The sequence below is a fragment of the Ructibacterium gallinarum genome, assembly GCF_014982785.1.
In the GTDB taxonomy this organism is placed as follows: domain Bacteria; phylum Bacillota; class Clostridia; order Monoglobales; family Monoglobaceae; genus Ructibacterium; species Ructibacterium gallinarum.
On the sequence record NZ_JADCKB010000023.1, the window covers coordinates 1 to 44,341 of the forward strand.

A 44,341-nucleotide genomic window follows, 5' to 3' on the forward strand; every position below is an offset into this window, starting at 1 on the left:
ATTGGAGTAGTTGAAATTTTAAACTTCTCGGAAGCTTGTCGATAGGAATGTCCGGATAAAACATATTGTACTGCTTCTAGTTTTATTTCTTTACAATATAATTCTTTGCCCATAATATACACCTCCAAAATCTCAACTATGTATGTCCAACTTTTGGGGTGCATATCACTATCAGCCCTTGATATCCCCGCTTCGCCACCTCTGCATATTCGGCCTCAAGATAGCCAAGTCTTACCGCCTTATGTATCGCATATGTAAACAAGGCACTGCACGAAGCCTCTGTCCAATTGCCCAACGTCCCCGGGCGGTCAACGACCTGATACCAAAGACCGCTGTTCTTATCCTGATAATTGCAGATTGCTTTCAGCAAAGACGCAAGGTTATCGACAAAATCCTGCCGTTTCGGATATTGTGCCGGGATATCGTCAAGCATATCGACAATTTCCAAAGCCACCCATCCCATTGCTCTGCCCCAAAATATAGAAGATCGTCCAGTTGTAGGATCTGACCAGTCCATATTCTTTGAAAAATCACAGGCATGATATAACAGCCCGGTCTTTTCATCTCTGAGGTATTGAAACATAATTGTCATTTGCCTGTGCATCAGATCAAACAAATCCTCCCGGCCAAAGGCTGCGGCATACGGGACCAGAACGCTGCCCGCCATGTATAAACCATCCAGCCACATCTGATGTGGCTTGTCATACATATGCCAGAAACCGCCCTGCTCTGTAACCGGCCAGTTTGTTATGTATTGAACCGCCCTGTCCAAAACCATCTTATACTGTTTTTTTCCTGTTGTTTTATACAGATTGAACAGCAATCTTGAGGCTTGCCAGTCGTCCAATTCGGTACGGTTCTGAAATTTTACCTCACCATCTGGCAAAATACAAAAATCCGCCCACTCTTTAATATAGTTATAATACTTTTCTTCACCTGTTGCAAGATAAATTTTCTCCATTCCCGACAAAAATACACCCTGATGATAGTGAAATCTGCGTAAAGGACGCAAATTGGCCGGTTTAAAATCGGCCATTATGGTGTCACATGCCAGTTTTCCATAGTCAATTGCATTCATTGACAGTTAATCTCCTTTTTATAATATTTGCAGATGTATACATGGCAGACCGCCATGTATACATCTGTATCATCCTGAAATTATTATGACTATACGCTTCCGTTCGCCTCATATACTGCGCTAAGTGGTTTCATGCCGGGAATTGAATCCCAAACCATTACCTGAACACTGGTATTTTCTGAATCATTGACAGTTACCGAATAAGAATCGGCATCCAAGCTGCCAAGTTCAATTGTTTCAATACTCTCAAGGCTCCGACTGCCCGACATCGAAGTATCATACACAGCAATAATCATAACGCCCTCGCTTGTATAGGGTGTCACCGTGATCTCTCCCGAGGTATACGTGCCGCCGTTTTCAATGATACTGCCATCTTGTGTCAGGATAAACGCCTCAGACGGCACAACCGTGTAGTACTTATATGTTTGATATTTCTTTCCATCCAACGTATTCTCTGCTGTAAACATAAGGACATCTCCGTATTCCACAGCGCTGTCATTTGTCTTGGCCAAGGTAAAGGTATGGTCAGAATACACACCAAAATTTCCACCGTAGTTAAGCTGTGTCAGCAAATCACTGATTTTGTATGGATCTGTGACAAACCAGTATGGAACCTTAATTGTATTGCTGACGACCTCCAATTCCGCACCGGAAGCAGCCGAAACACTCTGCGGATATGCCTCTTCTATGCTATACCCCGTATAAACGAAAATATCGTCAATATATACTGGATTTTTCTGATACGTCGTTTCAAAGCGAAGCACTGCCAACCTCTGGGCAACATTGACATCTATCCCCTCTTCTGCTGCAATCTGTGTACCATTGATACGAATATCCATCTTGTTCTCTCCCGGATAGAAGGTATAGGAAACTCTGTTCCATTCACCTGGAATGTAGTCACAGTATTCCTCTCCAATCCCGCCACTGCTTTTTACATCTTTATAGACCTTTCCGTTTGCAAATCCGAACTTACTCTGCAACGACTCTGCGGACTCTTCAGCTGAGCCCTGCCATGCTGATATACGAAAATATTTATTTTCTTCTATCTCTGGCATATAAACATTGGCAGAAACCGTGACAGGCTTGTAGGAATGAATATTTTTCAGGCTGCCGGCGGATCTGTTTTGCAGTGGATAATCAATATACCCCTCACCGGTGTTTCCTTCCGCTTCTACATTCAACAGAGAAAGCGAAATGTCATCCTGGGGCTTGCCTCCCTTTTGGCTTGCTGTTTTGTTTTCAGCATCCAACCTGTTCCAACTCGTCCAGTTGCCGGCATCGTTGCAAATGTCACTGAGTTCCACGTTATTCTGTGCGTCAAGGCAAATGTATCCTATAACCGCACCTTCTCTCCTCAGTTCGCCATATGCCTTTCCGTCAACTATAGCGCTTTCGTCCAAAAGATCGCCGTTCGCATTACGATAGGTCGCTGTGACATTCTCAAGCAGTATCGGCTTGACGGTTTCCAGCGTGCTGCCGTGCTTTACATAATACGTATTGCCCGCAATCCACTTATCCATCATCCAGTCACCGCTCTCTAATGTATATATAGCCGAATCCATGACCGGCTTATGTCCAAAATATGTCGTCAGTTTTACATCGTCAAAGTATATCCCACCGGGTGCATCACGATATATCTGGCCATTGACGTCCGTCTGCGCTGAACTGTTCCAGGAATAGTTCAGCCAAAATGATGAAAATCCTCTGAATCTACTCATGCTTGTATAGGTAGCCGGATTGTTAGAAAGTCTTATAAATGTATCATTGGCGAATATCTTTTCCGAACAGATTTCCTTACCATTGAGATATGCACTGTAGGTGGCGGCCGCACCACTTTCTGCGTTTGTATTTATCACCAGCGTAATGTTGTGCCATAACTCCGGCATCAAAGCAGTATCCATAGGATAGTTCTCCCCGAACAGACGCACATTTGTGGGTGTGATTTCAACAACATTAAGTCCATTAAAGGTCAACTTAGCCTTTTTGATTGTGCCATCATCCGCCAGATAATGCGCGTATCCGTTTAGCTTTACTGTACGCATGGTGGAATCAAATGCAAAATTCACACTCAGGGACTGGCTGTCACCGGCATCATGGAAACGTGCATTGGTGTTTGTCTCAAAATTGATATAGGAATCCTCTCCGGCCTCAGCCACGGTATTATTGATATAGACCGCCTTGTTATCCTGGTCCTTACCGAATTTGCCGGCCACTTCTGTCAACCGAGAAGCATCTGAATTCATATTTGCAGGAGAAACCTTCGTCTTTGTCGGGTCCGAGAGCAAATTGTTGAATTCATAGTCGATCGCCGTCGTCTCGGCCATACTCCAGACGTCCACAACGCCGGAATATACCCTGATATCATCCAATCGGATGGAGAACCCACCCTGTGTATCTACCGATGTACATAATCCGATGGGTGTTGTGTCACCGTTTCTCGGAAACACAGGCTTTTCCGCCGCATTCATGCCGTCAATGTATATTGTACTTGAATTAGGAGCAGATGCATCATATACCCAGACAACGTCATGCCAGACACTGTGCGCAAAGTCTCCAACTTTTACTGCCTTATTGGAGGTGCTGGCTTCGCTTTGCAGACTCCACGCTCCATCACCTGTGCTGGTTTTCGAATTATAAAAACTGGTGAAATAGCCTCGAGCCGCATCATCACCCAAGGCAACTCGAAACGAGCTTCCCGTCCCTATGGAATTGTCGTGGTCAAAGCTTATACGATACATGAGGGTAAAACTCTGCCCCGAAGCAATCGGCCGACCATCGCCAACAAATTTGTATTTTAATAAAGCATTGCCCGCATCAGGCAGAGAGGCGATTTTGATATAGTGATTCTCATCTTCTGTTTCAATAGAAGCGGTGCCTCCGGAAGTCTCCCAGTTTGTATCCTTCAGTAGATTTTCAATTGTTTCCACCGACTCAAAGTCTATGATGCTTTTCAGCTGTACTTCTGCAGCCGGGGGCGTATTACCGTCCGTCCCATCTGCAAAAACACATAGACAGGTAAATGACATCAGAAATAATGCAAGCATCATTGAAATCAGTCTTTTTAATGTTTTCTTTTTCATTGCAGACTCTCCTTTATTACATTTTGGCATATTTTTATTACATACTTTTGCATTACTTGACATACTGCCGCGTTTCTAAGATTGCTCCATCCGCAAAGTCCTTCCAGATATTAACTTCCAGACTTTGTGAGGACAACAGCTGCTCCACCTCAAAGATATCGTCCGTCTGCGCATTTTCTTCAATGCTCAACTTTTTAAAAACCGTCTTTATCAGCCGATTATCTTCCCATATTGTTGCGACCAGCATAACCGAATCGGGCAAATCCGTTCCATTTTCAATAGAGGTGTGGATCTGTACCCCCTGCCCCGCATTGACAAAATCCATTGCCACGACCCGGATATCCCCGACGCCGCTTGTCGTAAAGCTTCCGTATATTGGACTGCCAAGCGGCTGCCCGACTAGCATTTGCAGGCTTTCATCCAGTCGGACGGTATATGCTGCGCCGCTGGCAAATGGCGTGGCGGGATAGATCCACACCGTATTATCCGAACTATCAAATCCTGCTTTTTCCAATGCGACCTCATTGCCGGACATATAAAGTTGAACCTTATCCGCAGAAAAATCATAAAGCGTACTACTTAAATGCAATTTTACAAACGTTGCATCTGCAGGAATTGATTCAGAGAGTACACCGCTGTCCTCTGCACTGAAACCAAGCACACTAGGCGATTCTGCAACTTTTCGAATAATAAGATTATCAAGCAGCATATAATACTTTACTTCGTCAATACCCGGACCATATATCCTTACCGTATTAGCAAGATTAAATCTATCGTTCAACGTTCCACTTGCAGAGGATGCGGCGCCGCTGGCATCCGTAATTGTAATTGTATAAGTTTTGCCTTGGATATCAATATCCGCATTCAGGTTATACCACTGACCTGCCTCATACTCTATTGCCTGTCCGCCAACCGTAATTTCACTGCCCCACTGCGCCAGATATGTACCAAGAGAGGAGGCGCCGCCGGAGGCATTTTGGAATATTTCCAGTTTTGTTTTTGATTGCGTGGTATCAGACGGCTTTTCACTGAAATAAAAATCGAAGTTTACATTAAACATTGCATCACAGGAGGACGGAGCAGTAAAATATGGATATTCACTGATACCGTAAGCCTCATTCGGCGTATCTATCCCAATCCGCATTGAGGAACCGTGCACTTCGTCCCATGTATAACTGTCAATATATCCCCTTCTAGGATAGGCAGTGATGCCGGAACTAAACTGCAAATTGGTGCCTGAAATCGAATAGGTAAACTCCGAATCTGTCAAAACGGTGTTATATGCCTGCACATATATATTTACCGTAAACGTTTTTTCGCTTTGTTTTCCATAGATGTCATATGCCCTTACCGTAACCTCTATCGTCCCAAGGCCCAGATTGCTTAAGTCTGCGGTTCCAGCCGCCGAGGGTATTACGTCAAAGATTTCGCCGCCGCTGAGCAGTTCTATCCTGTCTATACCGTCACTGTCCACAGCTGAAACCAGTACACTTTTTGCCTCTTCGGTTGTTATTTTCAGACTGTCGGCAACTTCTATCACCGGTGCGTCGTTGGCAGCGGCCTCAACACGCAACATATCAGATTTTGCCGAAGCCATAAGGGTATCATAGACAACCGCATAAATTTCATATATTCCCTGCTCCTTTTCAAATTCAAACAGAGCCTGCGGTCCGTATGCAGTATAAGCTTCGATGTTATTTACATAAAACACTGTCTTTTTAAAGAGATCAGTTGTGGCGGATGCAGTGAGAATAAGCTTCTGTCCCTCTTTGATCACTGCCGTTCCATTGGGAGAGAGCACAATTTGAGGTTCTGTATAATTTTCAGGATATACACTGAATCGATACTCACTTTTGGCGGTATTTCCCAAAACATCCCGCACATTGCTGACCATTAAGGTATAGGTACCGATCGTCAAGCCATCTACCGGTTCGATTGTGACATTTCCGCCATCTATGTAAATCAAACATTCGATCTCCGCATTATCACGATATAGTACAAAGCTGTCTTCTTGCAGTGCCCCGTCCAGTTCGCCAGTGTACGAGAGTTCAATTGTCTCGATACCTCCGACAGGAAGCTGAGCATTATCCTCAAAATTGCTTTCACATTGAAGCGGAATACCCGTTGTCATCGAAACACGGTCAATCCGCCACTCGCCTGTTGTATTTTGTGCTGCGCTGATCATGGAATTTCTGATTTTCAGGGAGAGTGCCGAATTGTTAAGTCCCCATGCGCCAAGATCTGCTGAATAAATGTTACTGTTGTCAAGATAGGCCGCCGCCTTTACGGTATCGCCGTGAAGATCAATATAAAATGTCCAGTCCCTTATAACATTTTCTTGTATCGTAAGTTCTGCGTTCACAGCCGTGCCGAAAATATATACGGTATCATTTTCCATCGACAGGATATCCAAATTGCCCAGTTCAGAATCAGAAAGCGCAAGCGTTCTTTTGGCGTTATTCAAAGGACTTTCAAAACTTTCCTGCATCGAAATTTTTATCATTTCGTCCTCAAAACTCATATACGGCGAGGCGATTTCCGCCCGTCCCACTCTCTGCGTATTTTCTGTGTCATAGGAAAGTATCAGATTTCCGTCCTCTACCAACACTTCCCCTTTAGCAACGCTTTGTGACCAATCAACGGGCAGAATGTCAAATGTTTCTTCAAAGCCAAAAGAATTTTTTGCCAGTGCGGGGATAGATGGAATCCCCGCACCCATGGCAAAAAGTAACACGATCGCAAGAGCTCTTATTATTTTCCTCACTTCTTCCCCTCCTAATCTTTGAATTTCAGCAGCAACAATTCGGTAAGATTGCTGAACTCATTATTTGGCGAAATTTCTGCTGTATTGCCCTTGTTGACAAATTTGATATAGCGCGCATTGTAAGCTTTGTCCAATCGATAAATTTCATAGTTATCTGATGTGCCGCTGCTGACAAATGTACCCGTATCAATCGGGGTATAGGAAACACCATCTTCAGAGGTATAGAGTTCAAAAGTATACTCTCTTTCATTTCCCTTCCAAAAGCCTGCCGCAAATGCGTCAAAGGTTACCACATTCCCAAAGTCCAGGATGCCTTCTGCATTCGGCTCTTTTGCACACCAACGCGAAATAATATCTCCGTCTATCGCATTTACGCCAGGGTTTTCCGCCTCCGGTTCATCCGTCACCGTTATGGACTTGGCCGCAAACTGTTCATAATAATCAAGCAAAGCATCGGACGTCGCACTGTACAAAATCCTACTGGGCATTATTTTACTTCTGTCAGCATTATAAACAACAACTTCTACTTTTTCCCCGACCGTCTTGGGGTCATGTATGACCTCAACGATCTTGGTCGGATCATTGGGTATAATCTCCCATGAGGGAATTGCATTTTCGTCCAGAACGGCTATGACAGAGGCATTACTCATCTCTCTGCCGTCTACCATCAGCTTATAGCTGAAATCCTCTTTATCCTGCAAAGCGCCTTGCGGCACCGTCCATTCAGCAATCGGCGTCACATGCAGCGACTCTACCATATACGGAGACATCCGTACGGTCAGGTTGATTTTTCCGTTACCGTTCAGTCTGATCGCAACCTTGCTGTAACCGACGTTGGGGTTTTGGTTTCCGCCCTGCGGCGACGAAGGCAGCGGCTCTGCCGCCATCTGACTGAGTTCAAACTCCGCCGCATCAGTCTCCATCTGCAGCATAATGCTCTTGCCGTTTTGTGACAACAATGCTGTGGTCTCATCAATGATATCTATATCTGCTTTGGTATGCATGAACCAGTATACTTCACTGTCTGCTTTAAGATCTATTTCATCTTGTACGGTCACAGCAGTAAAGCTATCATCAATATAAAATCCGCGGATTACACTATTGGCCTGCGATGCATAATAGCTCGTCATATCCATAACTGCATATCCGCCAACCTCGGATGATTCTGCTTTAATAAGCGGCGCAAACGCATTTACATCCTGTCCGTATGCTTCACCGTTGTTAATCGTAAGAGTATTATGCCCTTCGGTACGCTTACGATAAATCGCACTGTTGGTAAGTCCCACATTATAATTCTCTTTACCGAGATCGGTTGCCCAGCGTTCGCCGAGCATATCAAATCCAAAAGCACCGCCATCGTTGTGTGAGTGGTAATAATACGACAGTCCTGCATATGCGGTAAAGAACAGCGCATCTGGATCGCTGTAATCCTCATGAAAAGAAACAGATTCCAATCCGTTGAAATAGGACATTATCGGGAAAAGCTCTGTATCAGAGGTCTGAATATCCGGATCATAATATAGCAGGTCAAACAAACCAATGGCTGCACCTGATATCTTTTTAAATGCACCGAGTATGTGCAACTTCCGCAGTGCGCCGATATCCTTTTGACCGTATCTTTTTGCAAAATACGCATATACAGTATTCGTGATATTGCTGGAATCTCCAGTTTCATCATTATATGCTATCAGTCCGTTTGGTGACGCCATACTTGCATAAAAATAGCAGGTATCTTCAAAGCCCTGATATTCGCCAAACCCAAAATCTCTGCCATAAATACTTTCCAGTGAAGCAATAATTTTTGTCATTGCGGTAACCGTCACGGTCCAGTATGAATTACTTTCCGCCCATGTGCCTGACGGGAGAAAGCCGTACATGGTATATTCAACACTTCTCATCGCCCTGTTTAATGTACCAAAGCAGAGTGTAGGATCCACTTCGGCAAAGGCCAGAGCAGCATTTATGATCCCGACATTAACATGCGTATTATAATTACTCGTCCACTCCGTAAAATAATTGGTGACCTGCGTGGAGGTCTGCGCAGTAGATGCCGAGGCCGAGGACGGAAGTCCCCTGTAAAACGCTCTGTCCAAAACCTTCAGTCCTTTTTCCATGACAGCATCTTCAATACAGCTTCGCTGTTCTTCAGATAACGCATCATAGCACCAATCATATCCAAAGGCAAGACCTCCGACATAAAGTGCTGCATCTATTACATGGCATTCGTTAAAATCCGGAAAACTGCATATGGACTGCATTTCCTCCCATGCTCTGTCAGAATATTTTTTATTTCCTGTCAGCAAATACGCAAGTCCCAATATCTGCATACGGCCGTTGAACCCGTTTGCCGTATTATATGTCCTATAATTATCATCAAATTTGTACGTATATAAATCCCGTGTGAGGTGATTGTCGGCAGACGAAATGATCATATCAACCATCTGCTGCATATAAGTATCATTTTTCGCGATTTCAATAATATTATCAAAATCTGCTCTTGTGCCAAACAGTCTGGGATGCGCCTGTTCTCTTTCTGCCATCACCGCTTCGAATTCCTGCTTCAGTTCTTCCGGCTCCGGCCTTTCAAATATCAGAAAGGCATTGATCTCCTGCAGTGGTGTCAGTGTTGTTATATCACCGTCATTCCACGGTTGTTGATAGATTGGCACTTCATCCTCCGGCTTCCAGTACATTTTTTCATTGGAAACAATCACCATACCGTAATTGTCATCGGTAACAAACCTGCCCAGCTTTTCAACCAATTCTTTCATCGGCACATATGTGATATTGTTTCTTTGCCGCACCGAGGACGTTAATGCGACATCCTCGTCACCGCTACGAATTGTATTGCCGTCAGCCGAATACGCTGTACCGAAAATATGATTAAACTCCTCCAAAGATATATAAAATTCTCCATCTTCGTAAATGGACCCATCTGCAAGCGCTGTGCGCTGCCCCTCCTTGTAATAGATGCCCCCATAATGATGAAAAGCGACTTTTCCGCTTAAATACCGCTCGATCTCTCTATCATCGGAAAACACATAGGTATGCTCGATATCAAGGTTCTCAGGTTCTTTCATCAAACCGGTGACTTCTACATTTCTGACCTTTACCGTTCCATAAGCAGAATTTCTCTCAATGGTAAAACGCACCGCATTAAGCTGCTTCAGATTTTCATTTAGCTTGACATTTTCTGCCTTCAACTCATCATTAATATATATTTTGGCAGTATGTGTGTTAAGGTTGACCAGCGCCTTGTAATTTACCCAGGTTTTGGGCATCACTACATTTTTGATTATCTGTCCATCACACAGTACAATATCCGAGCCGTTGTATGTTCCCAAAACCGAATCAGCATTTGATGTGCCGCTTTTGTTGTCGCGCAGAAGGAACATCTGTCCTATCATATTACTGTTCTCACACCATAGATCTGTTTCAAGATAGAAATACGGATAAGTAATTCCATCATTATAAATTTTAATTTTATTTATATAGGTCTCAAAATAAGAATCATCACCCGATTGCTTTGTAATAATAATGCAATCGCCTTTATCCGGGTTTTTATAATCTGCCATTTCTCTTACGATAGTGCCGGTTTTGGCATTTTCATTATAATTAAAGTATCCCTGCGTGCCAGCCCCTCCCGTCGTGATCGAATCAGAACGGAAATATGTATAATCTCCCAAGTTTTCATTTAAATAGAGATCTTCCTCTATTTCACTATTGTAATTTTCTTCCGGTTTACAGAGCTCTCCCAGTCCGTTTTGCAGAACAATATTGTCAATATGGCACTCTCCGGCAGTAGCTTTTTTTATAAAGAAACCATCGGGACTTGACGGCCATGTGGTCAGCTTCCAATCGCAGACATAAGCCTTACCGTTTATCACCACATCCACTCTCTTCGCTTTTGCTCTGAATTTCAAAACAATCTCATTATAACGGCCAGGCATAAGCCCACTAATTTTTTTGTTATCAGGCAGCGTGATCCCGCTATTTTGTATTGTAATCAACCGATATGCGGTAGATCCGGATTTGATACCGGCCTCCATGTTAAAGCCCTGATTATTAACTAAGTCCAGTTCAAACGCCAGCATAAAGTTATTTTCCGGCTTCTCAGAAACGGTTTTGTCAAGACTGACCGCTGTACCCTCAGGCAAAAGCAGTGCTTTGTCCTGAGCCAAACGCTGCGTCACTTTTACTTCATTTCCGCTGATATCCAGACTACTTACTTCATGGCTGTTTGTAATATATTCGCCAAAGCCTTCGCCAAATATCAAGGCATTCTCTGCCGCAAAACTATACATTCCCTGAGAGGATATCAACAATATGAGAAGAAACGCTATAATTTGATACTTTATTTTCATAATTCCCCTCCTTGCTCATATACAAAAACGGAATTTCCTTTAAACCGATTTTGTCTCAGCACAACAAAATGATTATCTTCTCCATAATTGACGTAACTTCGTATTTCCTCTGCTGCAATTGGATGCAGTGTCTTAGTAACCAGATCAAACTTAATAAGGTTTGTTCCCGTGTTGCAGTTATACAAATGACTAAAGCTGTAATCATATTCGCCGAATATATCCTGGGTAGCAGAAATATAGGCGTAGCTGTCACCCCAGAAATATACTTTTCCAAGATAATAAGTTGCCGCAACGTTTTGACCGTAAAAGTTCCCCTGTGACAGCCCATTGGCTATTGGCGTACCGAGGGAAGCATCCACATCTACAGATATTGCAATAATCTCATTTCTATTATTGATAACCGCTCGGAAAATATCTCCGGGAACGAGCCCGCTTCCGGACTCCTTGGCGATAGCAATCGTCTCCGGCAGATAAAAACTATAATACAATCCATCAGCCCAGCACTCTACACTTGCCATCTGCACACCGTCCTGGTTGATGGTTTGCACGATTTCTTCCACAATATAGCTTTTGTCTGCGGAGCCGTATTCCTGCACCACCGGATCGTACCGAACAATCATAATACCCGCTCCACCCGTCTGATCCAGATCATAGATCTGTAAATCCGCGGCAGAATATCGCTTGTCATTGACACATAAGGAATAGTTTCCCACAATATAGTCTTCTTCAGATGTTATATCGTTTGGTATCTTCATCACAATAGCGTCCGAAATATGGAAATACGGCACAAAAGATTTTGCCTCTGACCGGTAAAGCAGTGTTTCAGCAGCAAATTCATATTGGGTCAGGCTATTATCCGGATCCTTTTCTTCCTCAAAAACATTTTCTGTATTCCTATCTGCAAAATCAATCCCGCTGATGAGGTTTTCGCTCGTAACCCTATATTTTATAAGCTGAGGATTGTCCTTGAGTATATCATAAACAGAAAGTGGATCTCCTCCCGCCTCCCCATCAATATTAACCTTGTCACTGAGCGACATAACCTCTATGTTACCAGAGAGCGTATACAGCTTCAGCTGTACCATATCATCGAAGCCGCCACTTTTGGCAGCATCTATGGCATAGGCATATACATAACGATCTGCGGAGCCCATCAGTGTTACAATTTTTCCATCCGGGCCAATTGTAAAATAGCCGCTTGTACCGGGAACCAGTTTGGTCATATCATGCTCTACACAATAGTCCGACAATTCATATTCCATTCCGTTTATCCTTACAGTTTTATCCTGAGCGTTTACCACCTCAAGCGTTCCCGAAACGCCATTTTCCTCACATACGATCAGTTTAATCAACGTTTTATCCAGGGATTCATATACCGCCAGCAAATCACCGGCGGATAGATCGTAAAAATCAAGCTCCGTTCCATCGGCATCTTGCAGTATCACCGTACAGTCATCATCGCCTTCTGTCAAGATCAGGCTGTCCTCCATTTGGTTGCTGTCGCCAATACTCTTGTCGACGGGATTAACGTTATCTGCAATCATATAGCGAAAGCTCTCAATGATCGCAAGATCATACACGCTTGTGCTGTCATAAGAGACTGCCAGAAGTCTTCCGCAGTCAAAAAGGTGTGCAACGGCTTCTATATTTGCCACACTCTTTCCATTAAAAATTACATTCTTGAACGAAGCGCTTCTTTTTTGCGTATCCACATAATACGTAATGGTATTCCCATCAACTTCAATAATGTCGTCAAGCTCAATCATCCGTTCTACCGGACGTTCAGGCACAACCAGAACAGCCTCTGTAACTCCTGAAGTCTCGGTGTAAAATATTGCTGCCTTTTGGCCTATCAAGTTCTCACTGTCGCCTTCATATAAATACGTGATGCCATCAACCTCTATATGATTTTCGTCCACACTCTCCACATTGGGATAAATAGAGGTAAATTCTGTGGCCGTAATCATTCCCTCTGTTTCCCGCAAGTTGTGTAGAGTATATAAATTGGTCTGAGAAGTCAACATATAGGTCACTTCATCATTCGACACATAACTGACAACTTCATCAAGACACATCAGCCGGTATAGCATCAAAGCCGTTTCTGCCTCAGTAAGCGTATTTCCAGTATCTTTTTGCATAAACTGAGTAATTCCCAATCTCTGCGCCGTTTCTATATATCCATACGGAAACCCGCCCCGGTCGGCTGCTTCAAATTCGTAATTTGCCGCACAAACTAAAATTTTTATTGCTTCATCAAATCGTATGGGATTGTCTGGATAAAATTTTTCGTTTGCCGTAATCCATCCCTGTTGCAGTGCGTGATATATCTCATTAAATGCCGCATCATCTTCACTGACATCGGTATATACACCTGTTTCCTGCGTATCAAAATCCAGCTTATACAAATCGGCTACATATTTTACAAAGTCTTCCCGGGTAACAACGGTATCATAGCCATCCTCTGCCGTTGGAAACCCTGGCACAAGATGCTGCATAAGTGCTATGGCTTTTTCTGCTTCGAAATTATAACTTACTGTCTCTGATTCTGTCGTATATACTGTCATAGATGCTAGAATAACAAGTAGTGTCAAAGTCAAAAAAATAAAATATCTTGTAAGCGTCTTCAAGCAAATTCCACCTTTCTACTTAACCTGTTCCAAAACTCTGAGGCAAATAACTGCCGCTTCAGCCCTTGTGATCGAATTTTTGGGAAAGAACCTTCCGTCGCTGCCCAGTAGAATGCCGGCTTTAGAGAGAACCAATACCGCATCCTGCGCATATGCACTCACCTCATCAAAATCTGCAAAATCACTTTCACTACCGCTCTCTCCGACAAACGCATACTCTGCGCACATCATGCGATAGATAACGGTAACCGCATCCTCACGGCTAATCTGATTTTCCGGCATGAACAGGCTATCTGAAACCCCGGTTATCCACTTCTTTTCCAGTGCGCCGCCGATATAATCCGCGTACCAGGCAGAGGAGGCAACATCAGTAAAATAGCCTGTATATGTTGCTTTCTCCCCGAACATTTCTACGATGATTTTTACAAATTCAGCTCTGCTTACACTATTATCTGGTTGAAAACTTCCATCACTGTATCCGTTTAAATATCCTGCAGCAGTCATTTCTTCAATTTCCTCTTCGGCCCAGTGTCCGCCAATATCGCTAAAAATACTTTCTGCTGTCTCTTGCATGGATGTACTAGGCGTCTGGCCGATTACTGCCACATTTCCACCGCCCACGCTGCCGCTAAAACCGCCGCCAAAACTGCCGCCTGAACCACCGTCTGAAACCGAGGGGGTTCCACTGGGCAACCGACTGCTCAAATTTTCTGCCGCTGTCTTCAATGCCTGCTGTATGTTTTCTGCCGTCAAAAAGTTGCCCTTTAAACTAAAAATATTATAAAAGGCTTGTGCCTTTTGATAGTCGCTTTCTAAGGCATTATACTGCGGTATCACTATGTCGTTTTTAGTAAAATAATCTAAGGTCAGTTCCATCAGTTGTGTACTGTTTGTAGCATGGATACACTGCGCCACATAAAGTGCCTCTTCATATAATTTATCAAAAGCCTCCGCTTTCAGATCATATGTTGAAAGCACGCTTTCCACCGACTTTTTAACCGCAGTGCTTTGCATATTATATGCTGTTTCGAAAGGGATATCTGTATATCCGCTGTATTCGGAAAGAAAATCAGCAAACGAAATATCGCTGCTGCGCCACTTAAAAATCCCTTCATACAAAATATAATTGGTCATAAATTTCTCTGCCGTATATCCGCCCGCTGGCATGCGAGAATATAACACCTCTGCAAACGCATCACCGTAAGTGGATATCGCTGTATTATCCATTGGCATATTTGCTTTCATATAGTCCGCCCATTCATCTTGCGGCTGAATATTCAAAGCCGATATAAACACATCCATCTTAGCTTTTTCAGCAGGAAACACAATACATTTTTTCTCCGTCTCACCGCTTACGGCAAATATATAATATCTTGCCATGGGCAGCCTATCTGAAAATTGTATACTGTGTTCAAATGTGCCGTCGCTTCCTGCTTCCTGTGAAAAAATATAGATATTTTCCTCAGCTTCTGTGAGCTGAGACGGGTTCATTCCGTCTGGAAGGATAAACATTTTGATTCTTTCGCCGACATCAAACTTACCCTCATACGTTATCCCTTCTGTTTCTATATCATACCTTGCCGAAAAATCAGCCGCACAAACAGCATGACTACAAAATAATATCCCCGTAAACAGAAGAAAAAGCAATACTTTTTTCATAATCAAATCTCCTTCACTCTCACGATTGTCGCATATCTCATCCCTTTACTGAACCAATCAAAACCCCTTTGGTAAAATATTTTTGTACAAAGGGATACACACACAGTATGGGAACGGTCGCTATTACAATGATCGCATATTTGATGGTCACACTTATAAAGCCAAGTTCGGCCGAAGCCACACCCTCTGACACATTGCTCATATCATTCTGTATTAAAATTTCTCTTAAAATTAACTGCAGGGGATAGGATTCCCTCTCCTCCAAAAACAGCATGGCTCCGAACCACGCATTCCAGCGTGCAACAGCATAATAAAGCGCAATAACTGCCAAAACGCTTTTGGAGACCGGCAGGATGATCCGAAGTAAAATTGTGAAATGGCCGGCTCCATCGATGTTGGCTGATTCTTCAAGGCTGGAAGGTACCGCCATAAATGCAGTTTTCATAATAATTAAATTAAACGTGTTAATCGCACTTGGAAATATCAGCGCCCATAAAGAACCGTCCAATCCCAAATCTCTGACCGCAAAATAAAATGGGATCATTCCGCCACTGAAGAACATGGTGATCGTCACCATAATCATTGCGGGCTTTACGAGACGTGCATTGTTTCTTGAAAGCACGTACGCCCCCAGAATGGTAAAGATCATACTTACCATCGTTCCTACTACCACTACAAAAATCGTATTCGCATAGCTTCTCAAAAGCATAGGATTTTTAAATGCCTGCTCATATGCGAGAAGTGTTGGCGCAAGCGGTCGAAACAAAATACCCTTGAACGACACCAGTTTTTCGGCATTTGATATGGATGCAATAATCACATAATATACCGGGTAAATCATAATAAAAGCAATTGCAAGCATGATCAATGTATTAATCAAATTAAAACACCGGTCTGAAAAAGTTTTTTTAATTTTATTGTTCATAATGATGCCTCCTACCACAAACCCATTCCGGCATATTTATTGCTTATTCTGTTAGTCATAAGCAGCAACACAAGATTGATAACCGAATTAAACAATCCAACTGCTGAACTGTATCCCCAGTTTTGCGTCTCAAATCCCATGCGATAAGTATACGATGAAATCACATCGCTCACGTTATAGATCGTCGGATTGTACAGCAATATAATTTTTTCATAGCCTACATTCATGATTTTCCCGACAGCCAATATAAAAAGGATGATGATAGTGTTGCTAATGGACGGCAGTGTTATGGAAAACATTTTTCGGAATCTTCCTGCACCGTCTATCTCGGCAGCCTCATATTGTTCAACATCAACACCGCTCAGAGCTGCCAGATATATGATCGAATCCCAGCCTATCGTCTGCCAGATACCGGATATAATGTATATGGGAAGAAATTTATCCTCCTGCTGCAAAAGGCTTCCGCTTGTCCCTCCCAACTGATTGACAAAGTATCCGACAAATCCGTCGCTTGCAACAAACGTCTTGATCATGCCACAAATAACAACCAGCGATATAAAGTGAGGCAAATACGATGCTGTCTGCACAAATTTTTTAAATCGCTTATTACGAATTTCATTGATCAGTAACGCCAGTATTATTGGCAGCGGAAATGAAAACAGAAGAGAAGCACAGCTAATTTTTATGGTATTGAAAAAAACCCTGATAAAATCCGGAGAATCAAAAAACATTCTAAAATTTTCAAATCCCGCCCATGGACTGCCCATAAAACCCAGTTTCGGCGTATAATTTTTAAATGCAATAAGTGCCCCATACATCGGCTTATAACAAAATAATATGTAAAATAAAAGTACAGGCAAAAACATTAAATAAAGGCTCCAGTTACGCTTAAAATCTTTGCGCCACTCCAATAAGCCTTTGCTTTCTTTCGTCATTTTAGTCTTTACTAACATGTTGTCTTTCCTTTCATAAAAAGATATCCGTATCCCCGATATCAGCATGTAATCCAACCCGAAAAACGCAGGCTGGATTACATCTGATACAATATCCTACTTATTTAAATATCTTTCATACGCAGCCTGTTTCATCTCAAGAATCCTACCCAACCCTCGATTATTTAACTCTTCAACAATACTGTCATAATTTTCTAACGGTTCAATGCCCATAATCAGCTTTGTCGTCATCTCGTTGGCATAGGTTTCGACCGAATTAGATAAATTCGCCAGCTCGTTTACTTCGTCATCCTTAACATACAAATACGGCAGCAAGTGATTGGCCATATTGGAAGTAGACCATGTTGCCCAAGCTTCTTTCTGCTCCGGAAGGGAGGCATATTGCTCCATATAGCGCTTATCCTGGATCGTAGGACCGGCATCATATGCATATGTATACATTGAAAGTGCAGAAGACATCGAAAGGCCTTCCGGATTGTTCGTGATTAAATCCGTGTAGGTGGGATAGCCATCTATCATTTCGTAGCTTTCACCCTCAATCCCAAAGTTATAGAGCATCTGTCCTTCTTGACTGTATCCGAAATCCAGAAATTGTGCCGCAAGCTGCTGGTTTTTGGAATCCGCACTAATAGCGGCAAACGCATTATTCATCAGCGGAATAATGGTGTTCATAGCTCCAAACTCACACACCTCGCCTTTGTTGCGCACTGGATAAGGGGCTCCAGCCAGCTGATATGTATCGTCCGGTGCGGCATTCATATATCTTCCGATTCCGTTACCGATACTTCCCTGCACAACACCGGCATTGCCATTTAGTATATTTGCATCCATAGTCGTCGAGTCAAGAGTTGAAAAGTCCTGATCTAACAAACCTTCATCGTACCATTTGTTGAGAAGTGTCAAGAAATCCTTATATCCATCCTCTGCCATTCCATACTTAACTTGACCGTTATCCAGATAATACCCTATTCCAACACCGTAAGCACCGGCAAAGGCGTGCACCTGTCCAAAATGTCCTATATTCATGCTGAGAGGGGCTTTACAATTTTTCTTGTCACGAAAAGCCGTAAGAACCGTTTCCCACTCTTCAATCGTCTCTGGCATTGCCAGACCCAGTTCATCAAGCCAATCCTGCCTGATAATTAAGCCGGACGAATACAGTAGCGATTCATCCCCCCTAATAAATGGAAAGGAAAATAAGGCACCGGAGTCGGTGAGCGAAAGCTTTCGCACCTCGTCATGTTTTTCCAGATAGCTAAAGAAATTGGGTGCATCCTCTTTTAAGGTGTTCAGATCAACAATAATTTTTTCATTGATGGCTTTTTGGGGACCGCCGGGATAAGAAGTCCATCGATATTGAATGATGTCAGGATATTCGCCCGAAGCGATAAGAATATTAAACTTTTCATTTACCTGTCCCTGCGGCGGATGTATAAATTCAACATCAATTCCCGTCATTTCCTGCGCTTTCTGCATCATTGGAGTATCTCCAAGATTCGTCACAAGACTGGATGCTGTCGATGTAAGACTCGTCCAATAGGTCAGTTTTCTTTCTCCATCCGTATTTGCCGCTTCATCTGCAGTATCGCAACCGGTAAGACCGAATGCGGCAATCAAAACGGTCAAAGCAAATAACGTCATGATTTTCTTGTTTTTTAGTTTCACTTTTATTCCTCCCATAATCATATTTTTATAATAAAATATTAAATAAAATTTTTTTACAAAGCATTTATTTTCTCTCCAACAGCTCTTGTAGTGCCTTATAGACACCTGCGCTCCAGCCCATCATTTGTGGCATTTTATATTCGTTATTGACATTGATGTTACCTTCAACAACATTATACTTTTCCCACAAGTTTCCTGTTTCCTCAAACACTTTATCAACAAGCATGATAAACTTTTTTGCAATTCTTTTTGCCTCGGCTGTGTATCCGTAATTCAACAAGCCGATAACCACTATATAATGCAAACAAGCCCATCCATTTGGATATCCCCATTGATATTTTTCTCTTATTGCTTCATTCTTTTCACAAGCCACAATGCCGTATTCTGTCTCAAGCCGGAAAAGATTTTCCATCAACTTTTCTGCTCTTTGTTCACTAATCAATGCCGCAAACATAGGATAAAATGACGCCGCGGAAAAAATCTCACTGTGTTTATTTTTAGCAAAATTATAATCAAGCAATATTCCGTTGCCATCATCTAAATATTTATACATAAGTTTTGCTCTCTGGTCTGCAAGCTTTCTCCAATACTCGCATTGCCCATTTTCTAATACCTTTGAGAAAAACTGCATATTTTTTTCAAACATATACAGCAAAGAATTTAGATCAACCTGTACATAGTTAAATCCCTCTAATCCCCATCTGGGGTTTGTATCCCATCCGCTTTCACAGGTCACATGAAAATGATGGCCGATATCGTTTAAATCACCGACAGGCATAACGCCTCCCATACGTTTTTTATATCCCATAGCCCAGCCAGTCCAATCTTTGTTTGGTTCATTGCCATTATATTGGTTCAATCCTATGGGTAACATCCTATTTTTCATCCAGAAATCGTACTCTTTCCGCAACATTTCATATGCGCCTATGAGCCAGGGTCTATCCTTATAGTGTTCGTAAACGTCTCTCACCATAATACTGAGAAACGGCGGCTGCGATTGCTTGATAAGATTGGTCTGATTACCGTTCGGCATAAAACCAAATTTATCAACCAAATACAGCATATCGTCTGTATTATTTTTACTTTGGTCATATCTTTCGGAACATTCCAGACCTTTATTCGTAAAATAGGTATCCCAATAATACATACAATCAAAATGTCCTACAGCCGGAACTGTATATGGATACGGCAGGCCGATCAGCTTATCCACATCATTCATATTTTCCTTTATACATTCATTCCAGTGACTGTCAATATAAGCATCAACCGAACTTTGCAATCTGTGACTCCCCCCGTTCTTGTAAAGTAATAACTAAATTTTAACACCCTATCTATGCGTGTGTAAACAGACATTTTTTCAAGAAATAGGTTATTTTTTCAATGAATAGCTTATTTTTCAAAAAAATTAACTTTTTTGCCAATATACCTTGGGGCACGCCGCACCAATGCCGATATCAGTTTACCCTTAAGCGCATTTCCTCCCCATCCGTGAAGAATAGGATCCCTGGACCAGCCAAGTTACTTTATAAAACCGTAAGGCTATCAGGTTTCACATCCCACATTATCTCAATGACACTATCTGCCTGAACATTTTCCATCAGACCGCAACATATATCGTATAGGGTGCTATTTTGGATCAACGCTAAAAAAGTAGACACAAAAAAGAGAGAAATCATGGGTACAAACAAAGATACAAAATATGACAAAGATTTTAAAAAATTAATCTTCTCACTCCATAGAACTTATATAGCTTCATAGCGTACCTCAAAATGTGTTTTGCAATTATTATAAGAATTTGGTTTGTCCAGTTAGATATGCTTGCATGTGATACTCCATATTTAACTGCAAGACTTTTGAGAGATCGTCACTCTTCAAGATGAAGGCAAACCATTTTCTTCTTAAATTCAGTTTCATAGTGTTTCATTGGTAACATCCTCTTTTCCTTCTAAGATGATATCTTTTTAGGTAGTGGTGTTACAACGATAATATATCATACAGGATTGCTATAAAAAAACGGTTCCAAAGCAGATTTTCTCTGCTGGAACCATTTTTTTACAAATTATCTTTTATTTTGCAGGAGCGCTGTTGATAGGATTCAGATAAAAATGCGTCTGATTTTTCCCATCTTCCGTAAATGGAACAGCAGTGAGGTCTTGTATTTCTACTGCAGATGCATCTATCTGATCTGTCCAGATAGTGGGCTTTTTATTTTCTTCCGTAGTATTGGTCAAAATTGCTTCATTCGACCGCAGCCGCGGCTCTGTTGTCACATCTCGTCCTTTCGATACCTCGATACCGCCAAATGAGTTATCAGAAACATCTATCGTTCCCTCGAAAGTGACATCGGCGCCATTGATCAAGATTCCAGCGTTTCCATTGTTTGCACTGACATTCTCAAGCACTGTATTTTGCGCCGTATACACCTGAATTGCATAAGCGCTTCTCCAATCAGAAGGTGCGCTTTCTGTAAACACGGTTTTTAAGTTTCTTATTCTGCACCGGCTGACGGGTGTTCCGACAGAAGACTGCACAAGCAAAAGATTTTTTGATGTCAACGGTCCTTTCAGGGTATGCGTCAAGCCATCCAGGGTTACATTTCTGCTGATAATCACTGGACTTTGCACCTCTATATCAGCAGTCATAAACACGTTTTTCGCACTTTCATTCTGCAACGCCGCCCGTAATTCTCCTTCTGTACCCGCTTCAGCAGAGGCAAAATCCGGATTGAGATAAAAATGATTTTGGTTTTTCTTAGCATTTTCCACTGCTGTCATTCCTGTAATTTCTACACTTTCCGCTGGAACATCGGCGCCATCGGTCCAAATAGTTGGCTTACGCTCTGCTTCGCTTGTATTGATAATAGAAGAAACCGCACCGGTCAGTTTGGGAACGCTTTCTACACCTACACCCTTTCCAAGCTCAATACCGCCAAAGCTATTATCCGATACATCAAGCGTTCCTTCCACAGCAACCTCTGCGCCGTTAATGAGCAAGCCAGCATTTCCATTTGACGCTTTGATATTGCGAAGAACCACATTTGATACATTGTACACCTGAATTCCATACATACTCTGCCAATCCGCCGGGGCTTCACCTTCAAATGCAATATTCAAGTCGCTGATCTCAATTTTTCCTTCTGCACGCTGCCCCGTATTCATTACGGTCACAACCTTTTTAGCAGAAGCCGGAGCCGTAATGGTATGCCCCTGGCCATGAATCGCGATGTCTCGTGTGATCATTACAGGAGTTGTTGTCGAAATATCTTCGGTTAATCGGATAAATTCCACTTCACCATTTTCTACAGCTTCCTGAAGTTCGCCGCTATCTGCAACCTCCTGCACAGTTTCATCCTGTGGCAGATTTTCTTCCAAAAGGTAAAAATGCTTCTGTACCTTATCGTTTTTCACAATTTCCTTGGCAAACATACCGGAAATATTAACTTGCGCATTGAGTTTATCTGACGCATCAACCCAAATCGTCGGTAACCCTTCTGCTTCTGTTGTATTTTCAATGGCACCTTCCTCCGCGCTGAGCGTCGGATCCTTTTCCGCTTCACTGCCTCTTGCCAGCTCGATTCCTCCAAATTCATTGCCGCTGACGTTTAACTTACCTTTCACTTGTGCAGAAGCACCGTTAAGCAAAACTCCTGCATCCGCACCTGAAACTGTTACTGTATCCAGAGTAATTTGTGACCGATAAGCCTGAATACCATAGGAGTCATGCCAGCCATTTTCCGCTTCTTCCATAATTACAGACATATCTTTAATCAAAATTCCGCTGACATCCACCGCCTGAATACCATCTTTTTTAGTATCTGCTGACTTGGTCAGCCGCAGGGTATGTCCCGCTCCATCTATAGTAATGTCAGAAACAATGATTTCAAGTGTGTTATCTTCTGTTAAATCACCTGTTAAGGTAATGACAGCAGGCTTACCTAAAGTATTGACCTGAATCAATGCTTCCCTCAGATTGCCAAATGCATTTTTCCCATACGTGTATTTTTTATTATTATACTGAATGGTTCCTTCTTTGCCGGCATAATCACTGTTTACAATGATAGCAGTATCCGATGCCTCTGGCACAGTAACCGTTCCACCTCCAGAACCACCCGAAGACCCGCCAGAGCCGCCGGTTGATCCGCCAGAACCGCCGACATTACTGGAACCGGCCGTTACTATGGAACCGGCTAAAATCACCTTGGTTCCTGAAATTTTACTGTTTCCTTGCAGAAGGATTTTATTATCTCCTACACCCGGCGCCAATACAATATCAGATATCTGCATATTTTTAAAGATGACACCCGGTGAGTTAACTAACACAATTCCTTCCACCTGATCTGTATAAGTTCCGGGTTTTTGATACAGTCCGCCGATCGTGTTATTTAAAAGTGCAATCGTATAAGACCGAGTCATTGTTTCCTGCGGAGCAAAAGTTCCGTCTGCAAATCCGCGTATATATTTTTTCTCGGCCATCGCCGTAAGATAACCAGTCGCCCAGTCTGATACCTCATCCCGGTCTGAAAAAGGCAATTCCCCTGTTTTGGGTTCAATATGAAGCGCTCTCGCCAGCATAACTGCCGCCTCTTCCCGAGTGATGGTATCATTAGGCCTTGCCATACCATCATAACCAAACAGTACCTCATTTTCCGCCGCCTTTAAAACCGCTTCCTTGTACCAATCCTCTGTCAAATCAGAAAAGGGATTTTCCGTAGCCGCCGGATAGATCATTAACCGATCGATAATGACAGCCATTTCAGCCCGCGTAATTGCATCATCGGGTTTAAAATTGCCTTCAAATCCTTCTATGATTCCATATTCAGACCATTTTTCTATGGCCTCTTGCGCCCAGTGTCCAGTTGTATCCGAAAACGGAGCCGCAAAGCCGGAATAGGATAGTCCCGTTGCCGCTATAGAAAAGCTGACTGCAGAACTAATGATTATTTTCTTTGTTTTTTTCATAGCTTCCTCCATTTTTTGGTATTTTATTTTTTATTATTCCTGTTATTAATGTTTGCAGCTTCAAACTTTTCATAAGCAAAAATTTTTAGTAAATTAAGAAAAAAATGATATAAAAAAGCTTTCGGCAAAATTACCGAAAGCTTCAGACTGTCGAAAAAGTCGTTATACCGCAAGCGTAATGAAAAATAATATACCCTTCTTTTTCATCAAAACTTATACTTTGACAAAAAAATGACGCCTGATTCATCGAGAAACCGGCGTCATTACTTGCTTTTTCCGCAATCGCTCTCTGCCGTACCTTTGTACGCCGACGAAAGCGATTACGAAAAATATAACTTCCTTTTTCAACATCTGTCAGCGTGTCGATACTTTATCGACACGCTGAAGCTTTCGGCAAAATTACCGAAAGCTTTTTACTTTATACATCTTTTTCTGAAAAACGGCGTTTTATCAAAATTTTTCGTAACAAATCCACTGGAATAATAGTAAGTGCCAAGGCGATTACTAAAATCCATTCCGTAATCGTAAGCCCAGCTGTACGCAATATGGCGCCGCCATAATAAGTCATAAAAATCTGGGTCAAACCAATGCCGCCCATAACAGTGATAAACTGCTTGTTTAGTGACAGCTTTTCCATCAGGTCAATGCTTTCCGTCCGCGCATTAAACGCATTAAAAATACAAATAAATATGAAAAAAGTAAAATATCCGGTGTAAAAATAAATATCATTTGGGGCCGGACGGAAAAAGCCATGAATCCAAGGTGAAATAAAAATAACCAGGCTCAATGCACAAATATACAAACCATTCCATATAACACTGCTCCACATTTCCCGGTCCAAAATATCCTCATCGCGCCGCTTCGGCTTTTCCAACAAATAAGAACGAAGCGCAGGCTCTCCCCCAAACGCAATGGCTGCCAGGCTGTCAATCATCAGATTGGTCCATATCATCTGGGATATATCCAACGGCTTTTCCACCCCCACAATAGGGCCGAGAATCGAAATGGTCACTGCAGCAACATTGATGGTAAGCTGAAACTGAATGAATTTTTTTATACTTTTGTAAATGGTTCTTCCATACAGCACTGCATTTCGGATGGAAAAAAAATTGTTATCAAGAATCACAATATCGCCCGCTTCTTTTGCCACATCAGAGCCGCTTCCCATTGCAAAACCAACATCTGCACGCTTTAGGGCTGGCGCATCATTGACGCCATCCCCAGTCATTCCGGCTACCATACCCATTTCTTGGGCAATGCGCACCAGCCGGCTTTTATCAGTAGGCAGCGCTCTGGCAATGACACGAATATTTGGCAATATCTTTTTTATTTCCTCGTCCGTTAATTCATTTAATTCCTGGGAAGTCAAAATGATAGCCCCTTCATCTTCAAGCAATCCTGCATCTTTGGCAATCGCCGCCGCTGTTTCTTTCCGGTCACCAGTAATCATAACCGTTTGTATTCCTGCACGTCCTACCTCTTCAATTGCCCGTCGTGCCTCCGGGCGGATCTCATCCCGGATAGCGGCAACGCCAATCAAAATCAACTCTTCCGGAAGCGCATCTCCTTGCAGAGGACTTTCACTGACCGCAATTGCCAAAAGCCGAACCGCGCCGGCAGCCAAAGCATCCATTTCCCTTTCCAGTCTATAAGCAGAAGAAAATGAAACTTGATTGCCTGCACCATCAAAACATTTTTTACATCGAGGCAAAATTTTTTCCGGCGCTCCCTTTACCAGCACCGGATAATCCCATCCGCTGATCTGGGCGGCTGAAAATTTATTCACCGAACTAAACGGAATATCCATCATGACATCAATTCCGTCCATATGTACTGCCCGGGGGCCTATAAAAGCCAACAAAGCTTTTTCTGTGCCATTGCCACCAATAATATTGTTTCCAGAAAAACGTGCAGCAGAATTTGCAAGAACGGAAACTCCCAGCATCTGTTTTAATACTGCAGGTACGGCGGAAAATTTTTCATATGTATTTCCGGCTCCGTCTAAAAACCGAATGGTTTCCAGCTCTCCTCGCGTGATTGTTCCGGTCTTATCCGAAAATAGAATATTAATACTCCCCGCAGTCTCAATTCCAATTAACTTGCGGACCAATACCTTGGATAAAAGCATTTTTTTCATATTCAAAGAGCATACGATTGCAATCATCAGTGGAAGCCCCTCCGGCACTGCTACTACAATGACAATGATTCCCATAATCAAAGAACTGATTAAATCAGAGGCCACCTGCCCGGTATCTGCAAAATATGCCAAAATATTTTGCATCTGAAACCCCTGATCCAAAACCGCGTTCTGGAAAAAACTAATCAGCATTAAAAAGATGGCGCTGATATATCCAAACCTGCTAATGCTTTTAGCAAGCCGCCCAAGCTTGATTGCCAGTGGGCTTTCTCTTGTTTCCTCCTGCGCTTCATGTGTCAATCTTCCATATACTGTAGCATCTCCCACCGCGTCCGTTTCCATAACACATTCTCCAGAACATACCACACTGCCCCTATATACGCTGTAGGAATTCCAAAAATCTACCAATTTAGATTTTTCCGGTTTCCGGCCTTCCGGGGCTATTTTAGCAATTTCCTTACTTTCTCCGTTCAGCGGCGACTGATCTGCCATAATATGCCCGCTGATCACACGTCCATCTGCTGGTATCATATCGCCGGTCTGCAAAAGTACCATATCACCGGTTACAATTTCCGAAATAGGAATTTCTTGCAGTCTACCGTCACGGTATACCTTGCATAAAATCCGCGCCGCTTCCTCCTGCAGCTTCTGAAAAGTATTTTCATTACTGAATTCAGAAAGCGAGCTGACAAAAGTGGCAATTAAAACGGATAAAAAAATCCCAGCACATTCATGCCAGTCCACACGTCCAAAAAAAGTAAAAATAATATTAATTCCCAACGCAACCAGCAAAATCAGAATAATAGGATCATCAAACTTACTCCAATAGGTTTGCCAAAAGGTTTTTCGTTTTTTTGCTGTCAAATCATTTTTTCCATACCGGCGTGCAGAATCCTCTGCTTCCTGCCGTGTCAGTCCCTGAAAATCTTTCATAGCTATACCTCCGCTTTCGTTTCTCTTCTTAAACTTATGCGGACAAGATCCGTTTTATTCCGCACCGTAACCGATCTATATCATAAAATATAAAAGAAGGCTTCTGCCTGTAAAACAAGGAGGTGAAACAGCAATATGCTGTCATTGCTGCTAATTGCGCTATCCCTTTGTCTGGACGCGCTGGGAGTTGGATTTGCATATGGCCTGCGCGCCATCCATATTCCTCTTCCTTCTAAAATTTTAATGAGTATTTTATCCGCTTTTTTTGCCCTTATAGCCGCCAGTCTTGGAAAATTTCTTTATGCCGTGCTCCCGCCTGTAGCCGGAAGCATGATCGGCATTATCCTTTTGGCCGGTCTTGGATTGTATACTATCTTAACCTCTATCCATGAACTTTATCATCCGACACCGGCAAAAAAAGTAGAAAAAAAGCAAAGCCAATATCGGTTTGTAATCGATTTTCTGGGGCTTACAGTTACCATTGTCCGACATCCGTCAACAGGTGATCTGGATCATTCTAAAACCATTGACTTAAAAGAGTCCTTCTGCATCGCACTTGCTCTTTCCCTGGATTCTCTGGGTGCCGGAATTGGCTATGGTATGGCAGATGGTTCCATCCTGCTTTTTCCGCTTTTTATTTGCATTTTCCAATTTTTTCTAATTACAATTGGTACTTTTTGCGGGCGGTATTTGAACCAACGAATCAAGTTTCGCGAAACCATTTTGGCATTTATTCCCGGAATTGTAATGATAGGGCTTGCAATTATGCGGCTATATAGTATATAATATTTATGGCAAACCTGTATTACCGCAGAAAAACGGTATTTGACTTCGGACGGGAGTGATTACATATGGAATTTGCGGAATTTAAAAAAACTTACGGTTATGATAATGACATACGCTATCTTCGTCTTTTGCGCCACCGATATCCCAATATCAACAGCGCTTCAGAAGAAATTATCAATCTTCAGGCACAGCTGAATCTTCCCAAAGGAACAGAGCATTTTTTAAGCGATATTCACGGAGAATACGAGTCTTTTACTCATATCCTCAAAAATGCGTCTGGCGTAATCAAAAGTAAAATTGATAATGTTTTTTCCAATACGCTGACAGAAGCAGAGCGAAAAACGCTGGCCACGCTGATCTATTATCCTGAGGAAAAGCTGGCTCTGGTCAAAGAGACTACCTCAAATATGAACGAATGGTATCATTTGACCCTATATCATCTCATTGAGGTATGCAAGGTCAGTGCGTCCAAATACACCCGGGAAGCAGTACGCCAATCACTGCCCAAGGGCTTTGGATATATTATTGATGAACTTCTTCACGCACAGGATGATGCCCGCAGCAAGGACCGCTATTACCGGGAAATCATTCATACCATTATTCGGATTGGGCAGGCAGACGCATTTATTACCGCCATGTCCCACTTAATTCAACGGCTATCGATTGCAAGGCTTCATATCATTGGGGATATCTACGATCGGGGTCCAGGTGCGGCAATTATTATGGATACCCTTATGCAATACCATTCCATTGATATCCAATGGGGTAATCATGATATTGTATGGATGGGTGCCGCCCGGGGAAACACCTGCTGCATTGCCAACGTCATCCGGAACAGCGCCCGATATGATAATATGGATACCATCGAAGAAGCATATGGCATTAATCTTCGTCCTCTAGCAGTATTTGCTATGCAGGCTTATGGCAACGATCCATGTTCCGTTTTTATTCCCAAGCACATTGATATGACCAAATACAGTAAAAGAGATGAAAAACTGATTGCAAAGATACATAAAGCCATTACTGTAATTCAATTTAAACTGGAAGGCCAAATGATCCTGCGGCATCCTGAATACAAAATGCAAAACCGTCTTTTGTTAGACAAAATTGACCCCAAAAGCGGCACGGTCAATATCGAAGGGAAAAACTACCCTTTGACGGATACAACCTTTCCTACGATAGATTTTACAGCGCCTTACAGTCTTTCGGCCGAAGAAGCAGAAGTAGTAGAGCGGCTGAAAACTGCTTTTATGCACAGCCAGCGGCTGAAACAACATGTTCAATTTTTGCACGACAAAGGTTCCATTTACAACAGATATAACTCTAACCTAATGTTTCACGGCTGTATTCCTATGACAAGAAATGGAAACTTTGCCACAGTCATACTGGAAAACACGCATCTAAAAGGCAAACGGTATTTGGATGCAGCAGAACGTCTGGTACGGCAAGGATTTTCCGCAGACACACCCCAGCAACAAACCGGGATTGACTTTATGTGGTACCTGTGGTGCGGTCCTCAATCGCCGTTATTTGGAAAAAACAAAGCCGCAACGTTTGAACAGTATTTTGTAGCAAATAAAGACGTTCAGACAGAAACTAAAAACGCATATTACGCCTGCATTGAAAAAAAAGAAACTTGTATAAAAATTCTTCAAGAATTTCATCTGGATCCAGAAACCTCTCATATTATCAACGGGCACGTACCAGTAGAAATAAAAAAAGGGCAAAGCCCTATCAAAGCCGAAGGAAAACTTTTGGTAATTGACGGAGGATTGTCTAAGGGCTATCAGCCGCGAACTGGGATTGCCGGCTATACCTTGCTATATAATTCACACGGATTGATTCTAGCCTCTCACGAGCCCTTTGAATCCCGCCAGAAAGCAATTATAGAAGAAATCGATATTCATTCCAATATCACTGTTTTAGAGACTACAGGAGAGAGGATTTTAATTGGTGACACGGATGCCGGCATGGAGTTAAAAGAACAAATTCATGATTTAGAACTTTTGCTGGCAGCCTATCGAGAAGGGATCTTAAGCCAGCGGCTTTAATTCAATTTATGTTTGGATCAAAAAACACCGCATAGCTGTGAATGCTATACGGTGTTTTTGTTTATCGCAATTTTTTAACCAATGCCATAATGGAAAAAAGAATAAAAACACCAATATTGACCGTAACAATACTTGCGCCAGTAGGTGTGGAATAAACAAAAGAAAGGGCAATTCCCATCAGTACACAAAAAACAGAAATTACAGCAGAACATATGGTCACGCTTCGAAAGCTCTTGCACAGCCGCATAGAAGTCAGTGCCGGAAAAATGATCAGGCTGGAAATCAGAAGCGCCCCCATCATACGCATTCCAAGAACTATGGTCACCGCCGTCAGCAAAGCCAGAAGCATATTATAAATTTCCGCCTTGGTTCCTGTTGCCTTAGCAAAACTTTCATCAAAGGTAACAGCAAAAATTTTATTATAAAATAATACAAATAAAATCAACACTGCGGCAGAAAGCACCAAACTTAATAGAACATCACTTCTGCTCATGGCTAAAATGCTTCCGAAAAGGTAATTATAAATATCCGTATTCATACCAGTAGACTTGGAAGCAATCATAATCCCCAACGCCAGAGATCCCGTTGCAATCATTGCAATGGCAGAATCTCCTTTGATTTTGCTATTGTCACTCAAGCGCAGAAGCAAAAAGGCCGCAGCTACCACCACCGGTATGGTTACCTCAAGCGGCGCCCAATTCATGGCAGTAGCAACTGCCAATGCCCCAAAGCCAACATGAGATAGGCCGTCACCAATCATAGCATAACGCTTCAGTACCAGACTGACACCCAGAAGGGAAGCGCACAAGGCCACCAGTCCGCCAACTACAACAGCCCGCAAAATAAAGGTATAGGAAAACATTTGCAAAATTGTATTAATCATGGCGGTGCCCTCCTATGTATTTTTTACCTAATTCACTGTCTATATATTCCTCTGTGGTGCCGAAAAAAGCATCATTTTCTAAGAGATGAAGAATATGCTTAGAATATTTCACTGCACAGTGAGTATCATGTGTCACCATAATTACTGCAATTCCCTGCTCCGCATTCATTTGGCGTATAAAAGAGAAGAACTCTGTTGTCATTTGCGGATCCAAGCCGGTGGTAGGCTCGTCCAGGACCAGCAACCGTTCTGCTGCGCAAAGCGCTCTCGCCAACAATACCCGCTGCTGCTGACCGCCAGAAAGTTCTTTATAACATTTTCCCTTTAATCGGCTAATCGAAAGGGTTTCCATTGCTGCTTCCACCCTTTTTTTATCAGCCGCCGAATAAAACGGGCGCAGCCCGCGCTTATTCATGCATCCAGAAAGAATAACCTCCCGCACAGAGGCTGGAAATTCCTTTTGTACCTCTGTCTGCTGGGCTAAATAACCAATTTGATTTCTCCTTAAACCATCCCCCAGCACAATGCTGCCGGAGGAAACACGCTTTAATCCAAGCAAAGCCTTAAGAAGTGTACTTTTTCCGGTACCGTTATCCCCAATAATGCAGAAATAATCCTGTTCTTCCACCGAAAAATTCAGGTCGGAAACGGCCACCAAACCATCATACCCTAAAGTAACGTTTTTACATTCTATGATCGCCATTCTAGTTCAGCGCCTCCTTCAAATTTGCTGCATTTTTCTGCATTAAATCCAAGTATGTTAATCCTTGCTCCATTTCATCTTTGGAAAGATTATGACAGGAATGAAACAGCAACGGAACCGCGCCGGTTTCCTCCTGGATAGCCCGAGCAATTTTTTGATTACTAAACTCAACATAAAATATATTCGGCGCATTTTCCTCACGCACTTTGTCAATCAAATATGCCACTGTTTTGGCTCCCGGCTCCGATTCCGCACTGCATCCGGGAAATGCCGCACGGTAGTCCAAATCATATGCCTCTGCAAAATAACGAAATGGAAAACGATCACCAAACAATAAAATCCGGCGTTTCGCATTTTGCGTAATCTCTCTAAAAAGTGCATCCAGGTTTTGGAGTTTGCTTACATAGGTTTTCATATTTTCTTCATACAGGCTGCGATTTTCAGGATCTAGTCGCATCATCTGTTCTGCAATCACCTGCGTAATTTTCACCGCATTTTCCGGTGCTGTCCAAACGTGCTCATCATATTCCGCCGTTTCACCTTCGTGATCCTGTTCCTCATCGCCCTCATGATCATGCGTGCCTTGCATTCCCTCTACTGTCTGTTCTTCCAAAGTCTCCACGCAATCCATCATTTTTATCACAGTGAAACCAGAAGTGTCTAAAGTACCAAGCAAGTCATCAATCCAGGTATCTGACTCGCCACCGTTATAAATAAACAAATCACAAGATTCAATGGAGATAATATCTGCCGGCGAAGGCTCATAGGAATGGCTTTCCATTCCTGGTTTAAGCAGCATGGAAACCTGCGCTGCACCTCCGCTGATTTGCCTCGCAAAATCATAAGGCGGAAAAATTGTCGTCACTACTGTAAGAGGCTTGTCCGGCGTTTGGACCGCATCAGAAACATCGTTTTGTACACAACCGGAAAAGAGCAAAGAAAATCCCAACAGAACAAACAAACAGATAAACCTCACGTTTCTTTGTATCATAACAGCCTCCTTTTTCTTCATCATAAAAAGCTGCCGCAGTCCCCGCAGCGCGGAACAGCGGCAGCTTTTTATCAGCCGGCATTCTTTTCCGGCACCATTTCAGTTGTATCGGATTGCTTTGTCCCGCGGTACACAATATGCGGCCTAGTACGCTTGGTAACACAGCCTTCGGTGATAACCACCTTTTCAATAGTAGGATCTGATGGAATCTCATACATGATATCCAGCATAATGTCTTCTACAATCGTACGAAGGCCTCTTGCGCCGGTTTCCCGTTCTACAGCAAGTTTCGCAATGGCGGAAACCGCCGGATCCTCAAATTCCAGCTTTACACCATCCATATCAAACAACGCCGCATACTGTTTCAAAAGCGCGTTTTTGGGTTCTCGCAAAATGGCCTTAAGCGCTTCCTCATTCAGAGAATCCAAAGTAGTAATAATCGGCAGACGGCCAATCAATTCCGGGATCAATCCGTATTTCAGCAAATCTTCAGGCTGAAGCTTTTGCAGGATCTCACCGCGGTTTTTCTCTTTTTTACTCTCCACCTTTGCCCCAAATCCAAGCGTTTTACTACTGACACGACTTTCAATAATTTTGTCAATCCCTTCAAAAGCACCGCCGCAGATAAATAATATATTGGTAGTGTCAATCTGAATGAATTCCTGATGCGGATGTTTTCTTCCGCCATTCGGCGGTACAGAAGCCACAGTACCTTCCAGTATTTTAAGCAGAGTTTGCTGTACACCCTCGCCGCTAACATCCCGGGTAATGGAGGGATTTTCTGATTTTCGGGATATTTTATCCACTTCATCAATATAAATAATACCCTTCTGCGCCAGCTCAATATCATAATTGGCAGCCTGAATCAATTTCAGCAAAATATTTTCTACATCTTCTCCCACATAACCCGCCTCGGTCAAAGATGTTGCATCAGCAATCACAAACGGAACATTCAACTTTTTGGCCAGCGTCTGTGCAAGAAAAGTTTTACCGCATCCAGTAGGGCCGATCATCAGAATATTGCTTTTCTGAAGTTCTACATCCTGATAAACCGCATTGCTCTGAATCCGCTTATAATGGTTGTAAATAGCTACAGACAAAGCCTTTTTCGCCGTTTCCTGACCGACAATATATTCATCAAGAAATTCATGGATTTCCTTGGGCTTAGGCACGTCATTCATCGATATTTCGGTATTTGCTGTTTCAAAATCGTCATGGAACAACTCCACACAAAGTGCGACACATTCGTTGCAGATATAGACATTAGGCCCTTCTATCAGCCGCTTCACCTGCTCTTCTGTTTTACCGCAAAAAGAACAGCGGCAGATATTTTTATCATCCATTTTATTCGGCATAAACTTCTCCCCTATCTCTTGGTCACAATTTTGTCAATTAAACCATACTTGACAGCTTCCTCGGCGCTCATAAAATTATCCCGTTCGGTATCCGCCTGAATTACCTCAAGCGGTTTTCCGGTATTTTCACTTAAGATCTTATTAAGATTTTCCTTAATCTTCAGCATACGCTCTACATGAATTTTCATGTCCGTAGTCTGTCCCTGCGTACCACCTAAAGGCTGGTGAATCATAATTTCACTGTTAGGCAGGGCAAACCGCTTTCCCTTAGCACCGGACGAAAGCAAAAATGCGCCCATAGATGCCGCCATACCAACACAAATGGTAGAAACATCTGCCTTAGTATACTGCATGGTGTCATAAATTGCCATACCCGCCGTTACCGAACCACCGGGACTGTTGATGTACAAATTAATATCCTTGTCAGGATCCTCGCTGTCAAGAAACAACAGCTGAGCAACCACAAGGCTTGCGGTTACATCATTGACCTCATCGGAAAGAAAAATAATTCGATCCTTTAACAATCTGGAAAAAATATCATAAGAACGTTCGCCGCGTCCTGTCTGTTCAATGACGTAAGGAATTAAACTACTTCTAAACTGATCCATAACCATTCACATACCTTTCTTCCCGCTAAGTAAAGGCGGAATACACTCCGTTTGGCTGCGGGCATAGCGCGGAGCCGCCAAAATGAACCGGCTGTCTTCCTTCCAGCCGTTTTATTTACAATAAGGTTGACTTGGATAATATATCCAAATCAACCTTAAAGTATACCTATAAAAGGAAAAACCGATTTTCCCTTAACACTGCCTATCTGTCCGTTTATTTAAAATTAGCATGATCCACAAGGAATTTTACAGTCTTATCTCCCTTGATACGCTCCTTGATATTATCTTCTGAGATGTATTTCTTCACATCTTCCAGTTTCATGCCGTTGCTCTCAGCAGTTTTATTATATTCTTTTTCAATCTCTTCCGCAGTTGCATCAATGTTTTCGAGTTCACATACTTTTTCCAGAACAAGAGATGTTTTTACACGCTTTCCGGCTTCTTCCCGGAATTGATCTTTCAGCATATCCATGGTAGTACCTGTATACTGCATATACTGATTCAGATCCATTCCCTGATAACGCATCTGCATATCAAAATCACGAATCATGTTCTGAATCTGATTTTCAATCATTACATCCGGAATATCAATTTCTGCCGCATCACAAACTGCTTTAATGACATTTTCCTCGGTTTCATGCTGTGACCGTTCTTTGTTGGCAGCTGCTAATTTTTCCTTTGTGTTCTTCTGCAGTTCTGCTAAAGTATCAAATTCGCTGACATCTTTTGCAAATTCATCATCCAACTCCGGAAGTTCCTTCACTTTGATACCATTAATTTTCACTTTAAATACAGCATCCTTACCCTTAAGCTCTTCTGCATGGTATTCATCCGGGAATTTCACATTGATCTCCAATTCATCTCCGATGTTTGCACCAATCAGTTGGTCTTCAAAACCAGGAATAAACTGCCCGGATCCAATGGTAAGATCAAAGTTTTCTCCCTTACCACCTTCAAACGCCTTACCATCAGTAAAACCTTCAAAATCAATATTGGCAATATCATCCTTTTGTACAGGGCGATCCTCTATAGTAACCATTCTGGAGTTTCTCTCTCTCAGCTTTTCGATTTCAGCATCTACATCCTTTTTTAGTGTACGATGTGTCACTTTGGAGGCCTCAATGCCCTTATACTCTTTCAACTCAACCTCCGGTTTAACAGTTACCTTCGCAACAAAGGTCACACCATTTTCCTTTTGAATTTCACCTTCTAAGTCAATTTCCGGCTGGTCTACCGGCTGCAGTTTATTTTCTTCTATCGCTTTATCATATGCATCAGGAAGTACAATGTTTATTGCATCTTCATAAAAAATTTCTTTTCCGTAATATCTCTCAATAATAGAACGAGGTGCTTTTCCCTTTCGAAAGCCCTGAATACTAATTTTCCCTACATTTTTACGATAGGCTTTCTCAATTGCTTTTTCGAAATCTTCCGCTGGAACAGAAAAAGTAAAACGCACAACGTTCTTTTCAATTTTTTCTACAGTACTCATCCACAACATTCCTCTCTACTTCAATAAGAATATACTTTAAAATTATATCATAAATTTTTGAAAATGCAAGTTTTTTTGTCGGATTTCGTCCACATATTTTAATTTTGTATTAAAACCGGCGTAAAATTGAGGTAATCGCAGGAAACAAGACGTAACCGAACACCGTCAACGATTCCTTGAGGAGCAAATTTGTGTGCGGCAGCATGCAAATGTCCGAACACACATTGCGATACACCATATTCCTGTAGAATATCCATAAAGCCCGGAAGAAGTGCATCTTTTTCCATTGGCGGATAATGAAGCGCAACCAAGATACGCCGCGGATGTTGCCGCCGGGCATCTTCCAAAGAAAGTAAAATTCTCTGGCGTTCTCTTTCGTAAATTTTTCGGTCTTCTGCCGAAGCCCCTCCTTTTGGAATGGTCCAGCCTCTCGTTCCGCAGATCGCTGTATCTTCCCAAAGAAAAGCAGTATTTTTAATAAAATGCAGCGTATCAAATCCTTTTTCCTGAACAAAATTCTCCATTTTGTTTAATGTAGTCCACCAGTAGTCATGATTGCCTCTTAGAAGAATTTTCTGGCCGTTCAGACTGTGAATATAAGCAAGATCCGCCGCAGTTTCCTGTAAATACATAGCCCATGAAATATCACCGGGAATCAACACTAAATCCTCCGGCTGCACAACTTGGTTCCAGTTTTCACGCATACGAAAGGTATAATTCTCCCACTGACTGCCAAAAACCTCCATAGGCTTATCTGTGCTAAGTGACAGATGCAAATCCGATATCGCAAGAATTGCCATTTTTTTCATCCTTTTATTCTTAAAGGTTTAAAAGTAATTAACTTCTGTAATATTTCTGCACCAATATGGCATACTAAATTCGTGATTACAAATCAAACATTTGAATCGCATAACAATATTTTCGCACAAAAGCAAAAATCATTTGCCGCAGTGCGGCAAGAAACGGAGGCTTATTATGATGGAAAACAATACCAAAACAATTCCTGGCATCTGCTGCAGCGTTCAGCAGTGCGCATACCACACAGACGGAGATAAATGCACCGCGGAAAGCATTAAAGTAGGCTCTGAAAAGGCATGCTGCAGCTCCTGTGATACGGAATGCATCACCTTTAAGCCCTGCAAATAACATTATTGTTTCATGCTCTTTGGCAGGAATCAGCCTACAGACAAATGTCTGTAGGCTGATTTTTATTCTTACAGATTATTTGTTGATATCTTTTTTCTCAGCCATCGGTTTTGTCTCGGCCTGCGCGCCTACCGTCTGACGGCGAACTGGCTTTTTTTCCGCTTTCGCAACCGCAGATTTTCCTATCACCATTTCTTCGGCTTTGCTTGCGGCCTCTTTTTTCCCCGTAGATTTTGCTGCTGAAACCCCTTTTTTCACCGATTCTTTTTGAACCTTACCCTTATTTTCTGCCTCTTTTTTCTCAACAGAAGCCAATTGCTCCTCAACCTGTAAAAAATCTCGAATCACCGAATACATATCCTCTTTTGCTGCCACCGTGGTAAAGCGTCGTTCCTTTCCACGAAGAGCACTTAACGAAGCCGGAATCTCCATATGGCATTTATCCCTAAGCCGTTCTGTCAAAGTCAAATCATCTTCGTCTGAATCCTCGCCAAGAGCCGAAAGAACCACACGGTTAAATTTATATGGACTGGCCGTAGAAGCAATCAATGTTTTGGTATAATCCCCGGTTTCGTTTACATACTGCTCATACACATCTACCGCTACCGCAGTATGGGTATCTAAAGTATACCCTGTTTCGGTAAAGGTTTTCCATATCCGTACCTTAGTAAAATAATCATCGCAGAAACCGCCCCAGAACAAGTCAGTCACCTTCTTGTGCAGCGTCTTCGGCAACTGATAACTTCCAGATTTGTTCAACTTATTCATCAGCGTAGTAATCCGTTTATCATCACAACCGCTGATATCAAACAGCAAACGCTCCAAATTGCTGGAAATCAAAATATCCATAGACGGAGATACACTGGCATAAAAATCCCGATTGCGGTTATACTCACCCGTATGGATAAAATCGGTCAATACATTGTTCTGGTTAGACGCACAAATCAATTTGTGAACCGGCAGCCCCATTTTCCGGGCATAATATGCCGCCAAAATATTACCAAAGTTTCCAGTGGGAACACAAACATTGATTTTCTCGCCCATAGTCAGTTCTCCGCTGTGCACCATATCGCAATATGCAGAAATATAATAAACAATCTGAGGAACCAAGCGTCCCCAATTGATCGAATTGGCTGAAGACAAAATATATCCTGCTTTTTCCAATTCAGCATTTTCCGCTTCGTTGGTAAAAATTGCTTTTACTCCGCTTTGGGCATCGTCAAAATTTCCATAAATGCCAGAAACAAAAACGTTGGCACCTTCCTGCGTCATCATCTGAAGCTTCTGCATATCACTGACACCCTCGCCGGGATAGAATACAATGATGCGAGTTCCGGCAACATCCTTAAAACCTTCCAACGCCGCTTTTCCAGTATCCCCTGAGGTAGCTACCAAAATCACAACCGTTTTATCCTCACCGGTTTTCTTCATCGCCGCAGTCATAAAGTGCGGTAGAATCTGCAGCGCCATATCCTTAAACGCACAGGTAGGGCCATGCCACAGTTCTAAAATATACTGGTTATTGTTCAATTTCACCACTGGCGCTACTTTATCACTGCTAAATTTATTCCCGCCGTAAGCCGCCTCAGTGCAGGCCGCAATTTCCTTTGCAGTAAAATCCGTCAAATATTTTCTCAGAATTAAGTTTGCACGTTCTATATACGGCATATCTATCATTTTTTTCCATTCCGTGTCTGTCAGAACAGGAATTTCGCAGGGGACAAACAGTCCGCCTTCTTCCGAAAGGCCTTTTTTAATTGCTTCTGCCGATTTCATTTTCAACCCAGCATTGCGTGTACTTCTATAATACATCATTCAAATCACCAACTTTTATAAATTTCCGTAAATTCTTCCACATAAGATGGATACCCATACGGCAGTATCTTACCGTATACCATTTTACCCTACCATAAAAACGCTGTTTAGTCAATACGGTTTTTATAAAATCATACTGCAAAAAAAATAAAAAAACTTATGAAAAACCTATAAAATTACATAATACTACAATAACCCTAAAAAAACACCGAATCTATATAACATAGATTCGGCGTCTTAAAAATAATTAAGCAATATATTTTTTCAGATTGGTTCCGGCTTCGCTTTCTTCTGCACTGACCATCATGGTAAAAGAAACATGGAACTGCTCTTCAAGGTTTTCCAATTTCTCAACAAAGCTTTCCAAATCCGCCATAGTTGCAGAAGGAACACTTTTGAAAATACTATCTATAAAAATATGAGTCACATCATAATCCTGAGCAATGATTCCGCAAAGGAAACCTTCAAACATATCCATATTCCGAATGTCAAAACTTTCGGTGTTTACCATTCTGGCTTTATGGCTAATATCGTGCATAAGCCGATTTCCTTCCGTAATGCATACAACATTCCCCTTCTCAACTTCAATTGCAGCATTTACAGCCTGGATCAGCTTAGGCGTTTTTCCGCTGCCCTTTAATCCAATATGAATCTTAATCATGATGATCATCCACCTTTCCTGAGTGAAATTTTTATCGTATGATTATCATAACATAAATCATTCTCATACACAATAGTTTTTTTGCGTAAATTGCATTTTTTAATAAAAAATTTACATGTTATATGTTCCTATTCCTTTTTATCCATCAGCCCACAACTTAAAGGTTCTGCAAACGGCTTTCCAGTGTCTCTTTCATGTCTTCGTATCCAGGTTTTCCAAGCAAAGCAAACATATTTTTCTTATAACTCTCCACGCCCGGCTGATCAAAAGGATTTACTCCCAAAAGATAGCCGCTGATACCACACGCTTTTTCAAAGAAATAAACCAACTGTCCAAAAGTATATTCATCCAGCGCCTTAAGGCAAAGAATCAAATTGGGAACTCCACCGTCAGTATGCGCAAGCGAGGTACCTTCAAAAGCCTTTTTATTCACAAAATCCATGGTCTTTCCAGCTAGGAAATTCAATCCATCAATATTATCTGGATCTTCTTCAATAATAATATCACGTTTCGGATTTTCTACATACAGCACAGTCTCAAACATCAAACGGAGCCCATCTTGAATATACTGTCCCATAGAATGCAGGTCGGTTGAAAAACTTGCGCCTGCCGGGAAAATTCCTTTTTGATCCTTTCCTTCACTCTCACCATAAAGCTGTTTCCACCACTCCGTAAAATATTGTAATTCCGGCTCATAATTTACCAGCATTTCAATATTACGCCCTTTCCGGTGAAGAATATTTCTAACAGCCGCATATTGGTAACAAGGATTCTGGGCAAGCTCTTCACAGGCATACATCTCTCTTGCATCCGCAGCACCCTGCATTATTTGGTCAATGTTCGCACCGCAAACAGCAATAGGAAGAAGCCCTACCGCAGTCAACACTGAATATCGACCCCCGACATCGTCAGGAACAACAAAAGTTTCATAACCTTCTTCGTCAGCCAAATTTTTCAAAGCGCCCCGCGCCTTGTCCGTAGTAGCATAGATTCGCCGGCGAGCCTCCTCTTTACCGTATTTGTCTTCCAAATATTTTTTCAAAATACGAAAAGCAATGGCAGGCTCCGTTGTGGTTCCAGATTTAGAAATAATATTCAACGAAACCTCTTTGCCTTCCAAGCAATCAAGAATCGAATTCAGATAATTGGGACTAATATTATTACCGGCAAACAAAATCTGTGGTTTGCTTCCATAATTATAAAACGGTCCAGTCAAAAAATCAATGGCTGCTTTTGCACCCAGATAAGAGCCACCGATGCCAATCACCACCAAAACATCGGAATCTTTTCTAATTTTTTCCGCTGCCAATTTAATTCTTGCAAATTCCTCTTTGTCATAATTAACAGGAAGATCCACCCAGCCCAAAAAATCGTTTCCGGCACCTGTTTGATCGTGCAATGCGCGATGTGCAGTCTTAATTTGCTCCGTTAAATATTCCAATTCTTCCTGACGGAAAAAACTCAAAGCTCTTTGGTACTGAAAGGTTATATTCTGAGACATATTGACCACTCCTTTATGATAAGTACGTAAATCATTTTCATTTTTAGTGTACCACAACTAATTGACCAGCGCAAGCAGAAAATGTCAAATATTCAAAATTTCTCATTCGTGTGTTAATTTGTTGATACACTTTTATAATGTTTGCCTAAACTGTTAATTTGAAGCAAATGTAAAATCATAAAATATTTTTTATTTTTATGGGCATCATGATTAGTGTGGAACAGCTGATAAAATTGAGATATAAAATTACCTCAAATTTCCTGAATAATTATACAGCCTTTGTTTCACACTAAACACGTAACAGAAATTATTTTTTTAAGAATTATAAGGAGTGAAAATTATGGCTAACAATACCAGCAACAGCAACAACTATGTAGTACCTCAGGCAAAGGCTGCTATGGAGCAGTTCAAGATGGAAGCTGCAAATGAAGTCGGTGTTACCCTGAACAAGGGCTACAATGGTGATCTCACCTCCAGACAGGCCGGTTCAATCGGTGGTCAAATGGTGAACCTCATTTGACCCGTACGACTTCTTAAATTTTCAATATACTTACTGATGGTTTCCCCTGTAAATATTTTAATATCCAGCTTCATTTTACCATCTTCAAAGGTAGCATAGATTTTATCAATGTACTGATCAACAAATGATTTGGTAATCATATTTTGACTGGCCTCTTGCCTTGCCTGATTTAAGACAGTTCTCATGGTTTGAATATGTTTTTTAAACTCTTCTCTTGAATTTTGTTGTTCTGTTAATGCAATCAATCTATCTTTCAAATCAATTTGTGTAGCTTTCAGGTCCTTCATCATCTTTGCAAAGTCTTCATCGTCTATTCTCCCATTTAAGTTATGGTCAAGAAGTTTCTCCTTCTTTTTATCGATCTCAGCAATTTTATGTTCCAATGTCGCTAACTCTTTCGTAACAGTAGCCTCTTCTTCTAATTTTTTATATAAATGAATATAAGTTTCAATCAATTCATCAGCATCATCGGAGGTTTCTTGAAAAACTTGAAATAATATTTCTTTCATTTCATTTTCATAAATAACACAAGAAGGACAAGATTTTGCCCCGTTATTTATTTTTCCGCTGCATATCCACTTGCTGTTGACATTTCCTGTTTTATCCGTGCTTTCCCGTCGATAATACGGCTTCCCGCAATGCATACAATACATTTTTCCAGTCAGCAAATTAGGGTGATTGCATTTTCCCTGTCTGCTTTTAACATCATCACTTCTTCTTTTTAAAATTGCATTCGCTTTATCCCAAAGTTCTTCGGATACAATGGCAGGCACAATACTGCCTGTTTCATCTTTAAACATAACCCATTCTTCCGGCGGCAAAAACTTCTGCTTTTTGGTAAACATATCAACAACCTTTACCTTATTGCCACAATAGTATCCTTTATATTTGGGATTAGAAATAATATTTGACATCGTTGTATGCGCAATTTTATTTCCATTATGATTACGATACCCTTTATTCCAAAAAATGGACTCTATCTGTTTCATGCTATATTCATCTGTAGCATATAATGTATAAAGCTCCCTTACCATCTTTGCTTCTTCTTCATTGATAACAAGTTTCTTATTATCTTTTTCATATCCAAAAATTCGGCTGTTACCTAAGACAGCAGATTTTTTAATAGATTGTGCATGGCCAAATTTTACCCTCGATGACAATTTCCTTAATTCATCTTGTGCTATACTTGACATAATTGCAAGCCGCAATTCACTATCTTCATCCAATGTATTAATATTGTCATTTTGAAATAATACGCCTACCCCCATATTCAGCAAATCCCTGGTAAATCTTATGCTGTCAAGCGTGTTTCTTGCAAATCTTGAAATTTCTTTTGTAATAATGAAATCAAACTTATTTTCTTTTGCATCAGCAATCATAGAATTAAAGCTCTCTCTCTTTTCTGTCGAAATGCCAGAGATTCCCTCATCAATATATCCCTCGACATAAGTCCAATTTTTGTTACTTTTAATAAAATTTTTATAATATGATATTTGATTGTCTAAAGAATTTAGCTGCTCATCTTTCTCAGAAGAGACTCTTGCATAAAATGTCACTCTCATGGATACATCATAAACTGCTTTTGTTTTCATCTGTTCTCTAATTGAAAAAATATCCATACCAGGCCCTCATTTCGTTGTATCATTATTATTTATAATATCATATCTCAAACAAACTTGCAATACCTACATTAAATTTTTTGCCCTGCAAAAAGAAAAGGCAAATAGCAAACGGGCGTACTATTCACCTCTTATGTGTAATTTTTTAATTATTTAGAGCTCAGTTCCTTTTTGATTTGTAATACCATTTTATTTCTTTCATCTTCTGTAATTATTTTTTTTGCAAACAAGTAATTATTAAAATACGTCAACCAAATTTCTTTGGTCATTTTCTTATGCTTAATATTCCTCACCTCATGATAATATAATAAACTAACTAGAAAACGTTTTACAAACCTACCTTGAGTTATTCTATTTGTTTCTAAAATTGATGCTCTTATATTTTGGGATGTAACAAAATATTTTTTAACTATATATTTAACTATTCCCTTTTTTTTACAATATATACCATGTGAAAACTTTAATTATGTTATTCAAAATAAATTCTCCTTCCTCTACAATCCTTTTCAGTACAAAAACGAGCTAATATTTTGCTCTCATAAACTTATACAAAAATAAAAAATACAATTTAAAATATAAAGTGTATTGCTTTTTGTAGCAATACACTTTGGGTAATTAGATCACATATATTATTTTATAAAATATGGAAGCTGATAAAAATTACAACCATTATTATCAGCAAAATTTAGAAATTGCTTTCGCAGAAATGAAACTGCCATTTCCGCACCGTTTATATCTCCACGGGATATTGAAATCACTGTAAAATTTGTATGCCAGTTTCCTAACTTATCTATTGTTCTTGGTATCGTTTTATACCGAAGCATATCCATATTATGTTGTGGTCAAGCATTTTTGTAACACAACAACCTAATTTTGCCACAGAACTTATACAGCTTCATAGCGTGCCTCGAAAGGTGTTTTGTAATTATTATAAGAATGAGGACGTACATGATTGTAATGCACATACGCAAATTCTTCTATAGCTGCGTAAAGCTCCTGCTCAGTATGGTAATAATGTTGATATATCAAATCATTCTTCAAAGTATTGAAATATCTTTCCATTGGAG

General features: G+C 41.5%; 29 protein-coding genes. 4 read left to right on the plus strand and 25 right to left on the minus strand.

Going from position 1 to position 44,341, the window contains the following annotated elements; genetic code table 11:
* Nucleotides 1-136: 136 nt before the first annotated feature.
* The 12 genes from INF28_RS10125 to INF28_RS10180 form a co-directional block, all read right to left on the minus strand.
* On the minus strand, nt 137-1,078 hold the full coding sequence (locus INF28_RS10125; RefSeq protein ID WP_226393354.1) for a glycoside hydrolase family 88/105 protein: 942 nt from the start codon (nt 1,076-1,078) through the stop codon (nt 137-139).
* Between the two features lie 89 nt (nt 1,079-1,167).
* Entirely contained in the window at nt 1,168-4,158 is a 2,991-nt protein-coding gene (locus tag INF28_RS10130; RefSeq protein ID WP_226393355.1) for a LamG-like jellyroll fold domain-containing protein, read from the minus strand.
* A 52-nt stretch (nt 4,159-4,210) separates the two neighbouring features.
* On the minus strand, nt 4,211-6,922 hold the full coding sequence (locus tag INF28_RS10135; RefSeq protein ID WP_226393356.1) for an Ig-like domain-containing protein: 2,712 nt from the start codon (nt 6,920-6,922) through the stop codon (nt 4,211-4,213).
* Nucleotides 6,923-6,933: 11 nt separating this feature from the next.
* The gene (locus tag INF28_RS10140) at nt 6,934-11,286 is read right to left on the minus strand and encodes a heparinase II/III domain-containing protein (RefSeq protein ID WP_226393357.1); all 4,353 of its coding nucleotides are present in this window, start codon (nt 11,284-11,286) and stop codon (nt 6,934-6,936) included.
* Nucleotides 11,283-13,913, minus strand: coding sequence for a hypothetical protein (locus INF28_RS10145; protein ID WP_226393358.1), 2,631 nt, complete (start codon nt 13,911-13,913; stop codon nt 11,283-11,285). Before INF28_RS10145 ends, INF28_RS10140 begins: the two co-directional genes overlap by 4 nt.
* Before the next feature lie 15 nt (nt 13,914-13,928).
* The gene (locus tag INF28_RS10150) at nt 13,929-15,572 is read right to left on the minus strand and encodes an S-layer homology domain-containing protein (RefSeq protein WP_226393359.1); all 1,644 of its coding nucleotides are present in this window, start codon (nt 15,570-15,572) and stop codon (nt 13,929-13,931) included.
* Between the two features lie 37 nt (nt 15,573-15,609).
* Complete coding sequence (locus INF28_RS10155) at nt 15,610-16,497, minus strand: carbohydrate ABC transporter permease (protein WP_264175748.1); 888 nt, start codon at nt 16,495-16,497, stop codon at nt 15,610-15,612.
* Between the two features lie 11 nt (nt 16,498-16,508).
* Nucleotides 16,509-17,432: an ABC transporter permease gene (locus INF28_RS10160; RefSeq protein ID WP_226393361.1), complete on the minus strand. Its 924-nt coding sequence runs from the start codon at nt 17,430-17,432 to the stop codon at nt 16,509-16,511.
* 114 nt (nt 17,433-17,546) lie between these two features.
* Nucleotides 17,547-19,115 carry an extracellular solute-binding protein gene (locus tag INF28_RS10165; protein WP_226393362.1) on the minus strand — a complete coding sequence of 523 codons (1,569 nt, stop codon included), beginning with the start codon at nt 19,113-19,115 and terminating at the stop codon, nt 17,547-17,549.
* Nucleotides 19,116-19,179: 64 nt separating this feature from the next.
* Entirely contained in the window at nt 19,180-20,394 is a 1,215-nt protein-coding gene (locus INF28_RS10170; RefSeq protein ID WP_226393363.1) for a trehalase family glycosidase, read from the minus strand.
* A gap of 787 nt (nt 20,395-21,181) precedes the next feature.
* On the minus strand, nt 21,182-24,073 hold the full coding sequence (locus INF28_RS10175; RefSeq protein ID WP_226393364.1) for an S-layer homology domain-containing protein: 2,892 nt from the start codon (nt 24,071-24,073) through the stop codon (nt 21,182-21,184).
* A gap of 418 nt (nt 24,074-24,491) precedes the next feature.
* On the minus strand, nt 24,492-27,143 hold the full coding sequence (locus INF28_RS10180; protein ID WP_226393365.1) for a calcium-translocating P-type ATPase, PMCA-type: 2,652 nt from the start codon (nt 27,141-27,143) through the stop codon (nt 24,492-24,494).
* A gap of 135 nt (nt 27,144-27,278) precedes the next feature.
* On the opposite strand from INF28_RS10180, the gene ytaF reads away from it, so the two are divergent.
* Nucleotides 27,279-27,929 carry a sporulation membrane protein YtaF gene (ytaF, locus tag INF28_RS10185; RefSeq protein WP_226393366.1) on the plus strand — a complete coding sequence of 217 codons (651 nt, stop codon included), beginning with the start codon at nt 27,279-27,281 and terminating at the stop codon, nt 27,927-27,929.
* 65 nt (nt 27,930-27,994) lie between these two features.
* Nucleotides 27,995-29,980 carry a fructose-1,6-bisphosphatase gene (locus tag INF28_RS10190; RefSeq protein WP_226393367.1) on the plus strand — a complete coding sequence of 662 codons (1,986 nt, stop codon included), beginning with the start codon at nt 27,995-27,997 and terminating at the stop codon, nt 29,978-29,980.
* Nucleotides 29,981-30,041: 61 nt separating this feature from the next.
* On the opposite strand, the gene INF28_RS10195 is transcribed toward INF28_RS10190, so the two are convergent.
* From INF28_RS10195 to INF28_RS10225, 7 genes are all read right to left on the minus strand, one after another.
* Nucleotides 30,042-30,863 (minus strand): metal ABC transporter permease, encoded by an 822-nt coding sequence (locus tag INF28_RS10195; protein WP_226393368.1) that lies wholly within the window; start codon nt 30,861-30,863, stop codon nt 30,042-30,044.
* Entirely contained in the window at nt 30,856-31,566 is a 711-nt protein-coding gene (locus INF28_RS10200; RefSeq protein ID WP_226393369.1) for a metal ABC transporter ATP-binding protein, read from the minus strand. The genes INF28_RS10195 and INF28_RS10200 overlap by 8 nt, the downstream gene beginning before the upstream one ends.
* A 1-nt stretch (nt 31,567) precedes the next feature.
* Nucleotides 31,568-32,557: a metal ABC transporter substrate-binding protein gene (locus tag INF28_RS10205; RefSeq protein ID WP_226393370.1), complete on the minus strand. Its 990-nt coding sequence runs from the start codon at nt 32,555-32,557 to the stop codon at nt 31,568-31,570.
* A gap of 71 nt (nt 32,558-32,628) precedes the next feature.
* Complete coding sequence (gene clpX / locus INF28_RS10210) at nt 32,629-33,912, minus strand: ATP-dependent Clp protease ATP-binding subunit ClpX (protein WP_226393371.1); 1,284 nt, start codon at nt 33,910-33,912, stop codon at nt 32,629-32,631.
* Nucleotides 33,913-33,923: 11 nt separating this feature from the next.
* On the minus strand, nt 33,924-34,520 hold the full coding sequence (gene clpP / locus INF28_RS10215) for an ATP-dependent Clp endopeptidase proteolytic subunit ClpP (protein ID WP_226393372.1): 597 nt from the start codon (nt 34,518-34,520) through the stop codon (nt 33,924-33,926).
* A gap of 214 nt (nt 34,521-34,734) precedes the next feature.
* Nucleotides 34,735-36,012 (minus strand): trigger factor, encoded by a 1,278-nt coding sequence (tig, locus tag INF28_RS10220; protein WP_226393373.1) that lies wholly within the window; start codon nt 36,010-36,012, stop codon nt 34,735-34,737.
* Between the two features lie 98 nt (nt 36,013-36,110).
* The gene (locus tag INF28_RS10225) at nt 36,111-36,812 is read right to left on the minus strand and encodes a metallophosphoesterase (protein WP_226393374.1); all 702 of its coding nucleotides are present in this window, start codon (nt 36,810-36,812) and stop codon (nt 36,111-36,113) included.
* A 175-nt stretch (nt 36,813-36,987) separates the two neighbouring features.
* On the opposite strand from INF28_RS10225, the gene INF28_RS10230 reads away from it, so the two are divergent.
* Nucleotides 36,988-37,158 carry a DUF1540 domain-containing protein gene (locus tag INF28_RS10230; protein ID WP_226393375.1) on the plus strand — a complete coding sequence of 57 codons (171 nt, stop codon included), beginning with the start codon at nt 36,988-36,990 and terminating at the stop codon, nt 37,156-37,158.
* 75 nt (nt 37,159-37,233) lie between these two features.
* Here the strand turns inward: INF28_RS10230 and thrC are convergent, their stop codons facing one another.
* The 3 genes from thrC to INF28_RS10245 form a co-directional block, all read right to left on the minus strand.
* Nucleotides 37,234-38,973 carry a threonine synthase gene (gene thrC, locus INF28_RS10235; protein WP_318961764.1) on the minus strand — a complete coding sequence of 580 codons (1,740 nt, stop codon included), beginning with the start codon at nt 38,971-38,973 and terminating at the stop codon, nt 37,234-37,236.
* A gap of 247 nt (nt 38,974-39,220) precedes the next feature.
* Nucleotides 39,221-39,634 (minus strand): hypothetical protein, encoded by a 414-nt coding sequence (locus INF28_RS10240; protein ID WP_226393376.1) that lies wholly within the window; start codon nt 39,632-39,634, stop codon nt 39,221-39,223.
* 157 nt (nt 39,635-39,791) lie between these two features.
* A complete protein-coding gene (locus tag INF28_RS10245; RefSeq protein WP_226393377.1) occupies nt 39,792-41,135 on the minus strand; it encodes a glucose-6-phosphate isomerase in 1,344 nt (447 codons plus the stop codon).
* Between the two features lie 340 nt (nt 41,136-41,475).
* Here INF28_RS10245 and INF28_RS10250 point away from each other — a divergent pair, with 340 nt between their 5' ends.
* On the plus strand, nt 41,476-41,655 hold the full coding sequence (locus tag INF28_RS10250; RefSeq protein ID WP_226393378.1) for an alpha/beta-type small acid-soluble spore protein: 180 nt from the start codon (nt 41,476-41,478) through the stop codon (nt 41,653-41,655).
* Here the strand turns inward: INF28_RS10250 and INF28_RS10255 are convergent.
* The 3 genes from INF28_RS10255 to INF28_RS10265 all read right to left on the minus strand — a co-directional run.
* The gene (locus tag INF28_RS10255; protein ID WP_226393379.1) at nt 41,634-43,274 is read right to left on the minus strand and encodes a recombinase family protein; all 1,641 of its coding nucleotides are present in this window, start codon (nt 43,272-43,274) and stop codon (nt 41,634-41,636) included. The two genes, INF28_RS10250 and INF28_RS10255, sit on opposite strands and share 22 nt — an antisense overlap.
* Nucleotides 43,275-43,903: 629 nt before the next feature.
* Nucleotides 43,904-44,104, minus strand: a complete 201-nt coding sequence (locus INF28_RS10260) for a hypothetical protein (protein ID WP_226393380.1) — start codon at nt 44,102-44,104, stop codon at nt 43,904-43,906.
* Nucleotides 44,105-44,159: 55 nt separating this feature from the next.
* On the minus strand, nt 44,160-44,341 hold a 182-nt coding region (locus INF28_RS10265), incomplete at its 5' end, for an integrase core domain-containing protein (RefSeq protein ID WP_226393381.1).

Bases quoted from the DNA above. Each gene is read 5' to 3' on its own strand.
- INF28_RS10125 (WP_226393354.1), bottom strand. From the start codon at position 1,078: ATGAATGCAATTGACTATGGAAAACTGGCATGTGACACCATAATGGCC.
- INF28_RS10130 (WP_226393355.1), bottom strand. From the start codon at position 4,158: ATGAAAAAGAAAACATTAAAAAGACTGATTTCAATGATGCTTGCATTA.
- INF28_RS10140 (WP_226393357.1), bottom strand. From the start codon at position 11,286: ATGAAAATAAAGTATCAAATTATAGCGTTTCTTCTCATATTGTTGATA.
- INF28_RS10150 (WP_226393359.1), bottom strand. From the start codon at position 15,572: ATGAAAAAAGTATTGCTTTTTCTTCTGTTTACGGGGATATTATTTTGT.
- INF28_RS10155 (WP_264175748.1), bottom strand. From the start codon at position 16,497: ATGAACAATAAAATTAAAAAAACTTTTTCAGACCGGTGTTTTAATTTG.
- INF28_RS10160 (WP_226393361.1), bottom strand. From the start codon at position 17,432: ATGACGAAAGAAAGCAAAGGCTTATTGGAGTGGCGCAAAGATTTTAAG.
- INF28_RS10175 (WP_226393364.1), bottom strand. From the start codon at position 24,073: ATGAAAAAAACAAAGAAAATAATCATTAGTTCTGCAGTCAGCTTTTCT.
- INF28_RS10180 (WP_226393365.1), bottom strand. From the start codon at position 27,143: ATGAAAGATTTTCAGGGACTGACACGGCAGGAAGCAGAGGATTCTGCA.
- ytaF (WP_226393366.1), top strand. From the start codon at position 27,279: ATGCTGTCATTGCTGCTAATTGCGCTATCCCTTTGTCTGGACGCGCTG.
- INF28_RS10190 (WP_226393367.1), top strand. From the start codon at position 27,995: ATGGAATTTGCGGAATTTAAAAAAACTTACGGTTATGATAATGACATA.
- INF28_RS10195 (WP_226393368.1), bottom strand. From the start codon at position 30,863: ATGATTAATACAATTTTGCAAATGTTTTCCTATACCTTTATTTTGCGG.
- INF28_RS10200 (WP_226393369.1), bottom strand. From the start codon at position 31,566: ATGGCGATCATAGAATGTAAAAACGTTACTTTAGGGTATGATGGTTTG.
- INF28_RS10205 (WP_226393370.1), bottom strand. From the start codon at position 32,557: ATGATACAAAGAAACGTGAGGTTTATCTGTTTGTTTGTTCTGTTGGGA.
- clpX (WP_226393371.1), bottom strand. From the start codon at position 33,912: ATGCCGAATAAAATGGATGATAAAAATATCTGCCGCTGTTCTTTTTGC.
- clpP (WP_226393372.1), bottom strand. From the start codon at position 34,520: ATGGATCAGTTTAGAAGTAGTTTAATTCCTTACGTCATTGAACAGACA.
- tig (WP_226393373.1), bottom strand. From the start codon at position 36,012: ATGAGTACTGTAGAAAAAATTGAAAAGAACGTTGTGCGTTTTACTTTT.
- INF28_RS10225 (WP_226393374.1), bottom strand. From the start codon at position 36,812: ATGGCAATTCTTGCGATATCGGATTTGCATCTGTCACTTAGCACAGAT.
- INF28_RS10230 (WP_226393375.1), top strand. From the start codon at position 36,988: ATGATGGAAAACAATACCAAAACAATTCCTGGCATCTGCTGCAGCGTT.
- thrC (WP_318961764.1), bottom strand. From the start codon at position 38,973: ATGATGTATTATAGAAGTACACGCAATGCTGGGTTGAAAATGAAATCG.
- INF28_RS10240 (WP_226393376.1), bottom strand. From the start codon at position 39,634: ATGATTAAGATTCATATTGGATTAAAGGGCAGCGGAAAAACGCCTAAG.
- INF28_RS10245 (WP_226393377.1), bottom strand. From the start codon at position 41,135: ATGTCTCAGAATATAACCTTTCAGTACCAAAGAGCTTTGAGTTTTTTC.
- INF28_RS10250 (WP_226393378.1), top strand. From the start codon at position 41,476: ATGGCTAACAATACCAGCAACAGCAACAACTATGTAGTACCTCAGGCA.
- INF28_RS10255 (WP_226393379.1), bottom strand. From the start codon at position 43,274: ATGGATATTTTTTCAATTAGAGAACAGATGAAAACAAAAGCAGTTTAT.
- INF28_RS10260 (WP_226393380.1), bottom strand. From the start codon at position 44,104: ATGGATATGCTTCGGTATAAAACGATACCAAGAACAATAGATAAGTTA.